Origin of the sequence: Portibacter lacus, assembly GCF_021533215.1 — a bacterium.
Lineage (GTDB): Bacteria > Bacteroidota > Bacteroidia > Chitinophagales > Saprospiraceae > Portibacter > Portibacter lacus.
Map to the genome: position 1 here is coordinate 57,672 of NZ_JAJNKA010000010.1, position 57,671 is coordinate 115,342.

At 36.8% G+C, this 57,671-nt stretch carries 48 protein-coding genes and 1 tRNA gene (2 of these 49 cut by a window edge); 16 read left to right on the forward strand and 33 right to left on the reverse strand.

Going from position 1 to position 57,671, the window contains the following annotated elements:
* A protein-coding gene (locus L2586_RS16550; protein ID WP_235294044.1) for a GEVED domain-containing protein crosses the window boundary here: on the reverse strand, positions 1–1,130 show its start. 2,113 nt of this gene lie to the left of the window's left edge; 1,130 of the gene's 3,243 nt are visible here — the first part of the coding sequence; the start codon lies at positions 1,128–1,130; its stop codon lies beyond the left edge, outside the window.
* 405 nt (positions 1,131–1,535) lie between these two features.
* Between L2586_RS16550 and L2586_RS16555 the strand changes: the two genes are divergently transcribed.
* Positions 1,536–3,221, forward strand: coding sequence for a carboxypeptidase-like regulatory domain-containing protein (locus tag L2586_RS16555; protein WP_235294045.1), 1,686 nt, complete (start codon positions 1,536–1,538; stop codon positions 3,219–3,221).
* 169 nt (positions 3,222–3,390) lie between these two features.
* Here the strand turns inward: L2586_RS16555 and L2586_RS16560 are convergent, their stop codons facing one another.
* The 9 genes from L2586_RS16560 to L2586_RS16600 all read right to left on the reverse strand — a co-directional run bounded on the left by L2586_RS16560 (position 3,391) and on the right by L2586_RS16600 (position 16,758).
* Positions 3,391–4,356, reverse strand: a complete 966-nt coding sequence (locus L2586_RS16560; RefSeq protein WP_235294046.1) for a metal-dependent hydrolase — start codon at positions 4,354–4,356, stop codon at positions 3,391–3,393.
* On the reverse strand, positions 4,356–7,250 hold the full coding sequence (locus L2586_RS16565; protein WP_235294047.1) for a heavy metal translocating P-type ATPase: 2,895 nt from the start codon (positions 7,248–7,250) through the stop codon (positions 4,356–4,358). The genes L2586_RS16560 and L2586_RS16565 overlap by 1 nt, the downstream gene beginning before the upstream one ends.
* A gap of 102 nt (positions 7,251–7,352) precedes the next feature.
* Entirely contained in the window at positions 7,353–7,610 is a 258-nt protein-coding gene (locus L2586_RS16570; protein ID WP_235294048.1) for a heavy metal-binding domain-containing protein, read from the reverse strand.
* A gap of 133 nt (positions 7,611–7,743) precedes the next feature.
* Positions 7,744–8,298 carry a helix-turn-helix domain-containing protein gene (locus L2586_RS16575; RefSeq protein ID WP_235294049.1) on the reverse strand — a complete coding sequence of 185 codons (555 nt, stop codon included), beginning with the start codon at positions 8,296–8,298 and terminating at the stop codon, positions 7,744–7,746.
* A 3-nt stretch (positions 8,299–8,301) separates the two neighbouring features.
* Entirely contained in the window at positions 8,302–10,068 is a 1,767-nt protein-coding gene (locus tag L2586_RS16580) for an efflux RND transporter periplasmic adaptor subunit (protein ID WP_235294050.1), read from the reverse strand.
* A gap of 1 nt (position 10,069) precedes the next feature.
* Positions 10,070–11,281, reverse strand: a complete 1,212-nt coding sequence (locus tag L2586_RS16585; RefSeq protein WP_235294051.1) for a TolC family protein — start codon at positions 11,279–11,281, stop codon at positions 10,070–10,072.
* Between the two features lie 4 nt (positions 11,282–11,285).
* The gene (locus L2586_RS16590; protein WP_235294052.1) at positions 11,286–14,930 is read right to left on the reverse strand and encodes an efflux RND transporter permease subunit; all 3,645 of its coding nucleotides are present in this window, start codon (positions 14,928–14,930) and stop codon (positions 11,286–11,288) included.
* Between the two features lie 109 nt (positions 14,931–15,039).
* Positions 15,040–15,471, reverse strand: a complete 432-nt coding sequence (locus L2586_RS16595) for an HYC_CC_PP family protein (RefSeq protein WP_235294053.1) — start codon at positions 15,469–15,471, stop codon at positions 15,040–15,042.
* A 111-nt stretch (positions 15,472–15,582) separates the two neighbouring features.
* A complete protein-coding gene (locus tag L2586_RS16600; RefSeq protein WP_235294054.1) occupies positions 15,583–16,758 on the reverse strand; it encodes an ATP-binding protein in 1,176 nt (391 codons plus the stop codon).
* Between the two features lie 228 nt (positions 16,759–16,986).
* Here L2586_RS16600 and L2586_RS16605 point away from each other — a divergent pair, with 228 nt between their 5' ends.
* The 3 genes from L2586_RS16605 to L2586_RS16615 are packed head-to-tail and all read left to right on the forward strand — an operon-like array spanning position 16,987 to position 20,142.
* Positions 16,987–18,987, forward strand: a complete 2,001-nt coding sequence (locus tag L2586_RS16605) for a TonB-dependent receptor family protein (protein ID WP_235294055.1) — start codon at positions 16,987–16,989, stop codon at positions 18,985–18,987.
* Between the two features lie 6 nt (positions 18,988–18,993).
* The gene (gene proB / locus L2586_RS16610) at positions 18,994–19,755 is read left to right on the forward strand and encodes a glutamate 5-kinase (RefSeq protein WP_235294056.1); all 762 of its coding nucleotides are present in this window, start codon (positions 18,994–18,996) and stop codon (positions 19,753–19,755) included.
* A 6-nt stretch (positions 19,756–19,761) separates the two neighbouring features.
* Complete coding sequence (locus tag L2586_RS16615; RefSeq protein WP_235294057.1) at positions 19,762–20,142, forward strand: hypothetical protein; 381 nt, start codon at positions 19,762–19,764, stop codon at positions 20,140–20,142.
* Position 20,143: 1 nt separating this feature from the next.
* Here L2586_RS16615 and L2586_RS16620 read toward each other — a convergent pair whose 3' ends face one another.
* The 8 genes from L2586_RS16620 to L2586_RS16655 form a co-directional block, all read right to left on the reverse strand.
* Positions 20,144–20,758, reverse strand: coding sequence for a hypothetical protein (locus tag L2586_RS16620; protein WP_235294058.1), 615 nt, complete (start codon positions 20,756–20,758; stop codon positions 20,144–20,146).
* The gene (locus L2586_RS16625) at positions 20,745–21,224 is read right to left on the reverse strand and encodes an RNA polymerase sigma factor (RefSeq protein WP_235294059.1); all 480 of its coding nucleotides are present in this window, start codon (positions 21,222–21,224) and stop codon (positions 20,745–20,747) included. The genes L2586_RS16620 and L2586_RS16625 overlap by 14 nt, the downstream gene beginning before the upstream one ends.
* A 326-nt stretch (positions 21,225–21,550) precedes the next feature.
* Positions 21,551–22,213: a hypothetical protein gene (locus tag L2586_RS16630; RefSeq protein ID WP_235294060.1), complete on the reverse strand. Its 663-nt coding sequence runs from the start codon at positions 22,211–22,213 to the stop codon at positions 21,551–21,553.
* A 25-nt stretch (positions 22,214–22,238) separates the two neighbouring features.
* A complete protein-coding gene (locus tag L2586_RS16635) occupies positions 22,239–24,695 on the reverse strand; it encodes a DUF5916 domain-containing protein (RefSeq protein WP_235294061.1) in 2,457 nt (818 codons plus the stop codon).
* 163 nt (positions 24,696–24,858) lie between these two features.
* Entirely contained in the window at positions 24,859–25,668 is an 810-nt protein-coding gene (locus L2586_RS16640; RefSeq protein WP_235294062.1) for a DUF4097 family beta strand repeat-containing protein, read from the reverse strand.
* 138 nt (positions 25,669–25,806) lie between these two features.
* Positions 25,807–26,577 carry a DUF4097 family beta strand repeat-containing protein gene (locus L2586_RS16645; RefSeq protein WP_235294063.1) on the reverse strand — a complete coding sequence of 257 codons (771 nt, stop codon included), beginning with the start codon at positions 26,575–26,577 and terminating at the stop codon, positions 25,807–25,809.
* 13 nt (positions 26,578–26,590) lie between these two features.
* Complete coding sequence (locus L2586_RS16650; protein WP_235294064.1) at positions 26,591–27,343, reverse strand: HEAT repeat domain-containing protein; 753 nt, start codon at positions 27,341–27,343, stop codon at positions 26,591–26,593.
* Positions 27,336–27,878 carry an RNA polymerase sigma factor gene (locus L2586_RS16655; protein WP_235294065.1) on the reverse strand — a complete coding sequence of 181 codons (543 nt, stop codon included), beginning with the start codon at positions 27,876–27,878 and terminating at the stop codon, positions 27,336–27,338. The genes L2586_RS16650 and L2586_RS16655 overlap by 8 nt, the downstream gene beginning before the upstream one ends.
* A 313-nt stretch (positions 27,879–28,191) precedes the next feature.
* Here L2586_RS16655 and L2586_RS16660 point away from each other — a divergent pair, with 313 nt between their 5' ends.
* From L2586_RS16660 to L2586_RS16695, 8 genes are all read left to right on the forward strand, one after another.
* Entirely contained in the window at positions 28,192–29,400 is a 1,209-nt protein-coding gene (locus L2586_RS16660; protein ID WP_235294066.1) for an Nramp family divalent metal transporter, read from the forward strand.
* Between the two features lie 14 nt (positions 29,401–29,414).
* Positions 29,415–30,431, forward strand: coding sequence for an NAD-dependent epimerase/dehydratase family protein (locus tag L2586_RS16665; RefSeq protein ID WP_348535554.1), 1,017 nt, complete (start codon positions 29,415–29,417; stop codon positions 30,429–30,431).
* 17 nt (positions 30,432–30,448) lie between these two features.
* On the forward strand, positions 30,449–31,516 hold the full coding sequence (locus L2586_RS16670; RefSeq protein WP_235294068.1) for a dihydrodipicolinate synthase family protein: 1,068 nt from the start codon (positions 30,449–30,451) through the stop codon (positions 31,514–31,516).
* A gap of 62 nt (positions 31,517–31,578) precedes the next feature.
* Entirely contained in the window at positions 31,579–32,769 is a 1,191-nt protein-coding gene (locus tag L2586_RS16675) for a hypothetical protein (protein ID WP_235294069.1), read from the forward strand.
* Between the two features lie 212 nt (positions 32,770–32,981).
* Positions 32,982–36,722, forward strand: a complete 3,741-nt coding sequence (locus L2586_RS16680) for a CUB domain-containing protein (protein WP_235294070.1) — start codon at positions 32,982–32,984, stop codon at positions 36,720–36,722.
* A gap of 349 nt (positions 36,723–37,071) precedes the next feature.
* Positions 37,072–38,694 (forward strand): DNA polymerase/3'-5' exonuclease PolX, encoded by a 1,623-nt coding sequence (locus L2586_RS16685; RefSeq protein WP_235294071.1) that lies wholly within the window; start codon positions 37,072–37,074, stop codon positions 38,692–38,694.
* A 154-nt stretch (positions 38,695–38,848) separates the two neighbouring features.
* On the forward strand, positions 38,849–39,352 hold the full coding sequence (locus tag L2586_RS16690; RefSeq protein ID WP_235294072.1) for a DUF1573 domain-containing protein: 504 nt from the start codon (positions 38,849–38,851) through the stop codon (positions 39,350–39,352).
* Between the two features lie 363 nt (positions 39,353–39,715).
* On the forward strand, positions 39,716–39,868 hold the full coding sequence (locus tag L2586_RS16695; RefSeq protein ID WP_235294073.1) for a hypothetical protein: 153 nt from the start codon (positions 39,716–39,718) through the stop codon (positions 39,866–39,868).
* A 124-nt stretch (positions 39,869–39,992) separates the two neighbouring features.
* On the opposite strand, the gene L2586_RS16700 is transcribed toward L2586_RS16695, so the two are convergent.
* From L2586_RS16700 to L2586_RS16710, 3 genes are read right to left on the reverse strand one after another with little or no spacing between them, the layout of a single operon-like run.
* On the reverse strand, positions 39,993–41,132 hold the full coding sequence (locus L2586_RS16700) for a methionine aminotransferase (RefSeq protein WP_235294074.1): 1,140 nt from the start codon (positions 41,130–41,132) through the stop codon (positions 39,993–39,995).
* Positions 41,129–41,707, reverse strand: a complete 579-nt coding sequence (gene rdgB / locus L2586_RS16705; RefSeq protein ID WP_235294075.1) for an RdgB/HAM1 family non-canonical purine NTP pyrophosphatase — start codon at positions 41,705–41,707, stop codon at positions 41,129–41,131. The genes L2586_RS16700 and rdgB overlap by 4 nt, the downstream gene beginning before the upstream one ends.
* 12 nt (positions 41,708–41,719) lie before the next feature.
* The gene (locus tag L2586_RS16710) at positions 41,720–42,163 is read right to left on the reverse strand and encodes a hypothetical protein (protein WP_235294076.1); all 444 of its coding nucleotides are present in this window, start codon (positions 42,161–42,163) and stop codon (positions 41,720–41,722) included.
* Between the two features lie 74 nt (positions 42,164–42,237).
* Here L2586_RS16710 and L2586_RS16715 point away from each other — a divergent pair, with 74 nt between their 5' ends.
* From L2586_RS16715 to L2586_RS16725, 3 genes are all read left to right on the forward strand, one after another.
* On the forward strand, positions 42,238–43,305 hold the full coding sequence (locus L2586_RS16715) for a branched-chain amino acid aminotransferase (RefSeq protein WP_235294077.1): 1,068 nt from the start codon (positions 42,238–42,240) through the stop codon (positions 43,303–43,305).
* 38 nt (positions 43,306–43,343) lie between these two features.
* On the forward strand, positions 43,344–44,921 hold the full coding sequence (locus tag L2586_RS16720; RefSeq protein ID WP_235294078.1) for a beta-N-acetylhexosaminidase: 1,578 nt from the start codon (positions 43,344–43,346) through the stop codon (positions 44,919–44,921).
* 530 nt (positions 44,922–45,451) lie between these two features.
* Entirely contained in the window at positions 45,452–46,024 is a 573-nt protein-coding gene (locus L2586_RS16725; protein ID WP_235294079.1) for a PRC-barrel domain-containing protein, read from the forward strand.
* Between the two features lie 313 nt (positions 46,025–46,337).
* Here the strand turns inward: L2586_RS16725 and L2586_RS16730 are convergent, their stop codons facing one another.
* Together L2586_RS16730 and L2586_RS16735 are read right to left on the reverse strand one after the other, a co-directional pair.
* On the reverse strand, positions 46,338–47,738 hold the full coding sequence (locus tag L2586_RS16730; RefSeq protein WP_235294080.1) for an L-serine ammonia-lyase: 1,401 nt from the start codon (positions 47,736–47,738) through the stop codon (positions 46,338–46,340).
* A 2-nt stretch (positions 47,739–47,740) separates the two neighbouring features.
* Entirely contained in the window at positions 47,741–48,883 is a 1,143-nt protein-coding gene (locus tag L2586_RS16735; RefSeq protein WP_235294081.1) for a lactonase family protein, read from the reverse strand.
* Positions 48,884–48,974: 91 nt separating this feature from the next.
* Here L2586_RS16735 and L2586_RS16740 point away from each other — a divergent pair, with 91 nt between their 5' ends.
* On the forward strand, positions 48,975–51,470 hold the full coding sequence (locus tag L2586_RS16740; RefSeq protein ID WP_235294082.1) for a DUF5686 and carboxypeptidase regulatory-like domain-containing protein: 2,496 nt from the start codon (positions 48,975–48,977) through the stop codon (positions 51,468–51,470).
* A gap of 100 nt (positions 51,471–51,570) precedes the next feature.
* Here the strand turns inward: L2586_RS16740 and L2586_RS16745 are convergent, their stop codons facing one another.
* From L2586_RS16745 to L2586_RS16790, 10 genes are all read right to left on the reverse strand, one after another.
* On the reverse strand, positions 51,571–51,942 hold the full coding sequence (locus L2586_RS16745) for a 2TM domain-containing protein (protein ID WP_235294083.1): 372 nt from the start codon (positions 51,940–51,942) through the stop codon (positions 51,571–51,573).
* A 198-nt stretch (positions 51,943–52,140) separates the two neighbouring features.
* Positions 52,141–53,109, reverse strand: coding sequence for a signal recognition particle-docking protein FtsY (gene ftsY, locus L2586_RS16750; RefSeq protein ID WP_235294084.1), 969 nt, complete (start codon positions 53,107–53,109; stop codon positions 52,141–52,143).
* Positions 53,110–53,202: 93 nt separating this feature from the next.
* Entirely contained in the window at positions 53,203–53,376 is a 174-nt protein-coding gene (locus tag L2586_RS16755; protein WP_235294085.1) for a DUF4295 family protein, read from the reverse strand.
* Positions 53,377–53,378: 2 nt separating this feature from the next.
* The gene (rpmG, locus tag L2586_RS16760; RefSeq protein ID WP_235294086.1) at positions 53,379–53,567 is read right to left on the reverse strand and encodes a 50S ribosomal protein L33; all 189 of its coding nucleotides are present in this window, start codon (positions 53,565–53,567) and stop codon (positions 53,379–53,381) included.
* A gap of 20 nt (positions 53,568–53,587) precedes the next feature.
* Positions 53,588–53,836 (reverse strand): 50S ribosomal protein L28, encoded by a 249-nt coding sequence (gene rpmB, locus L2586_RS16765; RefSeq protein WP_235294087.1) that lies wholly within the window; start codon positions 53,834–53,836, stop codon positions 53,588–53,590.
* A gap of 74 nt (positions 53,837–53,910) precedes the next feature.
* Positions 53,911–53,984, reverse strand: a tRNA-Arg gene (locus L2586_RS16770).
* 87 nt (positions 53,985–54,071) lie between these two features.
* Complete coding sequence (locus L2586_RS16775; protein WP_235294088.1) at positions 54,072–55,805, reverse strand: S8 family serine peptidase; 1,734 nt, start codon at positions 55,803–55,805, stop codon at positions 54,072–54,074.
* A gap of 3 nt (positions 55,806–55,808) precedes the next feature.
* Positions 55,809–56,438 (reverse strand): DUF1684 domain-containing protein, encoded by a 630-nt coding sequence (locus L2586_RS16780; RefSeq protein WP_235294089.1) that lies wholly within the window; start codon positions 56,436–56,438, stop codon positions 55,809–55,811.
* 8 nt (positions 56,439–56,446) lie between these two features.
* Complete coding sequence (locus L2586_RS16785) at positions 56,447–57,325, reverse strand: hypothetical protein (RefSeq protein WP_235294090.1); 879 nt, start codon at positions 57,323–57,325, stop codon at positions 56,447–56,449.
* Between the two features lie 64 nt (positions 57,326–57,389).
* Positions 57,390–57,671 carry the 3' portion of a S26 family signal peptidase gene (locus tag L2586_RS16790; protein WP_235294091.1) on the reverse strand. It continues 1,491 nt past the right edge of the window, so the window shows 282 of its 1,773 coding nt (coding positions 1,492–1,773); its start codon lies beyond the right edge, outside the window; the stop codon is at positions 57,390–57,392.

Below are 57,671 nucleotides of genomic sequence, written 5' to 3' on the forward strand. Positions count from 1 at the left end.
TGGAAATCTAATGGGTTAACTTGAGAACAGATTGAAGTTGCTGCATCTTCAGTTTTGAAGACACCATCCATAAAGGCGGTAGCGGGATTCAGTGGGTGGAAATATATTCCTGCCATTGAATTTCCGTGACCTGGTTTAAAATTAGTATCGGCGTAATCGGGGAAAATTAATCGTTGAAAATTACTTCCACCAGTGTATTTTACTTGGTTGTAATTCGCACCACCGTCTAATGTTTCTACTAGTCCATTGTTGTTGAATCCATGGTATGCACCGAAATACCAACGGCCACTTTGACTTGGATGTGCTCTGAGGTAGTAGTCGTAACTAGCATTAAAAGGCTTTGTTATAGGTGAAAGTTGTTCAGTAGTTAGGTCGTAAACATTAATTCCTTCTTCCCTTGACAAAATAATCTTGTTTGGATTAGCGTCAAAATCGAAAGCAACCACATTTTCATTATGAATTTGATCAAGTACTCCAGTAGCTGTGTTATATCTCCAAAGTCCTTTTTGGCTGGTCGCGATATTGTTTTCTTCAACAATGGCTGCTGATATAAAGATCAAGTCGGGGTTTTGAGGATGAAATTTAACGGAAGTGATCCAAGCTTTTTCGAAGGTTGCGGCATGAACTGCTGTCCACGATGTTCCTCCGTCTGTACTTTTGTGAAAACCACTACTTGCTGTCCAATTCCCATTTTCAAAGCACGTCTGACCACCAACATAAAGCTTCGATGATTGACTAGGATGAATGATCAATGTTTCATCGCTCCATCGATAAGCTCCATTTCCAGAAAAATTACTTGGATTGGTGATGCGATTCCAAGTAGTACCTCCGTCAGTGGTTTTAAAAATACTCGAGCCATTAATTGCAGGTGCGTTTCCACTGCAATAATACATCGTATTCGGATTGTTGGCATCAATGGCAAAATTTCTTGCCGTAAAGTTGTGTGGGTTATCTTTAGGGATATTAAGGCTAAAACTCTTCCAAGAATTACCGCCGTCTGTAGATTTATTCAATCCAGCTACATCAGTGCGATTAAATATGATGTTGGGATCTGTAGGGTGAAAAATTAATCCAGTCACTTTTCCACCACCGTGCATTTCAAGTGGGTTCCAAGTTTGGGCGTTAGACATAGAAATTAGACTTAGACAGAAGATTATAAAAAGAAATCTCATGAACGTTGGGTATAAATGTAAAGTTTAAGTGATTGTTAAGTTAGGTTGTTAAAACCATTCATTATCAGTTGAATAGGTAAAAGAATGGAATTAAGGGTTTAATTGCTTGTAAAATGCAGGTTTTAACACTTTATTGTCGGCTATGTCAATGTTTGCAGCATCCATTTCTATGAATGATTTAAGGAATGGATAGGTAGGAAATTTTGATCTGTAGGAATACTTGGAGTTAGTAAATCAAATTTATAGAATGATTGATTGATTTGTCAGGAATGCATTAATGTTTTCTTAAATATTCTAAAAAGGAATCTTTTCGATGTTATTAATTATAAATTGAAGTAAAAAAAATAGCAATACTGGATTACGATGAAAATTAGAATTCACCTTATTATCCTTTTTATATTTTCTTCAAATTTAGGCTTGGGGCAGTTGTTTCATGGATCTATTATTGATGCCGGAAGTGCTCAGCCTGTAGCTTTCTCGAATATTGTATTTCAAGAAAGCCTTAGAGGAACCATGTCGAATGAAATGGGTGAATTTATCATGTTAGTAGATGAATCAGAGTTAACAGATACGCTTTTATTTTCTAATTTAGGGTATGCAAATCTGAAAATTGCTTATAAGGACATCATTGAGGAAAATGAAATTGTCAAACTCCATAAGCTATCGAATAATCAGAATAAGAGAATTATTGGTGAGAAATCAGCAAAAGCAATTGTGAAAAAGGCATTGGATGGCATTGTATTTAATTACCCTCAAGAAAACCACTTGCTTACTGGTTTTTATAATGAAAAAATGGAGCATGAAGATGGTAGAATTTTTTATTATTGTGAGGGTGTCACAGAAGAGCTAAAGGACAAGTATTGGAAAAATCCAAGCCTTTTTTATTCGCAAAATTTTAGATTGAAGGAAGGGAAGAGAATAATAGATGGTTTTTACGAAACTTTTTATGGGTTCAAAGTGGAAGAAAGTGAGAATGTTTATAGAAACCCAGTTGACATAATTGGTGGGTTGAAACCTTTCCATAATGATGTCTTAAAGATGTACAATAGCTTTTTAATCAAAGAATATATAAAGCATTATAATTGGAAATTATCTGGTATTACTCTGCATAAAAATCGCTTAGCAAACATCATTACTTTTACACCAAAAAATAAAAAAGCTTTATATAAAGGTGAAATTTTTATAGACGCAAAGAATTATGCCATTTTGTATTCTAAATTTGAATTAGCTGATCACTTACTTTCAAATATTAACAAAGAGAATTATTGGTTTGAATTTAAATCGATGGTTATTGAGGTAGATTATAGAAAAGTAAATTTTGTACATATTTTAGGAAGTGTAAAAATACGTACAACTTATCAACAAAAAATTACTGGGGAAACTTTTAATTCCTGCATGAATTATGTTACTACAAACTGTTCCTTTAAGAATGAAGACATCATCAATTTCACCGATGGACCTGTAATTCGCAATAACGATTATCCAATTAATGAAGATCGAATCGTCAAGTTTTCAGAAGGAATTTATTATGTGGAAAAAAAGAATCTTGTTTATACAGGAGAAGGTTCAAATTACTGGAATAATCATAATACTATCCAGAGAGCAGATAGAGTGCAACAGGCTTTAAATCATTCATTAGGAAATAGGAAGCAAAATATACAGCCAATTCAGATGTATGTTAGTTTAGAGAGTTCAACGCCTGTAATTGATTATGGTCAAATCTATTCAGAGAAAGTTGTGGATTTTTATAAAACACTCAGTCATTTAGATTCGTCTCTGACCAAGGATTGGAGGAAAGACCGAGGAATACTATTAAGTTTAATTCTTGAAGCTACAGATTCGAACGATTTAGATAGGGTAAGAGAAGTGCTAAAATCTTATCGTCAGAATGCGATCACATACGAATGGGAAGATCTGCAATCATTAATATTGTTTAAAAAAGGAAGTGAACAAAAAGCATTAAGTGAACAACAAAATATAACGCTAGCAGCGGGCATTAGAGGTATACTTTATCGGACAACACTGCAAATTTATAGGGATAAGCTGTAACAATTTCATAGCCTGACCTCCAGTCAGATGCTATGAATATTGTGGGTTATTGTTAGGAATTCATCAATCAAAATCAGAATTTAATCTGACACTTTTGCTATTGTTTCAACCTACAATGATAGGCTCCTTAAAGGTGATACTATCACGTGGAGTTGAACCATTTTACATTCTATTCTCTAGAATGCATATTAGATTCCAAAGTATAGCTTCCATCTTTTAATGCCTTAATTTCATAGTAAAAAGCAGTTGGCGCAATGTAACCATCCACTTCTCGCGGTCCTTGCGTATCCACTTGTAGATTGTAGAATCTAATTCTTCCTTGATATTCAGCAACAGCATAATTCCCCTTAGCAAACCAAATTAAGCGATCGACAAGATGCTGATCTAATCCATCCAATAAATTTGATTGCCGCGGGATTTTGACAAGGGAAGGCAACTCTTTATAATAGGAATATTCTCCAAGATAAAGTGTATCTCCAGAGGTAACTATTGTTCGCCAATTCAAATTACCGATTCCTATCGGAACACTTAAAATCTGATCTGCATTTACCGCTATTTCTTCAAGTTGTTTATCAACCTGAAGTTCTACATTTCGCTTGTTTGCCAATGTGAAAAGCAAATAGGATGTGCTGATGATGAGCCCAAGAATATTTGCATACCTTCGTTTCTTCGAGCTATTTTTAAATAAGGTAATCGATAGAATTGTTCCTATAACTAATGACAGCGTATAAATAGGATCAACAACATTAACACTATCAAAACCCACCCTTAAGTTACTGAAAGGACTAAATAATTGAGTTCCATAAGTTGTAAATGCATCTAGTAATCCATGGGTAAACAAACACAGAAAACTAAAGCCAATCAATTTCCACACCCGCACATCGTGAAAGAATTTCATCCTCGAAAGCAGATATCCAACCAGCAAAGCTGCTATTATACTAAATAAGATTGAGTGACTGAAACCTCTATGCACATTCATTTTTGTGAACGTATCAAAGAATGGACTCAGCAGCACATCTAAGTCTGGTATCGTCGCAATTAAACCGCCAGCTAATGCTGCTTTGCTCCCTTTTTGCCTACCTAAACTGGCTTCTCCGATCGCTGCACCTAATGCAAATTGTGTAACACTATCCACTAATCTATGGATTGATTTCTCAACCGCAACGCATTTCCGATTACAGATACTGAACTGAAACTCATAGCTAGTGCTGCAATCATTGGACTAAGTAAAATCCCGAAAAAAGGAAACAATATTCCGGCGGCAATAGGTATTCCTATTGTGTTATACCCTAATGCAAAAAACAAATTTTGCTTAATATTACGCATTACTGCATGACTCAGATTCTTTGCTTTTACAATGCCTTGAAGATCGCCTTTTACTAAAGTAATCGAGGCACTTTCTATCGCAACATCCGTTCCTGTTCCCATCGCAATTCCCACATCAGCTTGTGCTAGGGCAGGAGCATCGTTTATTCCGTCTCCAGCCATGGCAACTATTTTGCCTTCAGATTGCAATTTCTTAACCTCTTCTAATTTGTTCTCGGGAAGCATACTAGCCTTGAAATCTGCTAGTCCAAGCTCACCTGCTACTGCTTTTGCCGTATCTTCGTTGTCGCCAGTTAACATGATCACCTTAATTCCCGATTCTTGAAGTTTTTTTACGGCATTAGCGCTGCTTTGCTTGATTTTGTCTCCGATAACTACAAAGCCTACAGCCACTCCATCGATGGATAAATAAGAAACCGTTTTACCTTGTGATTGATAAGCTTGTGCTTTAGAATGGAAATCCGCAGTGATATTACCGATCAATTTTGCATTTCCCAATTTTATGTCATGGTCATTGATTATGCCTTCTACTCCTTTTCCGGAAACATTATTGAATTGGCTAGCTTTTAACATTTTCACTCCTTTCTCCTTTCCGTATTTAACCGTTGCTTCAGCTAGAGGATGTTCACTCATTTGATTAAGGGAGGCAATGTATTGAAGCACTTCTTGATCCGAATATTGATTACTAACAGAGACCACTTGTTCCACCGTTGGCCTGCCTTCTGTTAACGTCCCTGTTTTGTCCACAATCAAGATGTTAACGGTATCCATTTTCTCTAATGCTTCTGCATTTTTAATCAGCACACCATTTTGAGCTCCTTTTCCCACGCCTACCATGACTGACATTGGCGTCGCAAGACCTAATGCACAAGGACAAGCAATAATCAAAACAGCAATGGCATTAACCAAAGCAAATACATATGCTGGATCAGGTCCCCAGATTGCCCAAATGATAAAGGTCAAAATTGAAATGATAACTACAGTCGGAACAAAATAACTGGAGACTTTGTCGGCAAGATTCTGAATAGGTGCTCGACTCCGACTAGCATCATTGACCATCCCTATGATCTGAGAAAGTAACGTTTCAGATCCTATTTTTTCAGCCTTCATTAAAAAGGACTGATTCCCATTGATCGTACCGCTGCTAACTTTAGCGCCAGTTTCTTTGTCTACTGGAATGGGTTCTCCAGAAATCATGGATTCGTCAATGGTGGAATGTCCTTCCGTTATTACACCATCTACTGGAACTTTATCTCCTGGCTTTACTCTAAGAATATCGCCCTTTACAATTTGATCAATCTTAACTTCAACTTCCTCTCCATTGACAAGCTTTATGGCTTTATTCGGCGCTAATTTTAGCAATGCTTTAATAGCACCATTAGTTTTGGAGTGGGCTCGAGCTTCTAACAATTGACCTAATAATACTAATGTCAATATAACAGTAGCTGCCTCGAAATACACATGGACAGAACCAGAATCACTTCTGAATTGAGCTGGGAAAAAACCGGGAAATAATAATCCGAATAAACTAAACGTCCATGCAACACCTGCACCGATTCCGATTAAGGTAAACATATTCAAGTTCCAAGTGAGAACACTTCTATATGCTCTTTCGAAAAACATCCAAGTAGCATAAAAAACAACTGGAATGGAAAGTGCAAATTGCACCCAATTCCAATATTTCTGATCCATTAAATTATAAAGTGGATTGTTTGGTATCATCTCACTCATCGATATCAAAAATACAGGTAGCGTAAAGGCAACTGCTAACCAGAATTTTTTAGCTAACTTATTGTAAGTCTTTTCTTCAGCGGAAAGATCTGCTTCCATTGGGACTAAATCCATTCCACAGATGGGGCACGAGCCAGGTTCATCTTTTATGATTTCGGGATGCATCGGGCAGGTATACTGAGTTTCCTGAGACAAGCTTAGGTTTTGTTCTTCTACCAGATCCATTCCACATACGGGGCAATCTCCTGGCTTGTCGTAAGTTTTATCACCTTCGCAGTGCATCGGACAGTAAAATGTTCCATTCCCATTTACAGGTTTTGCAGAAAGTTCTTGCTTTTCAGAAGTAGGAGCCACATATCCTGGTAGATGAATAGTATACCTATCACCTATCTCTTTTAATGCTTTTTCGAAGTTCTCAAGTGGAATATGACTGTCCATTTCAATGATGGCTTCAGATTTTTCGAGGTCTACTGATGCTTTGGAGACGCCACTCACTTCTGAAAGTGCGGATTCCACATGACTTCTGCAACCATTACAAGTCATTCCTTCAATATGGTAATTATGCTTCATGCTACCAGACTGAGATTCCTGTGTAGAATTAAGATTTTGATCTTTTACTAGATGCATCCCACATACCGGGCAATCTCCTGCTTGGTCGTAAGTTTTATCACCTTCACAATGCATCGGACAGTAAAAGGTCCCATTTTTATTCTTCAGTTCTTGTGTTACTTCATCTTGTTTACTGTCTTGAGGCTGATGAACAGGTAGATGAATAGTATACCGTCCTCCTATATCTTGTAAAGCTTTTTCGAAGTGATCAAGTGGAATGTGCTTATCCATTTCAATGATGGCTTTAGATTTTTCAAGGTCCACAGATGCTTTTGAAACGCCACTTACATCTGAAAGTGCACTTTCCACATGACTTCTACATCCATTGCAAGTCATTCCTTCGATATGATAAGTATGTTTCATTTTTTATAGTTTTGAAGTAAGTGATTCTTTTAGGTCAATGTGCACCGTGAGAAACAAGAATCAAATCATTGACTTGATTCTCAGAGTATCTAAAGTAATTATCTAGTGATTATGTCCTTCGTGACTGTCGTGACTGTCATTTTTCTTGTAATCCATACCACAAACGGGGCATTTTCCAGGCTCATCACTTCCACTTCCTTCGCAATGCATTGGACAAATGTACGCTGATGTGTATTCTTTGCCCATTTGCTCCGTTTTATCTGCATCTGAACCTGATTTAGTTGAATTGCCACATGAACCTAGTGCTAAACTGAACACCATAATACTCATGGCAACTAAAAGCATTTTTATATCTTTCATTTTTGATATTATTTATTAGTGTTATCATTTAAACAACAAAGTTCGTCAATTGGGTTTATATAGAAGATAAAATAAATTGACTTTGCTTGCTTATTAATTGATTATTTATGCCATTCCTGAAACAATTGATATTTCATATTGATTCAAGCGACTTCCTGCTTCCTGGATTTTTCTTAAACTCACTTGGGGACACGCCTTCAATTTTTTTAAACTGCCTGGAAAAATGAGCATTGCTGACATAGCCAAGTTTGTAGGCTACTTCAGAAATATTATTTTCTGGATAGCTTAACCATTCCTTTGCCTTCTCTATCCTTAATTGAATATTATATTGCTCTATCGTCTGTCCTTCTTCATGGGAAAAGAGCCTGCTAAGATGTGAATAATCATAATTCATTGCCTTCGTTAAATAATCAGATATTTTTAAATTTTCGTCCACTGCTTGATCATACAGAGCGACTAAATTCGATTTAATCTGATTCACAATGATGGAAGATTTATCAAGGATCAATTCGAAACCAAGTTTCTCTAATTTAAGTGCTAATGCTTTAGAATTCGGATCAGAAATTGGCGCAGCCAAAGTCACTTCACCCAGTTTAATATCAGAAAAAGAAATTGCTTCCGCTTCCAATGCTTGCTCAACAGACAGAATACACCGATCACACACCATATTTTTTATGTAGATTTTCATATGCTATAATTCTAATTTTACAGAACCACACTTCATCATCTTATCTCCGAAATAAGGGTTTCTAATTTCCTTTTCTGCTGACACCCAATCAGCTCCCTTATTATCAGAAACCATCGGACAGTATTGAACATAATAGTGATGATTATGAGTACCAAAAGCCCTTAGTGAATTGATAATCGCGTCAGATAAAAACTTGAATTGACTTCTTTGATCTTCTACATCTTCTGATTCAGAAATCTTTGCTCCATGTGCTTTAATGGCCTTGTTTTGCTCCATCCAATACATATGTGCTTCTCCTTTTACCAAATTCATATCGACATTATTCAAAGATTTCAGAACTGACTCAGCGGCATTCTGAGCATTTTTAGGATCAGTGTCTACGAGGGCATCTTTTAGTGCTATATATGATTGAACGACTTGATCCAATTGGTCTTTAAATTCTTCAGAAGTTTCATTAACAAAAGAAGGAGCTAGATCAGACTGAGCCGTTTTCTTGATGGAAACATTCTGGTTCATCATACTCGCGTTGTTATTCAACTGTGCAGCGGCATCTACTGCGAAAGCTCCATTGGTGACAATCTCTTCTCCGATTTCTAGTCCAGCATTGATGAAGGTCATTCCTCCAGATTGGCCACTGACTTCTACAGATCGGTACTGAAAGCTAGGAACTTCCGTGTCTTGCATTTTAACATAAACGACTGATTTCGCGCCTGTCCATAATACTGCGGAACTGGGCACGCTGAGCGGACCATCGCTTTCATTCGATTTATTGTTGATTTTAATTTTTCCTTTCAGTAACATGCCAGGCTTGAGTTTTCCTCCTTTGCTTGTAATTTCAGCTCTAATCGTAGCAGTCCTTGTCGTAGGATTTAACAGCGGATCGATGTAGGTGATTTTGGCATTGAAATCCATATTGGAAACGGAAGGAGTTGTAAAATTGACCACTTGTCCTTTGCGAACATTTTCCAGATCGGATTCGAAGACATTAAAGATTAACCACAAACTTCCTGTTTGACCAATCGTATAAAGAACTTGACCTTGCTTAAGGTAATCTCCTTGGGACACTTTTTTCGAGAGCACATACCCACTATGATCGGCATAAATATCGATGGTTTCTATAGGTTGGCCACTGCTCAGAATAGAAGCAATTTGAGCATCTGAAATTTTCCAATTTTTCAGTTTTTGTATACTTGCCTCCTTTAATCCAGCAACCTTCTTATCGTAATCTGCAGCAGTAATCAATTCTTGAGACGCTGCTATTAAGTCCGTAGAATATAAGCTAGCAATTTTCTGTCCCGCCTTCACATATTCACCTTCAAAATTGATCAACATAGATTCTATCCTTCCAGGCAAGTGAGCAGTCTGAGTATTAATGGACCGCTGATCTATTTCTATGGTACCATCTACATTAATTTCACCGCCATTGTGCTCTCCATGAGCCGTTTCGCTTCCCACAATGGTCGTCTGTATTTGAGCTAGTTTTGCAGATGCTTTACTCATTTTCAGAATGGTTGGATCGTCACTTCCCAGTGAATTGTCCAAGGGTATCAAATCCATTTCACAAATAGGACATAATCCTGGTTCATTCTGGCGGATCTGTGGGTGCATAGAACATGTCCATATTTCTTCACCATCTCCTGTTTCAGTTTTATTAGAATGAGTGGAGTGATCATGCACTGTTTCTGCAGGACTTGGTTGGAGCAACCATCCGATGAGGATTCCGGCTATGAGCATTAAACCTCCGATGATATATATTTTATAGTTATTCATTTTATAAGAATTTTTTTAATGATGATATGGCTAATTCCTTTTGGTAGCCTGCTTTCACAATTTCGATCTCATAATCAATCAGATCCATTTCTAATCGCAATAACTCTTCGAATCTTGTGCCTTCTGCAGCATACTCTGTTCGCATTAAATCGATTGTTTCTTTAGTAATTTTTATTAAATCTTGATATTTGACTTCTGACATTTCTGCGTATTGGATTTCAGAAAAAGCTGCTCTAACTTCTGCAGAATATCGTTCTTGAAAGTTCTGAATCGAAGCATCTATTGCCTCTTGTTTGATGATTTCTTCTTGTCTTTTGGCATGGAATCGACTGGTGTTTAGCGGAATAGAAATGGAACCCATAGGCATGAAAACATCCCGACCATTATTGGGAATATCTACATCTGTTCTTTTACTGATCCATCCATACTCGAATCCTACACTGAGTTTCGGTTTTGCTTCTAAGTAAGTTAGCTCAATTGCTTTCTTAGAGGCCATTTTCATATGGTCTAGTGTCTTATATTGCGGATGATTTTTCATAGCAAATGCTAGATAAGCCTCACTTTCAGAAAGTGTTCTTTCAGGTTTTTTTAGGTCAATGTTAGAGAAAGGTGATCGACCTAGTAAACTGTTAATCATGATTTTAGGCGATTCCATTTGTTTGTTAATCAATTCTAAGTCAGCATTAATATTGATCCGAGTTCTTTCTATCAATAGAACATTGCTGAGCTTTCCTTTACCGGATCTGACAGCTGATTTTGCTAACGTTTCAATGACGTCAAGAACTTCAATTTTCTTAATAATGGTTTCTCTTTTTTGAGTTAGGAAACTAAGCATATTGTATGCTTTTCGAATATTATATGCTAGTTCTATGGCTTGGACATCTTTCACATTGGACAAGGTTTCTGCTTGTGCATTGGCGAGTTCACTTCTTCCATTCAATACGCCTTTCCAAGGAATAGACTGACTTGCTCCAATTTTAAATTGCTGACTCCCTAATCTCGTTTGGATAGGCAATACACCTATTCCAAGATTAGCCATCGGATCTGGCCAATCATCTACCTGATCTGCAACTTCTAATGCTGCCTTGTAATTAAGATCTATGGACTGTAGACCAGGATTGCGCTGAATAGCTATTTCTATAAGCTCTTCGACAGCTTGTCCATTTACGTTTTGACTAAGAAGGATAATTAACCCAAAAATTAATTTTTTCATTTCTTTAGTTTTTATTTCTTTTAATCGTGATCTCCTTCCACATACTGAATAAAATAGGAACGGTAAACATGGTAATGACTTGTAAGGTCATTCCACCAAATGATGGAATAGCCATCGGTAACATGATATCCGAACCTCTTCCTGTACTGGTGAGGACTGGCAGCAATGCTAGGATGGTTGTGGCTGTAGTCATCATTGCCGGCCTTACCCTTCGTAGTCCGCCTTCTACAACGGCATCTCGAATTTCAGCTGTCGTTTTTGGCTCGTTTCGGGCAAAACTATCTTTCAGGAAAGTAGCGACTAACACACCGTCATCCGTGGCAATGCCGAACAAGGCGAGAAATCCTACCCAGACGGCGACACTGAGGTTAATCGTGTGGATCTGAAATAAGTCCCGCATATGCGTTCCGAAAAAATCAAAGTTCATAAACCATGATGTGTCATACAATCCGATCATGATGAATCCACCAGCGAAGGCAACAAAAACTCCTGAAAAAACCATCACGGAAATTGCGACTGACTTAAACTGTAAGTATAGAATCACGAAAATAAGTATCAGTGCGATCGGAACGACAACGCCTAATCTTTTATTCGCTCTTACTTGTTGCTCATAATTTCCGGCAAAGTTAAAGTTGATTCCAGCAGGGAGTTCCATATCCGCTAATGCTGCTTTTGCATTATTTACAACATCTACTTCTGCATATCCCTCCTCTTTATCAAATAGTACGTACCCTAGCAGAAATCCATCTTCACTTTTGATCGCTTGAGGTCCTTGTTCATATTTAATCTCTATTAATTCTCCTAATGCGACCTGACCAAAACCCTTTGTTTCTATGTAAATGTTGTTTATCGCCTCGATGCTTGACCTATAATCTAATGGATATCGTAATCTGATCGGGTAGCGCTCTCGTCCTTCCACCGTAGTAGTCATGGTCATTCCACCGATTGTCGCTTGAATTTGTTGTTGGACATCTTCTATTTTTAAGCCATATCGACCGATGACTTGTCGCTTGATATCGATCATTAAGTAGGGTTTTCCCACGATCCGTTCAGCAAAAACAGCAGCATCTTTTACGCCTTCTACTTCCTTAAGTTTCTGCTCTAGTTCTAAGCCAACTTGCTCGATGACTTTTAAATCTTGCCCTTTGACTTTAATGCCCATAGGTGCACGCATGCCTGTCTGAAGCATAATCAGTCTTGTTTCAATAGGCTGTAATTTAGGAGCAGAAGTCACACCTGGAAGTTTTGAAACACTGATGATTTCATCCCAAATATCATCTGGAGACTGGATATGGTCTCTCCATTGACGGAAATACCGCCCCTTATCATCAGGAATGAGTTCGCCATCCTCATCGAGTATGTAATCACCATCCTTAAATGTAAACCTTAATTTATGTCCAGCGGCATCTGTCTTATATTCGGATTTGTAACTGATCATATTTTCATACATAGAAAGAGGTGCAGGATCTAAAGGACTATTAATTCGACCTGCTTTTCCAACCACCATATCTACCTCAGGAATAGCAGTAACTGCCATGTCTAATAATCGAAGGTTTTTAATGTTCTCACTGATCCCACTATGCGGCATTGCGGTAGGCATGAGTAAGAAAGAACCTTCATTAAGAGATGGCATAAATTCTTGGCCTGTGGAATTGAAAACTTGGAAACCACTGTAAATAATGAAACCTACCAAAAGCAGAAAAAGGATTTTTACCTTCAATAAGAACCTGAGAATGTTTTCATAAAAGTGTATGATCAACCAGAAGAAACCAAGTAAAACAGAGATGATTAAAATGACAAAAAAACTATTCGTGAACAGCGATTTCGTAACTCCAAGTGGCATCCATGCTTTGGTTAGAAAAATAGCAATGAACAAAGCATATATAACGTTCGAAAGTATTTTATATAGTTTGCTACCAGATGGGTAATATTCATCTACGATCCATTGCAACAACGATACACCACTTATCAATGTAATAACTAAAATGAACGGAGCAGTAAAAAACAGATAAGCAATAAGAGAACCGATAAAAGCTGCTAAACTAACAACTAAACTTATTTTTTTCCGATCAACTTTAATGCTGAACAAGGCATGTGCCAATGGAGGAATAAAACACAAAGCAACGATTACCGCCGCTATCAAGGCAAAAGTTTTCGTATAGGCTAATGGTCTAAATAGTTTTCCTTCAGCAGCTTCCATTGCGAAAACAGGTAGGAAACTTATCACTGTGGTTGCTACAGCCGTTAATACCGCTGATCCAACTTCTATTGCTGCTTCGTACACAGTAGTGATGAGCGGTTCATTTCCTCCTTCTTTGTCCTTTCGATCGAGTATGCTTTCTGTAAGTACAATGCCCATGTCGACCATGGTGCCTATGGCAATGGCTATTCCAGATAAAGCCACAATATTGGCATCTACACCAAAATATTTCATGGCAATAAAGCACATTAATACTGCAATTGGCAGGGATCCAGCAACGAGTAAGGATGATTTGAGATTGAAGAGTAGTAAAATGACAACGATGATTGTAATGAGGATTTCTAGGGTCAATGCTTCTTCTAGCGTTCCTATCGTTTCATTTATCAACTGAGTCCGATCATAAAAAGGCACAACAGTTACTTGGGAGATAGTGCCATCAGCAAGTGTTTTGGAGGCTAAGCCAGGTCCAAGTTCACTAATCTTATCTTTCACATTGTTGATGACCTCCAGTGGATTTGCTCCATATCTTGCGACTACAACACCTCCGACTGCTTCCGCTCCAGCTTTATCTAAAATTCCTCTTCTAGGGGCAGGTCCTAAATAAACTTTAGCGATATCCTTGATACTGATTGCGGTTCCGCCTATTGATTTGATAACACTATTTTCAATATCTTCTATTGATTTGACATAACCCAGCCCCCGCACGAAATACTCTGCTTGGTTGATCTCGATAGTTTGTGCACCTACATCCAGATTACTACCTTTCAAAGCACCCATCACTTCTGATAAAGTGATGTTTTTAGACTTCATGCTTATAGGATCCACATCGACGCGATACTCTTTCACATAACCACCGATGGACGCCACTTCTGCAACACCTTCCGCGGCAAGTAAGCCATATTTAACATAGAAGTCTTGAACCGAACGCAATTCTTGAGGATCCCAACCGCCCGTTGGGTTTCCATCTTTATCTTGACCTTCTAAGGTATACCAGAATATCTGACCGAGCGCTGTTGCGTCTGGTCCGAGGGTAGGGGAGACATTTTCAGGCAGCAGGTTAGCTGGAAGTGAATTTAGTTTTTCTAGGATTCGACTCCGACTCCAGTAGAATTCAACATCTTCATCAAAAATTAAATAAATGCTGGAAAATCCAAACATGGAATTACTTCTCACACTTTTCACGCCTGGAATTCCAAGAAGCGAAGAGGTAAGTGGATAAGTGATCTGATCCTCTACATCTTGAGGAGACCGCCCCATCCATTCTGTAAATACAATTTGCTGGTTTTCACCAATATCTGGAATGGCGTCTACTGTAACAGGATCTCTTGGTAACCATTGAACACCAAAATCAAATGGAGCAGTAACAATTCCCCAGCCAACTAATAGAATCAGCAGAAGCCAAGTGATCAGTGTGTTATTAAGGAAGAACTTAATTATAAAATTTATCATAAATCAATTTCAAAATTTGAAACATAAGCTGTAGCATAGACAAAAGCCTAAAAACAGCAGAAGCCCATAAAGACGTTAGTCAATACAGGAAAAATTGAAAATGATTAAATCAAATTAAGAATTGTTGGAATTGTATGTGAAGTCCGGATGTGGGTAACGGAGGACTTTCTTTAATAGTAGGTAGATAATCTGTTGTTGGGATTGTCGAAAACAGAAGTACATAAACATATGCAACGATGAATTGTAGGTTTTGATCTGACAATGATTGAGTTTGAAATCCAATTTTATCATTATCAAGACCTTCTACCACAACCGTCTTATTATTACAGCAGTCTTTATCTTCTTGCTCGATGGTCATGTCTTTGTGCATCGGGCAAACTTTCTTAGCCATTTCATGACAAGACTTAGATTTTCCGAAAATAGCTATGCTTTTCAGTTGATCTTGGCAATAGTGCATATCAATAGAGTATCCGACTGATGAAAATAACATCAGGATAGCCATTGTAATAGCGATGGATTTATATGCTCTAGTTTTTACCACGTTGCAAAGTTAACGGAATTTCTTAAAATAAAGTTGCATAATTTGTGCCACATGTTGACGAATTCTGAGGTGGAACGAAATTCTTTTAAAATTTTAGAGATCTAGACCCATTCAATACAGTAATCCAAACATCCAAAGCGGAATTTTATTTTCATATCCGTACTCAATGTCATCTGCAGCAATAAAGCTATTTTCTAATTTTTTTAGTTGCTTATTAGATTTGTTTTTATCTCCGATTTCAAAGTGGAAGCATTCATCAACAATAAAATCAACTTCTTTCGAAGCGGTCACATCGTGTAAGGTTTTCACTTGATTAAGAAAAAATGTTTCCCTAGCATTTCCGATGTTAGAAGAGTTACGAGCAATTGCAAAGGTAAGGTTAGGATTGTCAAGGTAAATTTTTTCAGGCTTTGTAAGAATCCCATCACCATGTATATTTTCAGATAGCATTTTAATCAATTTCGCTTCTTCCATATAACTTAAGTAAGTCAGTATAGTTGCTCTGGAGACTTCTATGTCTCTAGAAAGTTTGGATATGTTAGGTTTAAAAGGAACAGACTTACTTACCACATATAATAGTTTCTTAAGTTTAAAAACATGACTAGATTCTATGTTCTTTATATAAGGCAAATCCGTTTCTAAAGTAAGATTGATGATAGACAATAATTTACTCGCATAAGAGATTTTGCTTTCCAGATAGAATGGAAAATACCCAGTTTTTAAATATTCTTCAAAGTACTTAAGCGGTTTCAAATCTTTTACAAGAAACTTTGCGATTTCTTCGTGATGATCAAATATATCTGAAAGGTTCAGTGGGTTAATATAGCGACCAGTTTCTAATTGGATATATTCTCTAAAAGATAAACCTTTCATGTTATAGATAACGGCGCGTCTGCTTAAGTCCGCATCACCACCGTGAATATGAAGTATCGAAGAGCCACTGAATACTACATTTAGATCACTGTATCGATCGTAGATATTTTTTAACTCTCTAGACCAGTTTGGATATTTATGAACTTCATCTATGTATAAATGTTTTCCTCCTTTTCTGACAAATTCTGCAGCTACTTCTAATAAACTATTATGAGTGAAATAAAGATCATCCAGCGTTACATATAAAACATTTTCAAGTTTAGACACTCTTTCAAGCAGAAAGGTCGTCTTTCCAACTCCTCTAGGCCCTGCTAAAGCAATTAACCTGTCATTCCAGTCGATGCCAATGAACCTCGAAATTCTTACGTTTAAGTTTTTAATCAGTTCGTTATGTAATAAATATAAAGATTCCATTCTGGTAAATTGTTATATGAAGATAACAAAATTATATTAAAATTGTAATCTGTGAATAACAAAAATCATTATAAATTGTTATTTATAGATTACATTATGGTAACTGAATTGCAATCTTAGTATTGCATTAATAGATATATATGGTATGCTGTTCTTGAATATTTATTGCTGTAAATTAAGTATTATACACTTTAAAAGTCAGATTATTACCTTACTTTCACATCACTAATGAAACACACATTTACAATAATATTAATTCTGGTAACCACTATAATTCAGTCACAAAGCGAATTATTATTAGATTCCATTGAGCAGGTTACCATTTCAGCAAGCAGGATAGACATTGACCTTCTAAAAGCTCCTAGTTCTGCTCATAAAATAAACATCGAGTCCGCTAGAATTGCAGCGACATTAACAAGTCTTAATGAAGTGTTGAATGAAATTCCGGGGACTTTTGCGATGAATCAATACAATTCTGCACAAGATCTGAGGATTAGCATCAGAGGTTTCGGTGCAAGAGCGGCTTTCGGAATAAGAGGAGTGAAATTAATTGCTAATGGGATTCCGCTTTCTACACCTGATGGTCAAGGACAAGTGGACAACGTGTATGTCGGAAGTGTTAAATCGATCGAAATATTAAATGGTGCATCATCAGCATTGTATGGAAATGCATCAGGTGGTGTCGTTTCTCTGAATACATTTTCTGAGTCTGAAAATTCTTATCAAAAATTAAATGCTTCACTTGGTTCTTATGGGTTTTATAACCTGGCGTATGACGCACACCAACAACTGAACGCTGTAACGATCGATAACCAGATTTCATACGTAAGTAGCAACGGCTACAGAGCATTTTCGGAATCGAAGAACTTAATATATAATGGTCGGCTTAAGAAAAAATTCTCTGATCGGCAGCAAATCACATTTTTGCTGAATGGCTTGTATAGTCCAGAAGGACAAGATCCTGGTGGGATCAACTTAGAAAGTGTAGCAGAGGATAGAAGGCAAGCACGCGACCAGAATGAGACCTTTGATGCTGGTGAGGAATTAACTCAAATAGGGACAAGTCTCCAGTATGAAGCTAAGGTAACTTCTAACGACCAAGTAAAGATCACTGGTTTTTATTCAAGAAGAGATTTTGAAAATAGACTTCCCTTTGAGTTTGGAGGACAAGTTGCACTGCTCAGAAATTACGGAGGACTAAACTTAAATTATGCCAAGGAGTTTGGTAGTGATAAATTTCAAAATTCAATTGTAACGGGCGTTGAGTTCGAGTACCAGAATGATTTAAGAATAAGATATCTAAATCTGGATGGTGAAAGAGGTGCTGAAACATTGAATCAAAATGAAAAATATCAAAGTACTTCTGCCTTCATTACGGGGCAAAGTATTTATGGCAAAGTATTATTCAATGCTGGTTTGCGTTATGATCTGAATCGAATTAGTTTAACTGACCATTTTGAAGCAGATGGAAAAGATGACGGAACACTTAATCTACCTAGCTTAAGTCCATCTTTGTCATGGTCCTATGAACTTGTGAATCATCAATTTCTAAGTGCCTCCTTTTCCTATGGATTTGAGACACCTGCGTTGAGTGAATTGACCTCTAGACCTGATAACATAGGTGGATTAAATGAGGCATTGAAACCTCAGCAATCCTATAATTATGAATTAGGTTATAAGGCTAGATTTTCAGATCGCTTTAGCTTATTTGCCAGTCTGTTCACGGTGAATTCAATAGATGAACTTTTACCTTATGAATTAGAGGCTTATCCAGGGAGGACGTTTTACGAAAATGCAGGAAGGACAAGTCGGCAAGGTGTCGAGCTAAATGTCAGTGCGAAATTAGCACAATATTTCTCCCTGTCGACAGCATTTACTTACTCTAATTTCAAATTTGTAGATGAATCCGAAAATGTACTACCTGGAATTCCACTTGTAAATTTTTTCTTGAATCTAAAATTTGATAATGGCCCATTAAGTGTGAGTATGCAACACAGATATATTTCAGATATTTACGCTGATACGGCTAATGAAACGCTTGTGGATGGCTATTTAATGGGGAATCTCTCGTTTGCTTATCAAATTAAAAACTTCCAGCCCTACCTTGGGATCAACAACATTTACAATGTTGATTATTTCGATAATATTAGGTTAAATGCTTTCGGAAGTAGATATTATGAAGCTGGGCCGCCTCGAAATTTTTATATTGGAGTTAAATTTGATTTTTAGGTAATCATGGCAAAGAAGAAGGTAATATTAAAGTTGGGAACGGCAACATTGACCAAGAACACTGAATTTATTTCAAGAGGGAAAATAGAGGAGATTGCCAGGGAGATCCATGCATTAAGGAAGACGCATTCTTTCATTATTGTTAGTTCAGGAGCAATCGCAGTAGCTAAGCAGTTTGTGAATTTGGCAGGGAAGCAAAGTATCGAAGTGAAACAAGCACTTGCCTCGATAGGCCAGCCACACTTGATGAGAATATTCTTAGAAGTATTTAGTGACATGGGGCTTTTTTGTTCTCAATGTTTGATTTCTTACCATGATTTCGAGCATGCCGATTGCAGACAGAATATCAAACAAACGATAGATGTACTAGTAGAAAATGGATATATTCCGATCATAAATGAAAATGACACGGTTGCAACGCAGGAGATTCAGTTTGGAGATAATGATAAATTAGCTGGAAAAACTGCTGCATTGCTAGGAGTAGATCTATTAATGATTGCGACGAATACAGAAGGGATTTACAAGAATTTTGACGATGTATCGGCGCTGGAAACCATAAGAGAAATTTTAGAGATTGATGATGTGCTGGCGTCCGTTTCGGAAGTTAAATCTGAACAAGGATCAGGAGGGATGAGCAGTAAAATCGAAGCAGCTAGAATTGCTCAAGATGCTGGAGTAGAGACTTGGTTGGTGAATGGCCACGAGGAAGGTTTTATCGCAAAAGCAGTAAATGGAAGTAGCACCTTTTCTAAAATATTTGCAAAATAGAAGTAAATGAAGACAACGACGAAATTATTATTAGCTCTATTTTGTATTACCTTCTTAACTTCTTGCGCAAAGTTAGGTGGGAATTGTGGTCCTTCTGAATTCTTAGGAACATGGAAAGGAACAGCCACCTGCTCTCAAGGTGAAGAACAGGCGACTGTAACTATATTTCAAAATTCTGATGGTACTTTCTTAACCCGATACTCAGGAATTGTACTTCCTACAACTTTAGAAAGTTGTTCAGTTTCAGGAAGTGGTGCATCTGGATTTGGTGATTTGAAAACGAATTATTCTATAAATGGTGACTTGGAGGATGAGGTTTTATCAGTTACCATTGTTACGTCGGGTGTGAAGAATAAAACTTGTACGGTAGATCTGATCAAAGAGTAAATTATCCTACCATTTCCATTTCTTTTATGTTGTCTTCAAGTTTATTGATGAAGCTTCCATAAGCAATCTTGTTCATCTTGTCGCCAAAAAATTTAACAAGTGGCACAAGAATAATAATAGATACAATTGCTATAGTAAGGGTTTTAGGTTCGCCATAAATAGACAGAAGTGTTTCTCCCTCTATTAAGCCAGGCACTGCGATTGCACCAAGTAACATCAAAGGTACAGTTGGGTACATAATATTGCCTTCGAATTTTAAAGCCCCATTAATCAATTTGTAGTTATTTTTCATCACATCTAAGGTTGATAATTCTTTTTTCTCAGATCCCATTTTCAGGTAATATGTTCTAAGACCAAAATAGGCTAGGCCGTACAATAAAGCTGCTGCTCCGAAAATAAGGACGACCGGTAAGTTGTCAAATTGCCATAAAGCTAGACCAGTAAAGCATCCTGTGAAAAATAGGACCCACATCATCTTGTACTTTAATCTAGTTTTCAAAATTTCCATTGTGCCTGTTGATTTTTGATAAATTGCTTCCATAATATCTTCTTTATTTATTGGTGAATGATTAAATTTTTCCTTTTCAATGATTTTCCATTGCTCAAATATGTCCATTGTTAGCTTTTTTTAGTTGATCAATGATTGTTGCTTTCAGTCTGTGAATTTTCACATTAATATGATTGCTAGTCATCCCTGTAATTTCAGCGATTTCTTGGTTTTTATAGCCGTCTAAATGAAGCGTCATTAGCATTCTATCTACTTCATTGAGTTGCTTTATTAGAAAGTATAGCATTTCATAATCTTCCTTTGATTCACTACTGGTAGTTGTTATAGGAGTTTCTGAAACCAACTTTCGTTTATCTTCCTTTTTTCTGAAGGTCAATGCTGTATTAAGGCTTACTTTGTAGAGCCACGTGCTGAATGTCGAGTCTTCCTTAAAGTTTGCATATGACTTCCAAGATTGGAGCAGAATTTCCTGGTGCATATCTTTACGATCTTCATCATTGTCGACATATAATCCAATTACTTTGTGGATGATGCCCTCATGTTTTTGAATAAGTGATATGTACTGTTCTTCCAATTTATTTTTTGTCTTTATACACGATGTTAGTATAAGTAAGTTGGAAAAAATTACAGAGCGGTCAATATTTTTTTAAATTTTTTTTGAAGCTCATGAAAACAACTGCTATTCTTAATGTTAGCGCTTTCCGCGATGACATCAATTTCTGGTCTTAATCTGTCACTATTCGGATATGAGTGCAGGAAGCGATAAGGTGAAAGATTTAACAATTGACACATTATATGAGTTCTTGATGTTAGTGCTTTCCGCGATGACATCAATTATTGTATGCTACGACTAGACGAAAAGCATTCATAACATCGCTTAAAGCGCTGTCATGAAGTCGATTACTTAAAAGACTTTTGCAGCGTGGTTTTTTCTCCGTAGATTTTAATATTATCGATCATTCCCGTATCATCGAATGATCCGAACCCAATGCTCCCTGCTGGAAAATGCAAATCCGTTGTTTCCATTATGGGCTTATTCATGTCGTTAAAGTAAATTTTAATACTTCCATTTTCTACGACTCGTTCAATTTTCACCTTATTCCATGAGTTGCCCCAAGTAACACCTTCCGTAGTAAAAGTTCCAATCTTACGTCGAGCTTCGTCATTTACCAAGAATATGTTGTGGGCATGATCATCTGCAACAGAAGCGATATGGACATAGTAGAAATTTGTAGGATCATTTATCCCGAAAAATAAACACATATCCCGGTGACCATATTCCTTGCCAGTCTGTTTTAAGTCTACTTTCATCGTGAAATCGCCTACTATTAAATCATCAATAATAGCAATGTTAAATGGTGAACGAAATGGTGGCTTATAATCACTTTTTCCATAAAGTTCGAGTGCTCCATCTGTTATTCTCCACGCATTGGCATCCGTGAAAATAAATCCAGAGGTTTCAGAACTTGCAAAATCATTTTCGTAAACGAGTGGTAGGTCCTGAGCATTAGTCAAACATTGACCTAAAAATAAAAATAGAGCTATGAGATTAAGATTCTTCATAGCTCTAAAATAAGACAAATTATGTTTACAATCTATTAAATACCTGAGACGCTTGTTGGTAATCTAAGTAATACACCAATCTCACGGAAATACTATTGTTTTCTGGGAAATTCTTAAGACTGCTCACATCATCAAAGTAAGTGCGTTCTGCATAGTCAAATGCTTTATCATTTACCACACCTGAAATGTTGTTTTTCCAATTGATAATCAGATCACTTCCTGGTGCAAATCTCCATCTATAGTTAAGATCTAGATTGAATAATCCAAAACTGAAATCATTGAATTCATTGTAATCCGTATCGCCCAAACTACCATCTTCTTCTAGTAAATTGAAACCCTTGTAATTTACTTTCGACCAATAGTGTCTGATCCGCAAGTCAAGATTCATTTTATCTGTAAAATTGTATGAAGCCGAAAAACTATTCGTAACAGTCGTTCTGTTTCTTCTACCGAAAATGATGTCATCGTCTTGCATGGTTACGAATCTTGGATGTCTTCTGCCAAAATCATATTCTGCTTCAAATTCAAACTCCAATTTGTCATTCACCTGCCACTCAGGATTTAGCACTAAGTATATTCCATCTCTATCTTTTTCATGGTAGTTCTGGTAACTTACGATACCACTTAATCTTAGTTTTTTCCGATCATCACTTCCCACATAGACACCTACATTCGCCCAGCTATTTTCTTTATAAACTCTTCCCCATACCCTCGGCTCGAAGAAGTCATTGCTTTTAGGCTCGAAATTAGACCAGAGATTATATTCGATGTTCTTTTTCGTCTGCATCCAAAAGCCGGTATTGAAATGCATGCTAGCATATTCACCTGGATTAATAATGCTGTTATAGGAATAGTTCACCCAGAAATTACCTCTATTAAAGATGCCGAAAGTATCAAATTCACTATAAACCATGTGAAATTCAGTTTCTCGAATATTACTGTATTGCTGAAAGCCAAGGTCATTAGGATCGAATTTCTCACCGACTTGCTCGAAATCAATTCCATATCTTAGATTACCGCTGATTTTGTGAATTCCTGCTTCGTACTTAGCACCATATTCGTTATCATTTTCTGCGAAGTATTTTTGAGAAACCGCACCCTCTCCCCAGAAACTCCAAGCCTGCTTTTTATCCTTAAAGTTGAATTGGCTACCGGTTACATTTGCATCATAATAGCTGTTTCCGAATCTGGTTACATTAGTATTGACAAGAGAAACTGTAGAGTTGTTCTTAAGATTCTGGTCTAGAACAAAGACATTATAGTTCGTTAGTGGAGCGGATTGCAATCTTCTCTCCGTTCCTGTTTCTGCATTGTGGGCAATGGCATAAGAAGCATGAGACAAACCATTAAAGACTCCGATTCCTAATCCACCATCTGTTCTTCCAGAAATCTTCGTTGCATTCAATAGCTTCGATTTTTGTGGATTATCGAGCAAAGTCTCTCCAGGATTTACCTGATTTTCTACATCATACATTCCGATCGGAGAGCCACCGACTCTTCTACTATAGAACAAGTCTCCTTTGCTAAAGAGTTCTGTCCCTTCTGTGAAAAACTGTCTTTGCTCATCGAATTGTAGTTCGAAAGGGGATAAGTTTAGCACTTGATCATCAGATTGTACTTGACCGAAATCAGGAATTAAAGTCATATCAAGCGTGAATGCATCATTGATTCCGTATTTTAAGTCCATCCCTCCATTATAGGAATAGCCAGTGCTCGTACTTGAATTATTAGCTGCAGTTTGTTGAACAGCATAAACACTGACATATGGAGAGATCGAAAGTCTCAATGGAGGTTTGATATCCGTAATTCCGACTGTTGTTCCCATTTGTGATAACCATACGCCTTCGCTAGGATCGATCGGAAACCATGCAGATTTATCTTGCGTTTTATTATCCTTTCTAATGAAATTTATTTTCCAGTTCTGCACCTGCGCTTTTGGAAATCGAATCGCTGAATATGGAATTCTGATTTCAGCATACCAACCTTTATCTGTAAGATTTACATTCGAAGTCCATACGCCATCCCAGTTTGAATCTTCCCCATTATCTGAAATTTTTGCATCGAACTGCACACCTGATGCGCCCACTATAAATTCTAATGCATCCTGAGCATTTCCGTAAGTATCGATGATGAGTCCGAACCAATCTGTATTTCCGAGTTGGTCTCTCTGGCTTAATTGTACGCTGATGTCTTCTCTGCTCTTTTCGAATAGATAAGCACCGATATATATGGCATTATCATCGAAAAGAAGCTTTACTTCAGATTGGTCTTCAGGAGCTTTGCCGAATGTCGGTTGGAAATTAGTGAAACCAGTAACGGATTTTGCATTTGCCCAGCCTGCTTCTTCTAGTTTTCCGTCAATTTTTATATCTGAATCGATTCGAAATCCTTCTACATTATAATTATAATCAGTCGTTTCTTGCGATGCTAAATTTAAATTTAGAAATAGCAATGCCAATAGCACTAGCGTACCCTGTTTCATAATCTGAAAATTTTGTGTTTGGTAAAGGCGATTAACCTTTCGTTAGAATTTTTTGTACCGTATTCAATTGAAATCTTTTTTTAGTTGTTTTTCGATTTGATTTCAATCGGCTACAATGTAAAGACTGAAACAAAAATAAAAAGTTGCAGTTTTTTTAAGATTTCTATAACTTTTTTGTTTTTCGCAAATAAATATTGCTGTAGGTGGCATTCAACGAGATGGCTCCTTGCCCTTTGTTCAGCGACGTAGAAATGTCTTGACCAAAGTTGCATTCATCACCTTTTTCTTTGAACTCTGGTTTGATATCCATATCCGTAAATATTTCTCCATAGCTAGTTTTCATTCTTAAGTCCGCATTCACTGAGGTAGGAATCGTAAGATCCACTTCGCTATAGGTGCTACTAACTTCCATTTTGGGTGCTTGCGGTGGATTGTTTAGGATTACATCGACAGAACCATAAGTACTATGAAGCTTCATATCTTCCCAGTAATCGGAAGTCTTCACATTTCCATAAGTACTTGAGATCATCAAATCAATCGATTCGGGTACTTTGACTATAAATTTAGCATCTACATCATATCCATTATAAATCTTGTCTATACCTTCATCAGCGTCAATATTTTCTATCGATATATTCTTTCCTTCTTTGTAAATTTTAGATCCATCATTCATAACGATGGTTAATCTTTTTACGGCATCATCGAAATTGGCTTCCGCTAAGATCTTTATTGTGTTGCCTACTTTTTTTGATTGGAAATCGAAGTGCTTAACGCCATCTTTTCCATTAACCGTGACGATTCCATCTATGATTATTTCGGAACCTTTATATTTTTCTACCGAGATATCTCCATATTGAAATTCAAGGGAAACAGCGGAGTTATTACCTACTGGATATGTTTTAGAAATGGAATTTTGGGCTAGTAAAAAACAAGGCGCGGCCAATGCAATAACTATTGCGAGTAATTTTTTCATCTTAATTTTTTTGTGATTGGAAAATAAGGTAGAATGAGGTCAAGTTCGTTGAGTAGATTACGAAAAAATTGACCTAGAAAATAGACTTGTAGCATGCAGACCTACAAGTTCATTTACTTGCAAGTCTGCATACTGATATTATTTCTTTCTTAGGTAAATGTTTTCATATCCAGATTTCAAGATTAGATCTACTCCGCCATTGTTGACGGTGCCTTCTATTTTTTTATCTGTCAATGATCTCATCCCATCTGTTGTTTCCACCTTGATGTCAAAGTCAGTATAGATTTGCCCATAAGGCGTTCTTAAATTTAACCTCGCTTTACTGGTAGAAGGAATTGCTGCATCTACAAAACCGTAAACTGAATTCAGTGATACAGAACTGTTTTGGTTCAAGGATGCAAACTTAGCTTCGATGTCACCATACACCGTTTTAATCGACATCGGTCCTGTTACATCTTCCAGATTAATATTGGTATAATTGGTAGAAACGACGATTTCTTTGTTTACATTTTTGATTCTTAGATGATCTGAATCATAAGTTGAGTGAGAATAATCAATGCCCATGGACTTAGGGATTTTTATCGTATAACCTTCGTTATCCCGGCACATACATTGACCAATCTGAATAGCTTTTAAGTTTTCGCCATCTTTTGATACAGAAAGTCCGATATCCGTGTTGTCTTCTAAACCTAAAGAATTAATTGGTTTCAATCCAGCAGCTCTCTCAGATTCTTTATGATCCTTTTTGGAATTGATCGAGAAGATAACTTCACTACCATCGTAGGCTTCTATTTTAACATCATCTACGCCTTCTAGGATTAGCTTGCCTCCATTATGGGCCACTTTGTATTCTTGTGCTCCTGCTATAAGTGCTACACACATGATGATCGTTGTCAATAAATATTTCATTTTTATTACTTTTTTAGATTTTTTCAATTTTAATTAGACCCATATGGGCTTCATCTTTTATAAATTTTGCTACATCATTAGCATTCGTAATGTGTTGCAAAGGATCAATAGCTTTTTCAACTTTCTGTTCTGAAAGCGTATTGATTAAGGCAATGAGAACGAATGGGTCTTTTTCCTGAGAAAGTTGCTTTACAAAAGCTGTTCTTACGATTTCTTCTTTTGCGAAATTGTCTAAAGCTTCTACTGCTGCAAGTCTAACATTCGGACTTTCATCATTTTTCATTGATTTAATTAATGTTTTTAGTACTTCATTTTCTGGGCTTTTAAACTGGTGGCTTACTTGAAGCGCTTCTATTCTACCAGAGACTGATTCAGAGTTCATATTTCGTTTCATCTCCGAGACCAATTCAGCATTATGGCTGTCTATTTTGCTTATAAAACTGCGTTGTGTCCAATTCTGACCTACTAGAATTCCTATTACTAAGATTGCTGCTACTGCGGCAACATTCCTTATATTTCGGAAGGTCAATGTTTTAGTCTTCCTTGAATTTTTGATTTCGGTTTCAAGTAGATGGTCGAAATTTGATTTTAAAGTAATGGAAGGTTTTTCAAGTTTGATCTGGTCTACTTCATTGTACATTAATTGGTAAGTAGCAAACTCCTCCTTTAAAACAGGATCTTTTTTTAGCTCTTGTTCAAATTTTATAGATTCTTCGAAGGACATCTGGCCTTCTAGGTAATCAATTATTTTATTCTCCTTATTCATCTATATTAATTTTAAAAAAGACTTCTTTTAAATTTTTCATGGTCCGGTGAATTTTTGCTTTGATGGCACCCTCAGAGCAATTAAACACCGTTGCAACTTCAGCGTATTTCATTTTTTCAAACCGTGTCATCCAGATCAGTTGTTGTTCGTCCTGATTCAATTGAGCCATAGCAATTTTCAATCTTTCAGAATGAATTTCTTCTGTGGTCAATGTCTCATCAGGAATGTCCGCAATACTTAATACTTTGTCATTACCTGGAAGATCAAATCTTTTTTTCCTGTAGATATCCATGTGAACATTTCTTGCAATTGCATAAATCCAGGCGGCGAAATTTTTCTTTTCCGTGTAGTTTTCTCGGTATTTTATAATGCGCTCAAAAACATTCTGAGTTAAATCCTCACTTTGACCTTTGTCACGAGTTTGTTGAAAAAAGAAATTGTACAATCTGACATTATACCGATCGAATAGAATAGAAATACATTTCAGTTCACCAGCTTTCGCTTTTTGCATCAATTCTTCGTCTGTATAGTTCAAAAGGTCTTTCTTTCTGTCGTTCGTATTAGATACTTTGTAAGTTGAGAAAAGTTACGGGAATGTGAAAATATATTTTTTCGAGGAGGATTTTTTTTCTAGATCACAAACGTAGCTAGGATATTGAGGATACATTAGTATTTAGATTTCTAGATGATATAGGTATAATTGTTCAGAGGGTTTAGAGAAAGATGTAATGGTTTATATCAAGAGTACATTAAAGGTTATTTTGTTTTTAATGTTACTTTTAGGTAATGATGAAAATTACCTTAGCTCATGAGGTTGTAATCAGAAGTAATAAGTGAGTATGACTTAAATGACAGATAGAAAGAAGAAAAATATTCTAAGCCTAATCGGGCCTGGTTTTATAACAGCAGCATTAGTGCTGGGTCCTGGTAGTCTGGCAATCAGTTCTAAAATTGGAGCTAATTATGAATTCAGACTAGTTTGGGTAGTGCCTATATGTGTTGTTTTCATGGCAGCTTTCACCATCGTTTCTACTCGAATTGGATTAAGCTCTAAGCAAACACTGATAGAACTGATCCGTGAAAAATATGGGAATATTATCTGCATCATTATTGGCGTTGGTTTATTTATTGTTGCAGCTTCATTTCAGGCAGGTAACTCGATAGGGGCAGGAATGGTGTTCAGTGAAATGTTAAATGGTTCGCCAGTGCCGTGGGTCATTGCTTTTTCTTTGCTTGCGATCATTTTGCTCTTTTTTAAATCCTTTTTCAAGATTCTAGAGAAGATAATGATTGGCATGGTGGTTTTAATGCTGGTTTCATTTGTACTGACGCTCATCATTTCTAAGCCAGATATTTCCCTTATCGTTCAGCAATTTACTTTTGGGTTGCCAAGTGGTTCAGAGTTTTTAGCGCTAGCATTGGTGGCTTCTAGTTTTTCAATTGCAGGTGCTTTCTATCAATCTTACCTCGTTCAAGAAAAAGGATGGGATAAGGGAGAATCCAAGTCACATGAAAGAGAAGCTTTGTCCGGAGTGTTTGTTTTGGGTGTCATAACAGCAACTGTTATGTTAGTTGCAGCAGCCGTGCTTTATCCTCAAGGAATTCAGGTTAATTCTGCTACAGAAATGGGCAAAACATTAGAACCTATTTACGGAAGTTATGCAACGGTAATATTTATGTTGGGTTTGTTTGCAGCTTCTTTTTCTTCCTTAATTGGGAACGCAACTCTGGGAGGAGTTCTTCTTTCTGATGCGCTAAATATTGGTAGAAAGTTGGAGTCACAGAAAGTGCGTTACGTGATCATGTCCGTCATTTTGATCGGTGCAGCAGTTGCGATTATTTTTGGAAGTTTGCCGATAGAGCTTATTATTATGGCACAAGGTTTTACCATCATTGTTGTTCCTGTAATCGGCTTCATGATTTTTATGATTGCACGAGATAGAGCTGCCAAGAAACTTTTTAAATTAAGTGCACCATTGAATATTATTATGATTTTAGGCTTGGCTATGTTGGTACTTTTAGCGGGGGCAAATACCTATAATCTATTTATTAAATAAACAAGTAATCTATGATCGCAACCATAGCCGAATTAGAGGAAGAACTCTCTAGACCTTCGCAACGATTAATAGCAGATATCCATAAAATAGAAGGTGATATCATGATTTTAGGATTAGGAGGAAAGATGGGGCCTACCTTGGCTAAGCTGGCGAAAAGAGCCATCGATGCTGCTGGAAGTACTCAAAAAGTAATAGGCGCTTCTCGATTTTCAAATCAGAAGCTGTATCAAGAATTAACAGATTTCGGAATTGAATGTATCAAGGTAGACTTATTAGATGATGAAGCATTGATGAAGCTTCCAAAGGTGGAAAATGTTATCTATATGGCGGGTAACAAATTTGGCACTTCAGGAAACGAACATTATACTTGGGTGATGAACGCTTACCTTCCGGGTAGAGTTTCGACGCGATATAAAGAATCAAAAATTGTTGTTTTTTCTACGGGTAATGTATATCCGTTTGTGGCTATTGAAAGTGGGGGAGCAACAGAAGAAGTAAAACCTTCACCCATTGGAGAATATGCTCAATCTTGCTTAGGTCGAGAGCGCGTATTTGAACATTTTTCAGTTAAAAACGGAACAGAAATGCTTTTGTACCGATTAAATTATGCACTTGATCTTCGCTACGGTGTTTTGTTAGAAGTTGCAAAAGCAGTGATGGAACAGAAGCCGATTAACTTAAGTATGGGTTATGCCAATGTCATCTGGCAAGGCGATGCTAATGAATATGCGATACGTTCCCTTTTACATTGTGAATCACCAGCCAAAAAATTAAACGTGACTGGGCCGGAAACCATATCGATACAATGGTTAGCAGAGGAATTTGGCAAATTGCTTAAGGTAGAACCCATTTACGAAGATGAGCCTGCGGAAACAGCTTTACTGAATAACGCTAGTGAAGCTTATGGTTTGTTTGGGAAACCTACAACTTCCTTGCAAGATATGATTAAGTGGACTGCTAATTGGGTGAAAATAGAAGGTGAACAATTGGGCAAACCAACGCATTTCCAAGAGCGAAAAGGAGATTTTTAATTTTAATTAGTTGAAAAATGAAGACTTTAGACCCTGTATTAAAAAAACTACTGCATCAAGGTTGTGTAATTCCAGCCCATCCACTGGCATTGACAGCAGATCGTGAATTAGATGAAAAAAGCCAAAGATTACTGACCAGGTATTATATGGCATCAGGGGCAGGAGGTATTGCAATCGGTGTACATACTACTCAATTTCAAATACGAGATCCAAAAATTAACCTCTATAAAAAGGTGTTACAACTGGCAGCGGAGGAAATAACAAAAGCTAATTTAGATCGTCCATTTATAAAAGTAGCGGGTGTAAGTGGTGATACAGCGCAAGCGATGAAAGAGGCTGAAATCTGTGCAGAACTAGGTTATGATATTGTTTTGGTGAGTACCAATGGCTTAGGTGATTGGTCAGAAGAGGCACTATTAGAGCGCACAAGAAAGATTAGTGAAGTCATGCCAATATTTGGTTTTTATTTGCAACCTGCAGTGGGTGGTCGGGTGTTGAGTTATGATTTTTGGAAGTCCTTTTCAGAGATTAAAAATGTGCAAGCAATAAAAATGGCACCGTTTAATCGCTACCAAACTTTAGAAGTGGTCCGTGCTGTTTGTGCTTCGTCACGTTGTGCTGAAATTGCATTATACACTGGGAATGATGATAATATCGTAGCTGATCTTTTGACAACTTATCATATAAATGTAGGTGGGAAAGTCATCAAAAAAGATATTGTAGGAGGATTACTAGGGCACTGGGCGGTGTGGACGAGTAAGGCTGTTGCGTTATTAGCGGAAATCCACACGATCAAAGAATCAGGAACAAGTATTCCCAGAGAAACATTAACCTGGAATATGGAAGTTACAGATTGTAATGCAGCCTTTTTTGATTCGGCCAATAATTTCAAAGGATGTATAGCAGGTATACATGAAGTATTGAGAAGGCAGGGACTTTTAAAAGGAATATGGTGTTTAGATGAAGCGGAAAAATTGTCTATAGGTCAATTTGAAGAGATCACTAGAGTTTATCATGATTATCCACATTTAAATGATGATGATTTTGTTAGAGATAATATCGAGGATTGGATGAAAGGGTTGTAGTAAGATGGGAATTATGTGATCTCTTAACCAAGAATTCAAGTAATAAATGAATAAATTTAAGCATGAAAAATCTAATAAATTACTTTGTTTTAATCGTGTTGATTACAGCTTGTTCTGCATCAGAGAAGATGCCCGTTGTTATGGTATCTGAAACGGCAGGCTTAGACCGTTCCTTAGAATATGTGAATTCAACGATCAGTCTAGGTCGGGCATTAGCAGAGGATGAGCGTTTAATAGCGATTGATACTGAAGGTGGCACTGAAATATTAGTTGATGATGTCCATTTAGAGGAAATTGAGAATCGCTTTGAATATACTATTGTGTTTCCCATTGCGATTGCAGCGAATCAATCCAAAACATTTACTATTAAAATTCAAGAAAATAATAACCCGGCATCTTCTGCACAGCAAATGCTCTCTAAAGATGATCTAGCGGTAGAAAATGAGTTTTACAAAGCTACTTTTAGTTCAGAGGATGATCAACGCGGCGGTCAGGTAAATGGAATAGTATTAAAAAACTTTAAGAATCAACTCTTAAAAAGAGGACACATCTCCATGCATTGGGCGCCAAATTTCTCCAAAAGTAGTTCAGAGTCGTATTTCAATTTTGAAGATTTACGACCAGATGCTAATCATGAAATAGTAGGGGAGCAGTACAGTGTCATTAAGGAACGTTCGGGTAATACCGATAGTGTGCCTGAAATTCAAATCTCAGGGCGTTACGAGTTTTATGATAAATTACCTTATTTTTTGTTTGAGTCGACCATTCTCGTTCAGAAAGAAGTAGAGCTGAACCTCTTGCGAAATGATGAAATGACTATGGATAGTCTTTTTACCCATATTGCATATGTAAAGGAAGACGGCACCATAGAGCATTTAAACTTATATTCTGAGGAAGTCGATGTCTTGGAAGAAAACCATGTAACTGATGATGCGCCATGGTTGGCTTTTTATCATTTAGATAAAGGTTACGGTTTTGGATCCATTCGCCTAGTGTATGATAATACCAATACGAAAGGTGAACCTTCACCTACACATCATCCATATACCAAGATTACCAAATCTTCCAATAATGGTAGATATTGGAATCGAGTTTTATCCGATACGATTCAAACCTTTCCTGCAGGAAGTCAGTATTATGAAAAAAATGCTTATTTAGTCTTTCCAGTAAGTCCAGATAGCCCTGAAAAAGTTATAAAGGATTATGCGGCGCTTTTAAATAATCCATTGACTGTGAAGGTGGTTGAAAACTAAAACATATCTTAGTTTAGGAGTATCTCAAAAAATGCAATAGAATTATGGGGTGGGGTTGTATATATAGGAGAACTTTGATGTGAATGGTTTACCTTAAATTTTTAAATTCTTTTAGAATGAAAGCAATGATTATGCTAAATAGCCAGCAATAAGTTTTGGTAGCATTTTTATTTTAATTATTTTGAGTATACCAAATAAACCAAACGTATACTATGCCTAAATACATCCTTTCGGTACTTATTGCACTGACCTTCATAAATATATCGAATGCACAAATCCTTCTAGAAGAGGATTTTGATACCAGTAATTCACTTCCAACAGGTTGGATAGATAATGGAAATGTTTATTCAAGTGTTACTTCTAATATAGCTTGTTCTAATAATTCCTATCGGATGAACCTCTATAGTGGAAATAATAATAGCTTTTTAGATAGTCCAGACATTCCCAGAGGTACATTACCAGGAAAGGTGAAAGTTAGTTTTGATATGCAGCTCTCTGATTACGCTAATGCAAGTATTCTTACAGGAACAGGGACCATATATGTTCAGTTATTTATTAATGGAACACATGACTCAGATATTGTAAGTATTAATCCGATTACATTAACAAACGGGTGTATTAATCAAACGATAATACTCTCGAATATACCTTCGGGCGCTAGTTTTAAAATACGTTTTCTAGGTATATGGTCTACTGGAGATTGGGCTTTTGTTTTAGATAATTTTAGTGCAATTTTATTAAATGATGATTGTGAAGATGCAGTTCTTCTTCCGCAAACACTTAGGCCAGCAGGAATATTGGATGAAAATGTGGCAGATGGAACTTTAGAAGATGCCACAGCATCCCAAACTGCTTGTAAAGGTACTGCGAATGATGATGTTTGGTATAAGTTTGTTGCAAATAAAAAAGCGGTCTCCGTAACAGTTTTAGGAGGTGATGTCGTGGTCGAATTATTCTCAGGCTCTTGCGGAAACCTAGTAAGTCTTGCATGTAAGGATCAATATAATGAGAGTGAGTTATTTGACTATTACGGAACGAGTGTAGGTGAAACGTATTATGTCCGGATTTACAGTTTTGGAGCTACTCCGTTAACAGGGAGTGCAGCAGAATTTCGAATCCAGATCGGAACACCGAAAGTAGTGAATGATGAATGTGTAGCTGCAGAAACCCTGACCCAATCTTCAGCTTTTTCCTGTGGGACTAATTTTGCGATGGGGAGTGTCGAATCGGCAACAGAAAGTCAAGCCGCCTGCACTGGAAATGCGAATGATGATGTATGGTATACGTTCGAAGCAACTAGCACTGACTTCAGTGTTTATTTAGAATCTGGTGACTTCGTTGTACAACTTTTCGAAGGGAATTGTGGCAACCTTACCTCACTTATTTGTAGCGATTTATTTCCAGTAAGTGAAACTTTTAATTATAATAATGCAACGATTGGAAATACATACTATATGCGTGTTTATTCATTTGGAAATAGTCCGCTTACTGGAACGGCTGCGGAATTTGGAATATGTGTTTTTACGACTCCTCCAGTTCCCAGTAATAATGATTGTGCAAATGCGGAAGAGCTACCAGTGGATTTAAATCCAAGCTGTAGTAGTGAAACTTCAGGAACAACTAATGGTGCTTCTAGAAATGAAAGCGTAGCAAGGTGTAGTGGAATAAATGGCAAAGTTTCGGTTTGGTATAGTTTTATGGCAACAGATGTGGAACAAATCATTACCCTTAGTAATGTTAATATTCTTAATGGTAGTGCCAATGACATATCTTCTTTTGAAGTGTTTTCAGGTACTTGTGGTTCTCTTAACCGTATTTATTGTTCGGGCCAACTCTTTGGAAGCGATCCAGGTCCTATTACAGTTACCGGATTAACTCAAGGAATAACATATTTACTTAGGGTAATACCTGTAAACCCATTTCATACTATTGATTTCAACATCTGTATAAGCACTACATGTCCAGCAGCTGCTAGCAACCTTCAGGTAAGCAATATTACGAATAGCACAGCGATACTATCTCATAACTACCCCTTTTTATTTGACCGAACTTCTGTAGTGACTATTGCTGGAGGAGGTCCATACGCGGAACAGGTTTTTGCAGTTAATACACTTCAAGCACCTGCCTATGCAACTGGCTTATCACCAGATACGGACTATGATTACTATGTAGTATCATGTGAAGGAAGTATAATTGCTGGGCCAGTTTCATTTACAACATGCCCAGCATTGGCTACAAACTTAAGTGTTACAGATGTGAAAGGGACGAGTGCTGTACTCAATTTTTCAGCTGACGGTGAAGAAAGAGACTTGATTATTGTTGAATATGGAGACATTCCCGTTTTTGGAAATTCAAGTAATCATGTATTCTTCACTTCTACTACTTCATCTAGTATATTGACTACAGGCTTGAGTTCGAATACAAAATACGACTTCTATGTAGGGCAAGCATGCCCAGAAACTTTTGTAGGCCCCATCACATTTACTACTCGCCCTAGTTGTGGAGATGTCATCTATGACAGTGGAGGCCCTACAAACAATTATGCTAATAATGAAGATTATATCATTACCATCTGTCCTGAGACGGCTAATCAAACAGGTGGCGCTCGCAGAGTGAGTATTACCTTCGATGAATTTGACACTCAGGGAGGTGTAGATGGGATTGAAATTTATGATGGAGAAGACATCTTAGCACCGTTGATCTCTAGTCCAAGTAGTGGTACTGACCTTTGGACTTGGGATAAGGCCAATAGCGAGGGGACTGGAAACCTAGAAAGTGTGACAGTTTTTACCTCCAATTCCTCTGGCTGTATCACCTTACGCTATGTTTCAGATAATAATACAACTGCTCCTGGTTTCAAAGCTACTATAAATTGTGATTTAACCTCAGATATTTTTGAGGAAGTCTTAACCGCTATTCCAACTGGTATCGGTGCAATTACAGCGGACAAAGCTATGCTATCTACAGCGAGTGGATTTATGTATTATCTTAAAGAAGGAAGTGGAACGATTGTGGCTTTTAAAGTTGCCAATACCGGGGCTCAAGTACCTATTAATAGGGTGAGTATGGTCGCAGGGAGTGGTGCGAGTAATCTTGGAATCAATGGATGTGGCGCTCCTTATAATTCTAGGGAAGACTGGTGGGTACTGCATCGAACATGGAGTGTCGATCCCTTAATTTTTAATGCAGCACCTATAGAAGTTCGTATGTTTTATACCGATACTGACTTTAATGCACTTTCTACGGCTAGTGGTTTTACGAATTTGACCCACGAAGATCTTTCACCTTATAAGATAAATTTGGGTTGGGAAGCAGATTTAACTGTTCCAGGGAATAATTGTCATCAGTTGGTACCTATAAACAGTTATCAAGATTATGACCCAGGATCCTATTTTTATTCCGATTTCTCAAATGAAACTGGCACACATCAAGTACAATTGACATTAGATTATCTTTGGGGAGGTGGAGGAATAGGAGCAGGAAGCGACTATAATAGTGTTATTGCTTCTGAAGTCGGTCTTACATCTGGAAACTCAGACCTCCTTATTTCAGAATTAGGAAAGGGAATTCTGTTGAAGAACGTACTCGGTGACCAATACAGAATTTCAATTGATGGTTTTGGAGCTATTGAAGCAACGTTAGACAATATATCGGTCGCTAGTAGCTACCTGCCCACTGGGGATCTATATATTAATAATTCAGCTAATGCATTATTCTTTAAACGGTCTGGAGGTGATTATTTAGATGTGAAAATAAGTGAAATAGGAGCGATCCTAACGAATATAGTGCCTAACATTCCTATAAATCACCTTGAAATTGAATCTGGTGACTTAGGGTTAATGCAAATAGACGGAGGTATAAGTTTCAAAACTGCTTTGGGAGATTGCTGGAAGTTATACATAGATAACGATGGAGAAATTAAAACGACTATGGTTACTTGCCATGGAAATTAATGCATAATCGGCATAATTATCGTTTGCTTAGTTTTTCATCTCAATGCTTAGCATTAAACAGATTGGAAAACAACTTAATCAAGATTATTATATGCATATCTCTGTCAAAAATCGGATTCTTCATATGAATGACTATTCTATATTATTCAATGATTTAATATACCAATGAATTAAATTTTCATAGCTATAACAAGGTGACATTGAAAATACAAAATCCAAGGATTACTTAATTACCATATCGCTTTTATATTGATCTAAAATTGAAATATATGAAAAGAATATCTTTATAATACATCAAAGAAATTCTATTCTTGACGTTTTTTTATCTTTGCGCCATTAAATCTTACAAATGACAAATAAGGAGCTTGCGTCGAAGTTTAATATGTTGGGAAAGTTGATGGGACTTCATGGTGAAAATCCATTTAAAATCAAGTCTTACACAAATGCATATTTAACACTCAGGAAATTGCCAGATGATCTAACAAATCTCACGGAAGAAGAAATAGCGGAAATTCCAGGAGTAGGAAAAGCCATTTCTGCCAAGATTAGAGAGTTAATTGATACTGGAGAGATGCAGACGATGAATAAGTATTTGGACATCACTCCAGAGGGTATTCAAGAAATGCTGACGATCAGAGGATTCGGTGCTAAGAAAATAATGACCATCTGGAAAGACTTAGGAATAGAAACAGTAGGAGAATTATTACACGCATGTAAAGAGAACCGATTGGTTAAATTAAAAGGTTTTGGATTAAAAACACAAGCGCAACTACAGACACAGTTGGAGTATTTTGTAGAATCGAGAGGATCAGCGCACTATGCAGCGGTTCTTCCAGATGCAGAGGAGCTTCTAGAGAAATTACGCGATGAGTTTCCTGATCACTTGATTGCCATCGTTGGAGAAGTTGCTCGAAAATTACCTGTCATTAATGGGATAGAAATATTATCAGATGTTGAGTTTGATCCTGAATTAATAGGAGGCATTTTAGCTACAGATGATGGCTTAACTTATAATAATCACAATGTAGATTTTCATTTTGTAGAGACTGCAAGCTTTGGTCTAGAATGTTTACTTTTAAGTTCGTCGGATGAATTTAGTGATGCCATTTTAGAATATGGTCCTGAAGCAGCAGAAGAGGAAGAAATGGTATTTGATCAGTTAGACTTGGCATTTATTCCAGCTGAGCTAAGAGAGGATGATTATTGGATCGGCTTAGCTAAGGAATATGCACTGCCTGAATTAATCGAAGTTGGAGATATAAAAGGTGTTGTTCATAATCACAGTACTTACAGTGATGGATTGAATACTGTGGAGGAGATGGCGCTGGAATGTATGAAGCAAGGTTATGAATATCTGGTAATGAGTGATCACTCTAAATCTGCTTTTTATGCAAATGGACTTCAGCCTGATCGGGTCTACCATCAGCAGGAAGAAATAGATCTACTCAATCAAAAGTATCCAGATTTTAAAATTTTCAAAAGTATAGAATCAGATATATTAAGTGATGGATCACTAGATTATGAGGAAGATATTTTGAGATCATTCGATTTAGTTATTGCTTCGGTCCATTCGAATCTGAAGATGGATGAAGAAAAAGCTACTCGACGATTAATAACGGCCATAGAAAATCCATATACCAGAATCTTAGGACATCCTACAGGGAGACTTTTGTTAGCAAGGAAAGGTTATCCGATAGATCATAAAAGGGTAATAGATGCTTGTGCAGCGAATGATGTGGTGATAGAATTAAACGCAAGTCCGCATAGACTAGATATGGATTGGTCATGGATTCCGTACGCTACGGAGAAAGGCGTAATGATTTCGATTAATCCAGATGCGCATAGTATATCAGGGATAAATGATATTCAATGGGGTGTCGCGGCGGCGAGAAAAGGAGGCTTAACAATAGAAAATTGCTTGAATTCAAAATCTTTATTGGATTTCAAACGTTGGATAAAATCTAAGGCATAGTTTTTGCCATATTATAAAATAGTTTAATACGTTATAGGATTTAAATGAGATGTAAATGATTGTTAATGAGTTGTCAACATCAAGAATCTCACTGATTTTCATCTTATATTTGAATTGAGTTTAATATTTATTCGTAAAACACAAATTAAAAATAATGAAGTATTTAAGTTTATTCGCGATCGTATTCGCTTTTGCAATGACATCTTGTAACAGTGATACTGCTTCTACAGCAGACACTAATTTAGCAACACCTAATGCACCTACTGCTGCAGTTGCAACACCTAACACTCCAGTAGCACCAGCTGTACCAGTTGGACCTACTACAACTGTTGAATTTGCTGAAAACACTTATGATTTCGGTGAAGTAATGGATGGAGAAAAAGTTGAGCACACTTACAGCTTTACTAATACAGGAAGTGAGCCATTAGTTATCTCTAATGCAAAAGGATCATGTGGATGTACAGTTCCATCTTGGCCAAAAGAACCAATCGCACCAGGTGAAACAGGTGAGATTTTAGTAAGATTTGACTCTAAAGGAAAAGGTAGAGTAGGTGGAGGAGCACAGACTAAAACTGTTACTATCACTGCTAATACAACACCTCCTGATACAAGAATTACAATCAAAGGAAAAGTAAACAAAGAAGAAACTGCAGGATAATCTAGAATTGATGAATTCAATTTTATAGATCTGATTAATATTTTTTCTTAAAGAAAATAGAAGCTTCGGTGGAATGAATTCCATCGAGGCTTTTTTTTGTGGTCAATGTTTAATGGTGAGTTTAAATAATTACACGAAGAATTTTATAATTGAAAAATTGATGGTTATGAGCATGGGTTTTAACCCGAGAAAGTCTCGTAATGAATTATGAGGTCCTATGGCAGCATGAATAGCGAGGATGATTCTAGATGTAGGAATTAATGGAGCTTGGGATTTTAACCCGAGAAAGTCTCGTAATTAATTACGAGGTCCTATGGTTGTGTGGATAGCGAGGATGATTTTCGATGTAGGAATTAATGGAGCTTGGGTTTTAACCCGAGAAAGTCTGGAGGTGAATTACGAGGTCCAGTGGCAGTGTGGATAGCGAGGATGATTTTCGATGCAGGAATTAAAGGAGGTTGGGGTTTTAACCCGAGAAAGTCTGATAATGAATTACGAGGTCCAGTGGTAGTGTGAATTTCAAGGATGATTTTCGATGTTGGAATTAAAGGAGCTTGGATTTTAACCCGAGTAAAAGTCTAGAAGTGAATTACGAGGCCCTATGGCAGCATGAATAGTGAGGATGATTTTCGTACTCGAACTATACAATTGACTGAATGATTTCTCCTGCTTTATGCAGCACATCTTCCGTCTTTGCGAAGCAAAACCGTACTAATTTTTCCTGCTTTTTAGATTGATAGAAAACTGAAATAGGAATGCAGGCAAGTTGGTTCTTAATTGTTAACCATTTTGCAAATTCGGTGTCAGGTAAGTCACTGATCTGTGAATAATCGGCCAGTATAAAGTAACTTCCTTTACTTGGGATTAGCTTAAATTTAGAATTTTGAATATACTTAGAAAGCAAATCTCGTTTCTCTTGGTAAAAATCTGGTAAGCTTAGATAAGTTTGAGAATCTGCTAAATAGTCAGCAATACCGTGTTGGACAAAGGAATTCACACTGAAAACATTGAATTGGTGGACTTTTCTGAATTCTTTCATGAGCGCTGAAGACATGACGGTATATCCTATCTTCCATCCGGTACAATGAAAGGTCTTGCCAAATGAAAATACCGCAATTGATTTACTTCTTAAGGCTGGATAAGCTAAGATGGAGCAATGTTGTTCATTATCATAAATAAGATGCTCATACACTTCATCACTTAATATAATGATGTCTTTATTTAGAGTGATACTAATCAATGCTTTCATATCACTGTCCCTTAGAATACTCCCCGTCGGATTGTGTGGCGTATTAATGATGATCATGGATGTTTTCGATGTCATCAGTTTTTCTACTTCATCCCAATCCACTTTGAAATCAGGACTGCTCATCTCATAGGATACTACTTTTGCTCCTATTAATTCGATAGCAGGATGATAACAATCAAATGCGGGCTCTATAACGATCACTTCGTCTCCAGGAAAAACAAATGCTGAAATAGCTGTAAAAATAGCTTGCGTGCCTCCAGCTGTTACATTTATTTCGTCGGATGGATCGTAAACAACATCATAAAGATTTTGGATCTTCTGAGATATTTTTTGACGAAGTTCAAGGACACCAGCCATAGGAGCATATTGGTTCTTCCCATGATTCATGTGATATTGAACCCGATCTCTTAAAGCTTGGTCTGGTTCGAAATTAGGAAAACCCTGTGAAAGATTTATAGCTTTGTGTTCTGCCGCTAATCCTGACATTTCACTAAAAATAGTTGTACCGGTATGAGGGAGCTTTGATCTCATTTTTTTAGAAATTCGATCATTTTGCTCAATGCTCTTCCTCGATGACTGATTTTAGATTTTTCTGCTAAACTCATTTCGGCGAAAGTAGTGGAAAAGCCTTCGGGGATAAATATTGGATCATATCCGAAACCTTTAGATCCAGAAAGATTCTTCGCTATCTCACCTTTAGATATACCATCAAAAGTGTATAGTTCTCCATTAATAATTAAAGCAATTACGGTATGAAACTGAGCGGATCTGTCTTCTTGCTCGATAAGGTTTTCTAAAAGTAAATTCATATTTGCGGTAGAATCCTTAGCATCACCAGCATATCTAGCAGTGTGAACTCCAGGTGCACCATTAAGGGCACTCACTTCTAATCCCGTATCTTCTGCTATAATATTTTTCTTAGTCTTATCGAATAGATATTGCGCCTTGATAATGGCATTCTCCTTAAGATCTTTCCCAGTTTCTGGAATATCTTCTGTAAACCCAATTTCGGCCATCGACACTATTTCATATGGCAGTCCATCTAATAACGCCTTAATTTCAATGACTTTGTTCTTATTTCCAGTCGCGAAAAGTAATTTTTCCATTTAAACCTAAATTTATTTATTGAAAGGCATAGCTTGTAAAGCGGTCCAAAGTGATTTTTTAAAATCTACTGAGGATTTAACTTTTTCAAGTGGATGATTGATAAGGTAAGTTTTCCCTGCGATCTCAAATGGCGCGTATAAGTAAGTAGAAACGGAAAACCCGATGTCTTTTAAATTGATACCGAAAATAAGTACGTTCGTATAAAAACCATTTTTTATCAAGGAAGTAACGCTGTATGATTTTTCCTTAGGCAAAACGAGGACATTAGCATCTTTATCTAGATCATAAGAAATGGCAGATAATATTTTTGCCAAAAATGCTTTGTTTTCAGCGGTATAATCGGCAGCATTAACAATTACAAGTAATTTTTTTTCATTATCACCTTGCAATAACGCTGAAGGAATATCTTCTTCAGATGAAATATAAATATCAAAGTCGTAGAAATAGGAATTCAAGTTGTTGTTATTTTGATTTCAAAAGTAAACTTTACAAATAAATTTATCATAACTTTGCACAAAGCATTTAAATTATGAATATAAAGATAACAAAAGCGACTAAGTCTAGAATCGATTCTGTTGATATGAACAACATCCCTTTTGGGAAAGTGTTTTCTGACCATATGTTTATAGCGGATTATATCGATGGGAAATGGACAAACCTTGAAATTAAGCCTATTCAAAATTTAAGTTTACACCCAAGCAATCTTGCTTTACACTATGGCCAGTCAGTGTTCGAAGGAATGAAAGCTTCTGTCACTAAAGAAGGAGTACCATGTTTGTTTCGACCTGAAATGCATGCTAAAAGGATTAATAAATCAGCAGCAAGAATGTGTATGCCTGCTTTTCCAGAAGATTTATTTGTAGAGGCAGTCACCAAATTAGTGGGTATTGAGAAGAATTGGATTCCACCATATGATGGAAGTGCCTTATATATAAGACCATTTATGTTTGCTACTGATGAGTTCTTAGGTGTAAGACCTTCAGAAAAATATAAATTTATCATTATGACTTTGCCAGTCGGCCCATATTATACGAAGCCAGTTAGTCTTAAGGCAGAAACTGAATTTGTGAGAGCAGCGATCGGTGGAGTAGGAGAGGCAAAAGCAGCAGGGAATTATGCAGCGTCTTTATATCCAGCAAAGTTAGCTCAAGAACAAGGATTTGATCAAATCATGTGGTTAGATGCTAAAGAATTCAAATATATCCAAGAGGTAGGAACGATGAATATTTTCTTCGTTATCGATGGTGTTATCGTCACTCCGCAAACAGACGGAGCAATCCTTAAAGGAATTACTCGTGATAGTTTTATTACCATTTTTAAAGATGCGGGCTATAAAGTAGAAGAAAGACTTATCGGAATAGATGAGGTTTTTGCTGCTCATGCAGATGGAAAGCTTCAAGAAGTTTTCGGTGCTGGAACAGCTGCTGTGGTTAGTAAAGTGGAAAGAATTCACCATGATGGTAAGGAAATAAAACTGGACGTATCTGATTATAAGATTGCGAATCTAGCTTACGATACGCTAACTGGACTAAGGAATGGAACTGTCGAAGATAAGTTTGGCTGGGTTATCCCTGTCGAAATTATGGAAACAGTCTAATTAAAATTCTTAAATTTATCGAATCAAAACATAAATTAATGATTCGTTACTTTAAAAATTCATCCTCGTTGTTCTTAGCAGCGATGGTTATTGCAATTCTTTTTTCTTGTGAAGAACAAGTTAACATTGACCTAAACCAAGAAGATTTTCTTCCGAAACCAAGGAGCATTGTTAATGCAGATGGTACTTTCGAAATCACTGCTAGTACACCTATAAATTTACTTGGCGATGAGGCTAAAGTAGGTCCAATTGCTGATTTCTTTAATGAGCGAATTAATAAATCCACTGGTTTCGAACTTACTAAAAGGCAAATTTCTGGTGCTTCTTCAGGAATTAATTTGTACTTAATAGACGAAGGAGAAGAATTTAGTGAGGCATATCGAGTTGAAATTACCAAGAATAATGTGATAGTTTCTTCGGCGAATGAGGCAGGTCTTTTCTATGGTGTACAGACTTTATTGCAAATGTTACCACCAGAGATTCATGCAGATTCGAAGCAAGACATTAAGTGGCAAGTAAGTACAGGAAGTGTCCGAGATCGTCCTGCTTATGGTTATAGAGGGACTATGTTAGATGTCGCTCGTCACTTTTTCAGTGTAGATGATGTGAAACGTGTTATAGATCACATCGCATCTTATAAGATGAATCGATTACACTTACATTTATCCGATGATCAAGGATGGAGAATAGAAATTAAGGCTTGGCCCAATTTAACAAAAATCGGAGGTACAACTCAAGTAGGAGGTGGAAAAGGAGGATTTTATACCCAAGAACAATATAAAGATATCGTTGCATATGCTGCTAAGCAATTTGTAACCATTGTTCCAGAAATAGATATGCCAGGTCACACGAATGCTGCTCTTGCATCTTATGCGGAACTAAATTGTGATGGTAAAGCTACAGATTTATATACTGGGACTGAAGTTGGATTTAGTACTTTATGTGTAGATAAGGAAATCACCTATAAATTTATCGATGATGTAATCAGGGAGTTAGCTGAAATGACTCCAGGTGAATATATTCATATCGGAGGGGACGAATCACACGTAACTCCTATAGAGGATTATATTCCTTTTATGGAGCGTGTCCAGGGCATCGTGAGCAAGCATAATAAGAAATCTATGGCTTGGGATGAAATAGCTCATGCGAAGCTTAAGGAGAATACGATTGTTCAGTTTTGGGCTGAGGAAGAGAATGCGAAGAAAGGAGTAATGCAAGGCGCAAAAGTCTTAATGTCTCCAGCCAAAAGAGCTTATATAGATATGCAATATGATTCTACGACGAGAATTGGTCTGCACTGGGCGGCATATATAGAAGCCGATTCTGCTTATACGTGGAATCTAGAAGAGTATGTGAAGGGCGTAAACCCAGACCAGATTATAGGAATCGAAGCTCCTATGTGGACGGAAACCATTACAAATATGGATGATATAGAGTATATGATGTTTCCTAGACTGACAGCGCTTGCTGAGATTGGTTGGACAGAAACGGCTAATCGCTCATGGGATGATTATAAGGAAAGGTTGGCTCGTCATTCAGAAGTGTGGAATGTGAAAGGGATCAACTACTATAAGAGTCCTAGAATTGACTGGGAGCAGAAGAAGATAGAGGAATAGGCTTTTGTAAGTCAATTTTTTCTCTATATCGGCTAGGTAATTTTAATTTAGATAGATCGTGAAGCTTAGCTGCGGCATAGCGTGGAAGCAAGGATTCGGGAGCTTTAATGTTATGTAGAAGTTCATAGCAATATATCACTTTTTACTTGTGAAGAGGTAGTATTAAAAGATTCATGTTGATGATACTTTTCCCGCAATATTCATAGGCTCACTAGAGGTGAGACCATGAAATTGCTCGACCTTTCAATTTTAAATTAGTTAGATCGTGAAGCCGAGCTAAGCCATAGCGTGGAAGCAAGGATTCGGGAGCTTTAATGTTTTCTAGAAGTTCATAGTAATATTGGACTTTCTTCTTGTGAGGGGCAGCTCTAAAAGTATGTTATTGATGGTATTTACACTATTCTATTGATATTTATCCTCCTCTTTAAAATCAATAAAATCGAACAACACTGGACGTTTCAGAGTATTATTGTTAAAGCTATTTACGGTTTCAGAAAATCCATTCTGGAATTAAAATTAAAATAACAATCATGCAAAGTATCAAAAATAAGTTTCGAAAATTGGAAAATTACTCAAATGTTCAGGAACATGATCAAGCAATAGATATCAGAGGTTTCAAGGTGCAAGCTGGTCCTAATCTTATTATAGGAAAAGTGGAATCTTTAATTGTGGATGATAGAACAGATCTGGTTAGATATATCGAAGTAAACACTAAAGATTTCTTGGATAGTCCTTTAAATGATGATAACAAGTATCGTAAAGACGAGAAATACACAGATAGATTTGAGGGCGGTGCACACTACCTTCTTATTCCAATCGGGCTTGCGACGATTGATTCAGATAACTTCCTTGTCAATGTTGTTGGATTACATGTTGAAAATATCTACACAGGGCCTAGGCATAGACAGGATTTTGAGGTTAATGAAGATTATGAATATAAGGTCGTTAGCAAATTTGTTCAAAACAAAGATTCTGAGTTTTTATCAAAGTATAATACTTTTCAAAATGAACAAGCTGTGGGATTAGATAATCATTTCTACCAAAGAGATTACTTTAAGACCCGCCGAAGTGAAAAAGGAAAACCGAATTCACCGATGTTATAAAATATATGCGATCTCGTTTAGAGATGGCTTTTTTATGTGAAGAATTTGTCCGTGGTAAAAGAACTATACCTAGATCCTGAAGCCGAGCTGCGGCATAGCGTGCAAGTAAGGATTCGGGAGCTGTGATGTCATGAAGATGATCATAGAAATATAGGACTTTTTTCTTGTGAATTGCAGCATTTACCACCCGGGGAGTATACTATCACAAGAGATGATGGAGGCGAATCCATTAAGCTTACCATAAAAAAGTAATAATCTAGATAGGAAATAAGTGGGTAGATAGCAATTAAGTTATCTGCCCATTTTCAATTTTCTAACACTCCACAATCATTTCATTAACCACTTTCGCAAGTCCGCCATCTGAGGTTTCCTTATACTTGGTATTCATATCAAGTGAAGTTTCCCACATGGTTTTTATAACCTTGTCCAGACTAACTTTCGCCTTCTTCGGATCTGAGCTTAACGCAATCTGACATGCAGTTATCGCTTTGATGGCGCCCATCGTATTTCTTTCAATACACGGAATTTGCACCAATCCATTAACTGGATCGCAAGTCATTCCTAGGTGGTGTTCCATTGCAATTTCTGCTGCCATCAAAATCTGATTCGTATTCCCACCATTCACAGCAGTAAGACCTGCAGCTGCCATAGAGCTCGATACGCCTATTTCTGCTTGACAGCCTCCCATAGCCGCTGAGATGGTCGCTCCTTTTTTAAATAACGAGCCTATCTCGCCACTTACCAAAAGAAACTTAAGGATATCTTCCTTGGATGCACTGTTAAAACAATGATGATACATGAGCACGGCTGGTATCACGCCTGCAGCTCCATTAGTCGGCGCGGTAACCACTCTGCCAAAAGCTGCATTCTCCTCATTGACCGCGAGTGCAAAGCAAGAAACCCATTTTAAAGTATCTGAGAAATTATAACGTTCATTCATTATGGAATCTTTCCATTCTTGAAGATTTTTGTAATTCTCTCTCTTGATTAATTTTCGGTTAAGTTTGGGGGCTCTTCGATCTACATTCAAGCCTCCAGGTAGTATCCCAAATCGGTGACTTCCTCGATAAATGGAATCTTGCATGCAGTCCCAGATTTCGAATAAGTCTTTTTCGAATTCAGCCTTATTTCTTAAACTCAATTCATTCTTGAGAACGATTTTAGAAAAAGATGTCTTTTTCTTCAGTACCCACTTTTTTAAATCTTCACTCGAATTAATAGGGCAGGGGAGTATTAAGTTACTTTCTTCAAGATCTTCATTTTCTTGGCAAATGAAACCACCACCGATAGAATAATAAGTTTCCTTGAAAATAGTCTCATCTGCATAAATAGCGGTAAAACTTATTCCATTAGGGTGAAAAGGAAGCATTTGGTTATTAAAAATGATATGATCTTCCGGATTAAAATCTACCAGTTTTTCGTTTCTAAATTTTATAGCACCGCCTTGCTTTATATTGGTAATGTACTTATCGATCTTATTCGTATCTATAGTCTTAACATGAAAATCAGAAAGTCCCAACATGACTGCAAGATCAGTTCCATGACCCACACCAGTTTTAGATAAGGAGCCATATAAGTCCACAACCACAGATTTCAATCTGTCGATATCCACTTTTTTGGAAAAGGCTTGGGCTGCTTTCCATGGACCCATTGTATGACTACTAGAAGGACCGACGCCAATTTTAAAAATTTCGAAAATGCTAATTCCACTCATGATTATTCAAACTTAAGACATACTGGAGTCGGAACAGAAATTGTATTTTCAGTAATCATTAATTTTCCTGTTTCCTCGTCAATTTTAAAAACTACTATATTATCGGAATTTTGGTGACCAACTAGTAAGAATTTACCACTTGGAGCGATTGCAAAGTCTCTAGGTCCATTTCCTGTGGTTGAAACTTCTTCTATCATTTCTAATGCTCCATTGTTGTCAATTTGAAACACCGAAATACTGTTGATATCGCCTCTATTGCTTACATATAAATATTTTCCGTTTGGATGAATATGTATGGCGGCACAACCTGCAGAACTTGGATTTTCATCCTTGGTACTTGAGATCTTCTGCTTACTTATATACGCATCATCCTCTTTATAAAGCACGTCAATGGATCCGTCTAACTCATTTAATGCATATACAATATCTTTACTAGAATGGAAGTCCACGTGACGAGGTCCAGAACCTGGAGCAAGTTTAGTTTCAGAAACTTTAGTTAGCATGCCATCAGACTCATTAAATTCGAAGAAGGTGATGATGTCTGTTCCTAGATCTGTTCCGAGTAATTGTCCAGTATGAGGATTACTTGTGATCATATGCGCATGAGGTGCCTCTTGTCTAGGAGTTAATCCCTTCCCTTTGTATTGATAGCTTTGAGTATTCTTCTTAAGTGAGCCATCAGAATTCAAACTATATACTGCATGGTTACCACCTACATAGTTCGCTGTTAGTATATGGTTTTTGTGGCGGATCAAATGGCATGGAGCTCCACCTATTGCTGGAAGTTGATTAATGAAAGTAGTAGAATCTTGATTATATGAAAAGGATGACACACCTTCACCTTGACCTACTTTTTCATTGACCGCATAAATCATTTTATGTTCTTTATCTACATGTATATATGATGGATTTGTTGTAGAAACGCTTAGGTTATTTTTTCTAAGAACACCATTAATAGGGTTGAAATTTAAGGTGTAAATTCCATCAGCTTGTCCATCTACATGGCCCTCTTTATCCGTGTAACTACCTACAAATAAAATCATGTTCTCTGTTTTTGGCGTATTCTTGTCTTGAGATTTGGTCTCTGTTGCCGTTTCACAAGAAATAATAGCGCTCAATGTAAAAATGTATATTATATATTTCATACATCCAAAGTAAATCAATAATCAAGATAAAAACTAATTCTGTCTAAATTTCGTTTATGTTCAAATATTTAAATGCAACTTTGCAATTGAAATGAGGCAACTTTTATTTTTTCTTTTATTTCTAATATCTGTAAGTACGAATGCTCAAAAATTGACAGGCGTAGTAAGAGATGCTTCTACTGGTATAGGTATTCCTTTCGTAAATGTATTTATTCCGAATTCATCTTTTGGGACGAACACGGATGAGGAAGGCGAATTTGATTTCGCTCCACCGCGCGGAAAGAATGAAATTCATTTTTCAACATTGACCTACGAAAAATATGTTCTTCAGCTTAACTTAACGCAAGATACCTTCGTCGAAATTTTCCTAATCCCAACTGACATAGAGATTGGAGAAGTAACGGTCGAAGCTAAGAAAACGAGGATAGGTAATCGAATTATCAGAAATTTGATTGCGAATAAAGATCAAATTCTTACAGAAAAAAGCACATTTAGCAATGATAATTATATCAAGACGGAAATAGAGCGGTATAGGCCAGCTTCTAAGCCGGAAGATACTATTGTGGTAGAGGAGGGCTATGATCTTGTATACTTAAGTGAAATCGCAACGCGGCAGCATCTATCGAATGGAAAGTATAAGGCGGAAGTCAAGGCAGAATTAGTGAATTCTAGTGATGATAAATTACAGCGAAGAGCGAGAATGGATATCGATAGGTCTTTTAGGGGGAGTGGTCAAGGTATAGAATATAATCCGATTGAGTTTTTTCGAAATCCACAGGAAGCAAATATTGAGCTTTATGATAACCAAATCAATAACCCTACGTTATCCGATCGGCCGATATCATCTCCTTTGGGCAATGGAGCTTTCTTAAATTACCGTTTTAGATTAAAAGAAATAAGCATCGTAGATGGTGATAGTATCTTTCGTGTATCCGTGGAACCGATTTTCAAAAAAGCGCCTTTGTTCACTGGAGAAATTACTGTGAATGGAAGCAATTGGGTACTAGAATCTGCTTCATTAAGCATTGATGATAATGTGATCACTGCATTTTCAGATTTTACTTTTGATGTTAAGTATGAAGCAGTGGGAGATGGCAAGTACAAAGCGACTAATAAGTCTTTCTTCTATGTATCTAAGATCAATAAGGCTGAATATAGGGTGAACACACAGATTGTAGATTCTGAATTTGATCTTAAACCAGCGTTTAGCAAAAATTTCTTTTCGAATGAAATCATTAAGTATAGTGAAAAATCGCTGGAAAGAGATGTGGCCATCTGGGAAGAATTACGACCTAAGAATATTCATGTGAAGCAAGAGGAGCGCGCATTCATCATGGAACGAGATTCTATATGGGATTATGAGCATAGTGAAGAGTATTACAATGCTCAAGACTCTGACTATAACAAAATCACGATATTGAATGTGTTGTGGTCAGGAGTGAATTACCGTAAGAAGAGTAGAGGGCTAACCTTGTATTTTGCTTCGATAGCTGAGTCTGTGCGTCCATTAGGTGTAGGAGGTTATCGGCAAAGCTTAACGGGTAGTGTGGAAAAGGAGTTTTCAACTAATAATTCACTTGGGTTTGCTTATGATATCAACTACGGATTTACCAATAATGATTTAAAGGGAAGTTTGAGAGTAGGCTACACTTATTTGCCTCAGAAATTTGCAAGAGTATTCGCAAGTGTGGGAGATACCTATGACCTAATCACAATTTATGAGTCATTGCAGAATATAATCAGTCGTGGAAATTATATTAGGAATCAGCGGTTTAGTGTTGGTCATGTTTTCGAAGTGGTCAATGGATTATATTTTACAGGAGAAGTGAAGTATGCAGATAAACGTTCTATAGAAGATATCACGTTGTCTGGATGGACAGATTTCATATTTGGTGAAGCCAATCAGCCTAGGCCATTTGAAAGGTATAGGTCATTTATATTCGAAGCGGATATATTGTATAAGTTCGGACAGAAGTACATTACCCGTGGGCGGAAGAAAATAGTGTTGGGGAATAATTATCCAACATTGAACCTGAAGTATAAAAAAGGGATCCCATCGATAGGTAATTCCGAAGTTAATTTTGACCATATAGAAGTCAGGTTGTCTCAAGAAATGCCACTGACCAAGTTTGGAAATACGAACTGGCTGATCTTAGGCGGAAAGTATCTCAATAAGAGAAACTTAAGATTTATAGAATACAAGTATTTCAGAGGAAGTACGCCGTACTTATTTGCTGATCCACTGAGAGATTATCAACTACTAGGCCCCACGCTCTCTACGAACAACGCTTATTTCCAAGCCATGGGGATTCATCACTTTAATGGATTCGTGATGGATAAAATACCCTTAGTTAACTACTTACAGCTGGAATTAATTGCTGGAGCTGCTGCATTAGCGATTCCAGATCAGAATTTTCTTCATGCTGAATTCTATGCAGGCTTAGGTAGAAAGTTTAAGTTATTCGGGGAACAATTTCAGATTGCTGCATATGCAACGACAAGGGACAACTCATTAGAGAAGTTTCAGGTGTCATATAAATTTGGAGTTAATTTCTACAATGCATTTTCTGGTAAATGGGCATATTAGATGGTCGATAATTTGGATTATCTAATTGGGGAATTAACCTTACTATTATAGAAGTAGTTTAGGCATACTAAATGAGCAAAAAGATCAATACTAGAAACTGCTAAACGAGCTCGTTATCTTGACGTCCGAGGGGTTGCAATTCTAAGTGAGTCAACTGAAGTTTCTCTGCTTCTAATTCATCCATATCATCTTCAAACTCTATCATTCGAAGTTCTTTTTCTGTCTGATACTGGAGATAATCCTTAGCAAAAACTGTTTTCGTTGGTTTTTTGTACAATAGAATTTTCTGGACGACTAAAATTGCACTCATAATCCCGATAGGAAAGAGACTCCACGGAATATTGGTTTCTATTAATCCTACATTAACAATGAAAAGCATAATCCCAATAGGTACAAATGCAAAGATGCTTGTATAATAAGTCTTTTTCGCTTTTGCCCGTCTTAATGCCTTTATGTAATTCTTGTCTGCCATCGTTTAAAATTAACAAAAAAGAAAGCACTTTTATTATCTAAAAGCAAAATTTTTAGGTGAATAAAGAGATTTAATAGACAAACCTTGAAATGCATCAGTATTCACATAGCATACTAAAGTTGTACAGCAATAGATATCTTGATTATCAATATGATTTTCCCCTAATGACCGTAGTCATGGGGATGGATATATATAGTGCTAAAGGTCTTCGCTACCTTTGAATAAGGAATCCACAAATGCTCTTTTATTAAACACTTGCAATTGTTCTATTCCTTCACCGACGCCGATATACTTTATAGGAATTTTGAATTGGTCAGAAATTCCAATTGCAACACCACCTTTTGCAGTACCATCTAATTTCGTAAGCGCAAGAGACTTAACATCCGTTGCTTCTGTGAATTTAGTTGCTTGCTCTATGGCATTTTGTCCAGTAGTTGCATCGAGTACTAACATGACATCATGCGGTGCTTCGGGTAGCTTCTTATCAATAGAGTTTTTGATTTTTGTTAGCTCTTTCATCAGATTAAGCTTTGTATGTAATCTTCCTGCTGTATCTATAATGGCAACATCACAATCGTTATTCATTGCATACTGAACGGTTTCGTAAGCAACTGCTGCTGGATCCGTGTTCATTCCTTTACTGTAGAAGTCACAACCCACGCGTTCTGCCCAGATACCTAGCTGATCTACTGCGGCGGCTCTAAAAGTATCACCTGCACCCAATACAACCTTTTTACCAGCCTTTTTAAACTGGTAAGCAAGTTTTCCAATGGTAGTGGTTTTTCCTACACCATTCACACCGACAACTAAAATGATATATGGTTTTTTGTCAGTAGGTGGAAAAAAATCTTCTAAATCTTGGGTATTATTTTCAGCAAGTAACTGTACAATTTCATCTCTAAGGATGCTATTGAGTTCCTTCGTATTAATATACTTGTCACGAGCGATTCTCGCTTCTATTCGCTCTATAATTTTTATGGTTGTTTCTAGACCGACATCAGAAGAGATGAGAATTTGTTCTAGTTCATCAAGAACTTCTACATCAACGGTAGACTTACCAGCAACAGCTCTAGATAATTTCCCAAAAATATTAGTCTTTGTTTTCTCAAGACCTTTATCAAGATCTTTTTCTTTATCCTTAGTAAAAAATTTATCGAAAAACCCCATTTAATTTATTTTAGAAGCGGAAAATAATAAAAAAGGCCTTTCTTATGGTAAGAAAAGCCCTTAAATATCTATACTATCTTTCTGTAAATAATATTATTTCTGTGCAAAGTATTCTTTTACTTTGTCTTTGTGGATCATCATTTCTTTATAAGTGTATTTTCCAGTTGCTGGATCTTTTAAAGATTTAACAACCTTGACAAAATCTCTACCAGAACCTGCGTTCTGCGCTCTTTGTCCTACTCTGGAGTTTTTAGATACTTTAGCCATGTTTATTTAATTTCTTTGTGAACAGTCATTTTCTTCAAGATAGGGTTGTATTTCTTTAATTCCAATCTATCAGGAGTATTTTTTCTATTTTTTTGAGTTACATATCTAGATGTGCCTGGCAATCCTGTTGTCTTATGCTCAGTACATTCTAATATAACTTGTATTCTATTTCCTTTTGACTTCTTTGCCATGATATTCCTTCTTTAAAAAATTATAATTTGATACCCGTTTTTTCACCTTTTGGATCTACATCTTTTATGTAAGCGTAAATTCCAAGTTTATTTATCGTTCTTAAAGCTTTAGATGAAACCTTAAGGGTCACCCATTGCTTTGTTTCCGGAATATAAAACTTTTTTGTGTGAAGATTAGGTAAAAATCTTCTCTTTGTTTTCGCGTTAGAGTGCGATACATTATTACCTGAAATAGGTCTTTTTCCTGTTAATTGACAAACTCTAGACATCTTATCTTTCTTTTTATATCAGTCTCCTGTTAAATGATCGTTATAGGTTTTTACACTCTTCGCAAAAGCCCTTGTGACTCCGGAAGGGTTCGAACCTTCAACCTCCTGATCCGTAGTCAGGTACTCTATCCAGTTGAGCTACGGAGCCAAAATTTCAAAATAGGCTGCAAAGATAACTATAATTATCAAATTACCAAGAACCAGATTGCTTTATTTGTTATATATTAAAAAAATCTTAATATGGAAGTATCACTTGCTTGTGACTTGCTACTTCTTTTTCGCTTCTTATTACAAAGTAATATACTCCACTTGCTAGGGTAGGAGGGGTGATATTTAAAACCCTCTCTCCATATACTGGAGGATCGAAATTTTTACTGTATATAAGTTTTCCCGTAATATCAAAGATAAGGAAGTCATAGTCAGTTTCCCCATCTTGACTGATATATTCAATATTTATTTCTTCGTTATAACTAAAACTCGGATTCGGAAATACCTTTTTAATTGCTAAGTCGCCTCCTTCATTTCCAGGACATATATCTTTGAATGCAATCATTGTTTCATAGATGTTTAATCGTCCTTCTGAAAGTGTTTTTCCAACAAGATCTGGCAACGGATCAGTACTTTTTAATAAGAAATCCTTGATTTCTAAAACAAGCGACGGATTATCTTTATACCGTTGTGCAAAAGCTTCACAAGGAATACTATGGAAAAGTGCTAATGCACCTGCTACATGCGGAGCTGAAGCGCTTGTCCCTGAGAAGCCATCTACATTATCCGTACCAGTGATCGATGTAGATAATGTTCCTTGTCCAGGGGCTCCTAAGTCTATATTAATAGGGCCGAAACCTCCCCTATATAATTCATCATCTAGCGTTGTATTTGTAACCGAGATAAGATATGGACTAGAGCAAGTCGTCGGTAAGTCACCTTCTTCATCTACATTGGTCTCAGAATTAGAGGTGGAACCCACGGATAAAATTCCTACTGACCCTAATTTATCATATAAGTTACACCACATAGGGAACTCAGATCCAAACCTATTGTCTATTCCAGATGAAATATTGGTCACCATAACATTTGCTCCCAATGCTCCATTAGTTTCATTATACAGCCTTCTTTGATTATAAACATAAGTGTAAGCCTCAACAATCTGGCCTACGCTTTGTGTATTGCTTAACAACATCATATCGACATCCCAGTTTATTCCTGAAACACCTATGCCATTGTGTCCTTTTGCACCGATAATGCCAGCAACCGCTGTTCCATGCTCTTGTTTTGGATGTACATCCGTTTTGTTTTCGAAATTTACTCCACGTCGATCATCTATGTAGCCATTTTCATCATCATCTCCTGCCGCATTAGGATTGTATAATGGATGAGAAGGAATTCTACCAAATAAATCTTCATCTATTTTGCCGTCATTATCATCATCAACGCCGCATACACCTGGACAGCCATCTTGATTTGCATCACCTGGCTGTTCTATTTCATTTATGTATAAGTTTTCTTCTATATCTAACAAGTAATCATCGAAACCAGAATCTAAAATAGCTACGACAATTCTTTCACCTAGTGCAGTCGTCCCACCCGTCGTTATATCCCATGCTTTCTCAGCCTGAATTCTCTCGAAAGTAAGTTGTTTTGAAAAATGCTTATCATTCGGAGCTCTCCGAGGCACAACAGTCATGTTAGGCATAATATGCAAAACTGCATCGTTGGCTTTCAAAGTAGAAGCTAAGTCTTCGTATGCGCTTATTTCTTCATTGAAATGGATTAGATAAATATTGAATGGATCACTTATTTTTTCAATATCTTTTATATTAATAAAGCTTCGTGAATTGAAAACTTGAGCAATGTCCATGTTTTCTTGAAGCTGAACAATACATTGTCCTTTAATCACTTCTGATTCTTGAGCGAATGTGAAATTTGCCCAAAAAATAAAAGAAAAAATCAGTAAAAACTTATGCATAGTTTATATCTCTTCGTCATCGAAAGACAGCTCTCCTGCTTCGATGGCAATATTTAAAGTATTTTCTTCTGGTGGTATAGGGCAACTAAATCCATCACTATAAGCACACCAAGGGTTGTATGCTTTATTGAAATCTAAATAGACGATTCCTTTTTCTATGTCAGACAATCTGATGTCAATATATCTTCCACCGCCGTAGGTCGTATCTCCCGTAGTCAGGTCTTTGAATGGAACAAAAAGGTGGTCTTTATATTGAGGTATTTTTAATGCTTTTAAACTTTGGTACACACTAATTCTATGAGTACCTTTTCCTGGAACTTCGAATAACAATTCACCGTATTTAATGTAAGGTTTTGTAACTCCAGAGAATGTTGCCATTTCGAATGGCCTAGCTTCAGAAGCACCTATGAATAAACATTTAACAATAAATGCTTCATTAGGCTCATAGAAGCTAATTTTCTTGATGTCTTTTTTATCAGCAAGAGGTGCTCGCTCATCAGATAAAAGAGCTTTTTTATAATCCTTTCTATACTTCTTAAGGTCCTTACTATAGTCAGCAGCTAATTCTCCTTGTCCTTGTAATGCACCGAAACATAATATTAATCCAACTAGGATTGCGGATATTTCTTTCATAAAATCATTTACTTTTTACTTACTACAACCAATTTCTCGCCAAAAATGGATAATCGAGTAATATTTTCAATTCCCCATTCGCTTAGAGACCCAATTTTAACCCATTCTTTGGAAAAATCGGGATTAAAAGCATAAAGATCCGAACCACTACCCATAATTATCGTCTCATCCTTCATTAATTCGAAGTCTTCTGTCTTCCCAGGTGTTTGAACGATGGTAGATATTTTATTATTACTTGGATCGTATCTTTTTATTATCCAGTTCTCATCATTTACCTTGTGCACAAAATAGATTAGACCTCTTTTATTGGCCTTTAATCCTCTGCCGATCTCTTCTACGATTGTTTTTTGTTCTTGCGTATTTCTGTTGGCAAGAATTAATTTATTCGGCTCACCTACAATGAACATGGCGACACGCTCACGATCCACCCACGTGTGATAACCCACTCCTGTGATCCCAGGAAAGAGATCGCTTCCTAGTCCAGACTGATCAATTGGGAATTGCCAGAGACGTTGTATGTTAGTATTTTCTTCTTGGACAATTACAGAGAAATGTCGCTTAGTTGGCATAAGGGTAGGAGAGTATTCTCCATCAGGAGTATCTGTTACTTGCCAGTATTTTTTTCTGAGTAAATCTATTGCGAAGATGTCTGTTTGTTCCTTTCCAGGAGCAACTGCAGTAAAATATATATTTAGTGCATTAAAGAAGCTTGGCTGATTATTATAACTGTCTAGGTTGAATTTGTTAATCAAAGTACCTTTCGTTATAAAATATTCAGAGTTGACTTTCTTAAAATCAAATAAGATCAGGTCACTCTTAGGAAGTTGTCCACTTGCTACGTGAATAGATAGCATGAACAGAAAGAGCATTAAGAAGTGCTTTAGCATTAGGTAAGTTTTATATCACAAAGATATGAAAAAGGTCTAATGCTAAGCTAAGAAAACTAAGGTTTTACCTTTCGTCTGCACTTTTAAAGATTCTATTAAATCTAATACCATCGAAAAGTCTACCGTTTCTTAAAGAGAACCAAATAAAGAGTGGCTTTCCTACTATGTGATCTTCTGGTACAAAACCCCATACTCTAGAATCCTCAGAATTATGTCTGTTGTCTCCCATTGCCCAGAAGTAATCTTGCTTAAAGGTATACTTCGTAGTTTGTTCACCATTCACGAAAATTTTACCATTCTCTATTTTTAAATCATTGTTTTCATAAACTCCGATGATTCTTTTATA

Bases quoted from the DNA above. Each gene is read 5' to 3' on its own strand.
- L2586_RS16690 (WP_235294072.1), top strand. From the start codon at position 38,849: ATGAAGTATTTAAGTTTATTCGCGATCGTATTCGCTTTTGCAATGACA.
- L2586_RS16615 (WP_235294057.1), top strand. From the start codon at position 19,762: ATGAAGACAACGACGAAATTATTATTAGCTCTATTTTGTATTACCTTC.
- L2586_RS16755 (WP_235294085.1), bottom strand. From the start codon at position 53,376: ATGGCTAAAGTATCTAAAAACTCCAGAGTAGGACAAAGAGCGCAGAAC.
- L2586_RS16650 (WP_235294064.1), bottom strand. From the start codon at position 27,343: ATGAATAAGGAGAATAAAATAATTGATTACCTAGAAGGCCAGATGTCC.
- proB (WP_235294056.1), top strand. From the start codon at position 18,994: ATGGCAAAGAAGAAGGTAATATTAAAGTTGGGAACGGCAACATTGACC.
- L2586_RS16725 (WP_235294079.1), top strand. From the start codon at position 45,452: ATGCAAAGTATCAAAAATAAGTTTCGAAAATTGGAAAATTACTCAAAT.
- L2586_RS16720 (WP_235294078.1), top strand. From the start codon at position 43,344: ATGATTCGTTACTTTAAAAATTCATCCTCGTTGTTCTTAGCAGCGATG.
- L2586_RS16565 (WP_235294047.1), bottom strand. From the start codon at position 7,250: ATGAAACATACTTATCATATCGAAGGAATGACTTGCAATGGATGTAGA.
- L2586_RS16780 (WP_235294089.1), bottom strand. From the start codon at position 56,438: ATGAAAGAAATATCCGCAATCCTAGTTGGATTAATATTATGTTTCGGT.
- L2586_RS16590 (WP_235294052.1), bottom strand. From the start codon at position 14,930: ATGATAAATTTTATAATTAAGTTCTTCCTTAATAACACACTGATCACT.
- L2586_RS16715 (WP_235294077.1), top strand. From the start codon at position 42,238: ATGAATATAAAGATAACAAAAGCGACTAAGTCTAGAATCGATTCTGTT.
- L2586_RS16600 (WP_235294054.1), bottom strand. From the start codon at position 16,758: ATGGAATCTTTATATTTATTACATAACGAACTGATTAAAAACTTAAAC.
- L2586_RS16735 (WP_235294081.1), bottom strand. From the start codon at position 48,883: ATGAAATATATAATATACATTTTTACATTGAGCGCTATTATTTCTTGT.
- L2586_RS16570 (WP_235294048.1), bottom strand. From the start codon at position 7,610: ATGAAAGATATAAAAATGCTTTTAGTTGCCATGAGTATTATGGTGTTC.
- L2586_RS16620 (WP_235294058.1), bottom strand. From the start codon at position 20,758: ATGGACATATTTGAGCAATGGAAAATCATTGAAAAGGAAAAATTTAAT.
- rpmG (WP_235294086.1), bottom strand. From the start codon at position 53,567: ATGGCAAAGAAGTCAAAAGGAAATAGAATACAAGTTATATTAGAATGT.
- rdgB (WP_235294075.1), bottom strand. From the start codon at position 41,707: ATGGAAAAATTACTTTTCGCGACTGGAAATAAGAACAAAGTCATTGAA.
- L2586_RS16605 (WP_235294055.1), top strand. From the start codon at position 16,987: ATGAAACACACATTTACAATAATATTAATTCTGGTAACCACTATAATT.
- L2586_RS16645 (WP_235294063.1), bottom strand. From the start codon at position 26,577: ATGAAATATTTATTGACAACGATCATCATGTGTGTAGCACTTATAGCA.
- L2586_RS16635 (WP_235294061.1), bottom strand. From the start codon at position 24,695: ATGAAACAGGGTACGCTAGTGCTATTGGCATTGCTATTTCTAAATTTA.
- L2586_RS16680 (WP_235294070.1), top strand. From the start codon at position 32,982: ATGCCTAAATACATCCTTTCGGTACTTATTGCACTGACCTTCATAAAT.
- L2586_RS16785 (WP_235294090.1), bottom strand. From the start codon at position 57,325: ATGCTAAAGCACTTCTTAATGCTCTTTCTGTTCATGCTATCTATTCAC.
- L2586_RS16575 (WP_235294049.1), bottom strand. From the start codon at position 8,298: ATGAAAATCTACATAAAAAATATGGTGTGTGATCGGTGTATTCTGTCT.
- L2586_RS16730 (WP_235294080.1), bottom strand. From the start codon at position 47,738: ATGAGTGGAATTAGCATTTTCGAAATTTTTAAAATTGGCGTCGGTCCT.
- L2586_RS16775 (WP_235294088.1), bottom strand. From the start codon at position 55,805: ATGCATAAGTTTTTACTGATTTTTTCTTTTATTTTTTGGGCAAATTTC.
- rpmB (WP_235294087.1), bottom strand. From the start codon at position 53,836: ATGTCTAGAGTTTGTCAATTAACAGGAAAAAGACCTATTTCAGGTAAT.
- L2586_RS16640 (WP_235294062.1), bottom strand. From the start codon at position 25,668: ATGAAAAAATTACTCGCAATAGTTATTGCATTGGCCGCGCCTTGTTTT.
- L2586_RS16685 (WP_235294071.1), top strand. From the start codon at position 37,072: ATGACAAATAAGGAGCTTGCGTCGAAGTTTAATATGTTGGGAAAGTTG.
- L2586_RS16675 (WP_235294069.1), top strand. From the start codon at position 31,579: ATGAAAAATCTAATAAATTACTTTGTTTTAATCGTGTTGATTACAGCT.
- ftsY (WP_235294084.1), bottom strand. From the start codon at position 53,109: ATGGGGTTTTTCGATAAATTTTTTACTAAGGATAAAGAAAAAGATCTT.
- L2586_RS16660 (WP_235294066.1), top strand. From the start codon at position 28,192: ATGACAGATAGAAAGAAGAAAAATATTCTAAGCCTAATCGGGCCTGGT.
- L2586_RS16670 (WP_235294068.1), top strand. From the start codon at position 30,449: ATGAAGACTTTAGACCCTGTATTAAAAAAACTACTGCATCAAGGTTGT.
- L2586_RS16740 (WP_235294082.1), top strand. From the start codon at position 48,975: ATGAGGCAACTTTTATTTTTTCTTTTATTTCTAATATCTGTAAGTACG.
- L2586_RS16580 (WP_235294050.1), bottom strand. From the start codon at position 10,068: ATGAATAACTATAAAATATATATCATCGGAGGTTTAATGCTCATAGCC.
- L2586_RS16630 (WP_235294060.1), bottom strand. From the start codon at position 22,213: ATGAAGAATCTTAATCTCATAGCTCTATTTTTATTTTTAGGTCAATGT.
- L2586_RS16745 (WP_235294083.1), bottom strand. From the start codon at position 51,942: ATGGCAGACAAGAATTACATAAAGGCATTAAGACGGGCAAAAGCGAAA.
- L2586_RS16700 (WP_235294074.1), bottom strand. From the start codon at position 41,132: ATGAGATCAAAGCTCCCTCATACCGGTACAACTATTTTTAGTGAAATG.
- L2586_RS16585 (WP_235294051.1), bottom strand. From the start codon at position 11,281: ATGAAAAAATTAATTTTTGGGTTAATTATCCTTCTTAGTCAAAACGTA.
- L2586_RS16555 (WP_235294045.1), top strand. From the start codon at position 1,536: ATGAAAATTAGAATTCACCTTATTATCCTTTTTATATTTTCTTCAAAT.